Origin of the sequence: Legionella quateirensis, assembly GCF_001467955.1 — a bacterium.
GTDB lineage: Bacteria > Pseudomonadota > Gammaproteobacteria > Legionellales > Legionellaceae > Legionella > Legionella quateirensis.
Genome location: NZ_LNYR01000043.1, coordinates 1 through 57322, shown reverse-complemented (window position 1 = coordinate 57322; position 57322 = coordinate 1). Strand labels below are relative to the sequence as shown.

Sequence of the window (57322 nt, the reverse complement as noted above, 5' to 3'; positions counted from 1 at the left end):
GAAAAGCAATTTCACATCACGCCCGATCCCATGAAACTGGTGCGTTATCGATTGAGTTTAAATGATGTCGTTGAGGCTTTGGAGCGCAATAATGCCAATGTGGGTGCTGGGTATATTGAAACAAATGGCGAGCAAAATTTAATTCGTGTTCCCGGCCAGGTACAAAATAGTACCGATATAGAGAACATTGTTATTGCAAGTTTTGAAGGAACTCCAGTTCGTATACGCGATGTAGCTGAGGTGGCTATAGGAAAAGAATTACGTACTGGCGCTGCGACTGAGAATGGAAAGGAAGTCGTTTTAGGCACGGTATTTATGTTGATGGGTGAAAACAGTAGAACGGTGTCTGAACGCGTGGCTGCCAAAATGAAGGAAATTAATAAATCTCTTCCTTCTGGTGTTGAGGCGGTGACAGTCTACAACAGAACCTTATTAGTAAATGCAACGATTAATACAGTCAAGAAAAATTTACTGGAAGGGGCGTTATTAGTCTGTGTGATTCTGTTTATCTTTTTAGGTAACGTCCGCGCGGCTTTAATTACCGCTATGGTTATTCCTTTATCGATGTTGCTGACAATCACGGGGATGGTTGAGAACAAAATCAGTGCCAATTTAATGAGTTTAGGGGCGCTGGATTTTGGTTTGATCGTGGATGGCGCAGTGATTATAGTTGAAAATTGCATCAAACATTTAGGGGAACACCAACATACTCTAAACCGCATTTTAAATCTTGAAGAGCGTTTAAAAGTCATCTCCTATGCAACAACAGAAGTCATTAGACCCAGCATATTCGGCGTATTCATTATTACCGTGGTTTATTTACCCATTTTAACCTTGACCGGCGTTGAAGGTAAAATGTTTCTGCCTATGGCAGAAACGGTCATTATTGCACTGTTAGCGTCCATGCTCTTTGCCTTAACATTTGTTCCTGCAGCAGTTGCTATCTTTTTAAATGGTCGCATCCAAGAAAAAGAAAATTGGTTAGTGCATCATCTAAGCCTTGGGTATGCCGTTGTATTAAGGCGCTGTTTTCATGCTCGACGTGTAGTCTTGGGGGCTGCATTACTTTTAGTCGCAGTAAGTCTTTTCCTGGCTTTTCGTTTAGGTGGAGAATTTATTCCCAGTCTTGATGAGGGAGACATCGCAATGCATGCGATGCGGATCCCAGGCACCAGTTTAACTCAAGCGCTTACCATGCAAGATTTAGTAGAACAACGAGTAAAAGAATTTCCTGAAGTACAATCTGTGTTTGGAAAACTAGGTACGGCGGAAGTAGCCACTGATCCCATGCCCCCGAATGTGGCAGATACCTTTATCATGTTAAAACCGCGTAAGAATTGGCCTAACCCTAAAAAAACAAAACAAGAATTAGTGCAAGAAATTGAGCAAGCAGTCCAGCAGGTGCCAGGGAACAATTATGAATTCACACAGCCCATTCAAATGCGCTTTAATGAGCTGATTTCAGGCGTTCGAAGTGATGTGGCTGTAAAAGTATTTGGTGATGATATGGATGTTTTGTTAAAAATTGCTGAATCCATAAGCGCTCAATTAAAAAAAGTTCCCGGTGCTGCTGATGTAAAGGTTGAACAGGTGAGCGGCTTGCCTCTTTTAACTGTGACGATTAACCGTGAGTCGTTAGCGCGCTATGGATTACAAATCAGTAGTGTACAAGATGCCATTGTTATTGCGACCGGCGGTAAAAAGGGCGGGGAGTTGTTTGAAGGAGATAAGCGATTTGATTTAATCGTTCGCCTTCCAGAATCCATGCGTTCAGATCCTAATGTATTGCGACAAATATTTATTCCTCTGCCGATCTCAAAAGATGGAGAGCGTCATTTTATACCCTTAAATGAGGTCGCCTCTTTTGTTCGAAGTGAAAGCCCTAATCAAATAAGTCGTGAAAGTGGTAAGCGCCGGATTGTGGTCAGTTCTAATGTGAGAAATCGTGACTTAAGTTCTTTTGTGAATGAAGCAAAACAAAAAATTGAACAAAATGTCAAAATCCCTAGTGGTTATTGGATTACCTGGGGAGGCCAGTTTGAACAATTACAATCCGCCACGCAACGCCTACAAATTGTAGTGCCGATTACTTTAATCGGGATTTTCTTACTCCTTTTTATGAGTTTTGGAACGGTTAAAAATGCCTTATTAGTGTTCACGGGTATACCTTTGGCCTTAACAGGTGGAATTATTGCTTTATGGGTACGCGATATTCCTTTATCCATTTCAGCAGGTGTAGGATTTATTGCTTTATCGGGTGTTGCGGTACTCAATGGCTTGGTTATGATTACCTTTATTAATAAATTGCGGGAACAAAAAAAGTTTTATTTAAAAGATGCAGTATTGCAAGGCTCACTAGCACGACTTCGCCCCGTGTTGATGACCGCGTTAGTGGCATCCTTAGGTTTTGTGCCCATGGCACTTGCAACAGGTACCGGTTCTGAGGTGCAACGTCCTTTGGCAACAGTAGTTATTGGTGGGATTATTTCATCCACTTTTCTGACCCTGTTGGTTTTACCAGGACTATATTTCATGTTTCATGACCGCCGTAAAAAAGGGCAACTCAGTCCACAAAAAAAGCCAGAGTGAATTTGACAAAACACGGTATTTAGCTATAGTAATAGTTAAATACTTGTTTAACTGTTTAAGTCATTATGCTAACACCCGATCAAATTATAACGCTAAGTGATATTTTACATTTAATGGGTGAGCCTAATCGCTTAAGACTGTTGGTGACGTGTTTAGAAGGTGCTAAGTCTGTTTCTGAACTGGCACAACAATTACACTTATCGGTACCACTAACCAGTCATCATTTGAGTTTACTTCGTTCGGCGCGACTGCTGGTTGCTAACCGAGAAGGCAAACACATTTATTACCGTATTTATGATGCGCATGTACGCTGTATTTTAGATGACATGCTAAAGCACTTTACCGAAGAGAAGGACAGTTAATATGCCTCTAATGAAACACCTCTTTGAGAATAGAGTGGTGCCGATCTTAATTGGCGTAATAAGGCCTATTTGGGAGTGTGAACTATGACCGCACCTTTAACCTTAACGACCTTTTTTGTTGCAGGACTTGATTGTCCTTCTGAGGAACAATTAATCAGAAAGCAATTACAAACGATACCTGAAATAAAACAATTAGATTTTAACTTCATCGCGGAAGAAGTAACCGTACACCATTCTTTACCCACCATTGAACCCATCCAGCAAAAAATTGAAAGTCTGGGTATGAGCGTTCGTTCTAAAAGTAGCAGTGTGTCAAACCAAGAGGGTAAGCGTTTTGGTATTGATGCGTCTTGGGGTGCCATTGGCATTGCTGGATTTTTTGCACTTTTTTCAGAATCAGCTGCCTATTATCTTTCATCAGAACTATCCATTTGGGTCCTTGTTCCTGCCTTATTAGCTATCGCGTTAAGTGGTCCTGCAACCATTAAAAAAGGGTGGATTGCTTTACGTACGAAAGCGATGAACATTAACAGCCTAATGTTAATTGCCATAACGGGTGCTGCCTTTATTGGTGCATGGCCCGAGGCTGCAATGGTGACTGTTTTATTCGCACTTGCCGAACGTATTGAGCGTTATTCCTTAGATAAGGCACGTCAGGCAATTCGAAGTTTAATGGAAATTGCTCCAGAGGTAGCTCTTGTTAAAATGGAGAATGGCCAATGGCAAACACTTCTCGTCACAGAAGTTCGACCTGGTGCCGTATTTAGAGTGAAACCTGGTGAGCGTATTCCTCTCGATGGTCATTTGATTTCAGGTCAAAGTACGGTGAATCAAGCGCCTATTACTGGAGAGTCAATGCCGGTGAGTAAGCGAATAGGGGATAGTGTTTTTGCCGGAACACTCAATGAACATGGTTCGTTTGAAGTCAAAGTCAGTAACGCGTCAGGGGATACCCTTCTTGCGAAAATTGGCAAAGCGATTGAACAAGCACAAAGTGAGCGTGCGCCAACTCAGCGATTTGTCGATCAATTTGCGAGGTACTATACCCCAATAATGGTACTCATTGCTGTTTTAATCGCCCTCATCCCACCCTTGGTATTTGGCTATCCCTTTTATGATTGGATCTATAAAGCATTAACCTTACTGGTCATTGCGTGCCCTTGTGCCTTAGTTATCTCGACACCTGTTACCGTGGTAAGTGGTTTAGCCGCTGCCGCTAAGAGCGGAATACTTATCAAAGGGGGAAGTTATTTAGAGAATGGGTATCGCTTAAAATTAATTGCCCTGGATAAAACAGGTACATTAACCGAAGGAAAACCGGTAGTTACTGATTTTATTGCTTATGATAAAAACCATACAAAGAACGAGTTATTACTCTTGGCTGCAAGTCTTGACTCTCATTCTGAACATCCCGTAGCAAACGCATTGGTGGCCTATTTAAATCAAGAGCAACCTGGTGCACAGATGCTCTTTATCGATCACTTTAGCGCCTTGCCAGGACGTGGTGTTAAAGGCTTGATTGACCAAGAACTTTACTATGTCGGTAATCATCAACTAGCAGAGGACAATGAAGTATGTAGTTTGGGAGTTGAACAAGAGCTCGAACGATTGGAAGAAGCAGGGAAAACAACTGTGATCTTAAGCAATCAGACTCAGGTTTTGGCAATTTTTGCTGTAGCAGATACACTTCGTCCCACCAGTAAAAAGGCTATTGAAGCCTTGCATCAACAAGGCATAAAAACGGCGATGCTCACCGGAGATAATGCCATTACCGCTCGTGCTATTGCAACGCTTGTAGGAATTGATGAAGTACAAGCAAATGTGTTACCTACAGACAAAATGAAGGCTATTGGTCTTCTTCTTAAGGAATATAAAGCAGTAGGGATGGTCGGTGATGGAATTAATGATGCCCCAGCCTTAGCTGCAGCTACGATAAGTTTTGCTATGGGAAAAGGCACTGATACTGCTTTAGAAACAGCCGATGTCGCTTTAATGAATGATAATCTGGCGATGCTGCCTTTATACATTCACTTAAGTCGTAAAACGTCTCGTATTCTACGGCAAAACATCAGCTTATCTCTGATGATCAAAGTGGTGTTTTTTATTTTAGCTCTTGGTGGATTAGCTACTCTGTGGATGGCTGTATTTGCTGATATGGGTGCCAGTTTAATTGTGGTGGCCAATGGTTTACGATTGCTCAACGCTCATAAAAGCTATATGAAAAAGAGTCATTTTAGCTAAAAGTGACACGCATCCTTTAATTAAGTGATTTATAAGGCGTAAATAGTACGCTTGTTAGATGAGTTAGGAGGTCGTTATGTTGCAGTATAAAGGCTACATTGGACATGTGGTATTTGACGATCTCAATGAATTGTTTTTTGGAGAAATAATTAATACGCAAGCGGTCATTACTTTTCAGGCAACTAGGGCTAATCATTTAAAAAAAGCCTTTATGGACGCGATTGATAATTATCTAAAAAATTGTGAGAAACAATTTAAAGAGCCTGAATTACCTTTATTAGGCCAATTGACGCTCACTATTTCGCCCGAACTTCACCGGGATGTATTCCTGGCTGCAAAATACTCAGGAGTGAGTTTAAATGTTTGGATTTGGTAGTGCTTTAAGGCATGCAGTGTGTAGGCATTAAAAAAATAGAAAGGTATGGTACAAAAGAGACCAAGTATTGAGGGGTGGTGTATGAATGGTGTATTGCATTTCCTAGTCACAGAAGCGTCGCTCGGCGCACGTATCGTCATTCGCTCTCAAATAATTCAATTAGGGCATTGTGTCGATATGGCCTTGGATGTTGAATCCACCTTAGTTTTGGTTGAATCAAAAACGTATCATTTAATTTTGATTGATGCTGAACTTAATAAAGGATTCAATTGTTACGAGCTGATTGATACGATCCGGGAACAATCAACCTGTAATAAACTGACACCCATAATATTACTGAGTGCATCACCTCATAAAATTTTAAAAAACAGTCTCTATCCTTGCTTTGCAAAACCTATGAACATTAACGACGTCACTAAGATAATTAATTATTGGGAGGAATATACTAAAAATAAATGATGTATTGTTGGGTTGGGACCTAATATCCTTCAAATAGAAGGGGGAATACATACTAATATTCAGTATGTTATGCTCAATAAGCACCGATTAAAAAGGAACTATTAAAATGAATATGGGATTTAAAAAAATTATTGTGTTGATTGGGGTGTTTTTACTGGGGTGCAGTTTAATGTCATGTGCAAAAAATACTCCTGTTCCAGCTCATCCTGAAGAAGGATATCAAGGAGGATTTGGTGGTGATGGTGGACATGTTCATGAACCTAAAGAATAGCCAGGGTATTTAATCAGACAAGGAAAAGATGATGGAACTTAATCCATGGTTTTTAGTCGTTGTGTCTGCAGTGGTTATTGTGTTATGTGGGCTTTCTCTTTTCTTTTTCAAAAAAAGAAAAAGTCGGCATTTCATTATGGTTCTTTTTATTTTTCTAATTTTTGCGGCCATTTTCTTACATGGGGTTTCGTTTAGAATGCTATAAAAGATTTGGTTTTAATGCACCTCTAAGTCTTTAGATACTCGGGAGGGATATTTGAAATATCTTTGTTAGGAAGGACTTCATGGACAAAAAAGTTAAGCCTAGTAATCAAGGTGTTTCGAGAGAAAAATCACTTTGGTGGGCTCTTTCGTTAACGGGTGGTTTTCTGATTGCTGAGGTAATAGGCGGTGTTCTGACGGGTAGTCTTGCATTAATCTCAGATGCTGCGCATATGTTAACTGATGTTACTGCGTTAATTATTGCATTAATGGCTATTCGTGTAAGTACGCGACCTGCTGATGCACGCCGTACTTTTGGTTACTATCGATTTGAAATCTTAGCAGCTGCATTTAATGCCGCTCTTTTATTTATAGTAGCTCTTTACATTATATATGAAGCATATCAACGTTTAAAACATCCTCCAGAAATCTATTCTATGGGGATGTTAATTATTGCCAGTCTTGGTCTTCTTGTTAATTTAGCATCGATGTATTTTTTGTCTCATGACAAAGATAAAAATTTAAATTTAAAAAGTGCTTATCTTGAGGTCTGGAGTGATATGTTAGGCTCTGTAGGAGTGATCATTGCAGCACTTTTAATTCGCTTCACAGGTTGGATCTGGGTGGATTCAGCTATCGCTGTTTTAATTGGTTTGTGGGTATTGCCCCGCACATGGATACTTCTCAAAGAGACTATCAACATCCTTTTAGAAGGCGTACCTACAGGTATTGATTTTAACCAAATTAAGTCTCGAATAATGTCTATAAAAGGTATTTTAGACGTGCATGATTTACATATCTGGGCTATTACCACCGATAAAATTAGCTTAACAGCTCACCTGTTCATTGATTCTCGTTTTAAAGAAGAACTGGTTAGGGATGAAGTTCAATTATTATTAAGCCAATTCAAAATTTCCCATACGACCTTGCAAACAGAATGCAAAAAGACACTTCATCTATGCCGTAGGGTTAATAATGTTGACTAGGAGACAGCAAAGATTAAATGATTTTTTAGGGGTGTAATGGAATCATAAACACCATATGGGGGAGACTATTGATTAATCCAATAAGATTAAATAGCTAGTGAGGTTTTGACATTTTCTTAGCTGCTTTATAGCCCATAATAACAGGATCAAGTAACTAAAGGTGTATTGGTTTAGTGGTTATGAAAGAATTTATGGTGTTAGAATTAATAATTATTATGGGGATGATTTATAATTGCTTCATCCATTTAGATTCTTAGGGAGTGGACTATATCACATGAAGCGACATTGCCCCATTAGATGGATTATTCTAATTACCTTTTTGACCATAAGTCTCCCTGTATTGGCTATGAATCAGGAAAAAAAGCTTACTTTATCTGAAGCAGAATCACTAGCCCTTGCTACTTCTCCTGAGTTACACCGCTTTCAAGCAGCGAGTGCGGCATTACAACAACAAGCGATTGCTGATGGTCAATTAAGCGATCCGCAGTTGGTAGCGGGTATTGCCAATCTGCCTACTAATTCTTTTAGTTTTACCCAAGATGAGATGACGATGGAGCAAGTAGGATTGCAGCAAACTTTTGCTCGTGGTCGTTCCTTGTCCATGAAATCAAAACAAAGCAGGGCGCTAGCGCTTGCGGAGCATAGAAAAGCGCACGAAAAAGCCTTAACGTTAATTCGCAATGTACGAGAAACTTGGTTAGAACTCTATTACTGGACCGAAGCGCTGCGTATTTTACAAGCTAATCGTTTATTGTATAAAAATTTATTTAAAGTGACCACGTCACAATATCAATCGGGTAAAACAAATCAATCCGATGTGTTGCAAGTACAGTTGGAAGTTTCAAAGTTTAATGATCAAGAGATTCAAATTCAGCAACAAATCAGCGTCCTGCGCGCTCAATTAGAAAGATGGGTTGGAAGAGGGGCCTATCGTCCTTTAGCACTTTCTGTACCTTCATGGCCTGTACCTTCTCTTAAGCGATTACAAGGATGTCTACCACAACATCCTCTATTAAATATCGATGCTGCTGCGATTACAGCGGCACACAGTGAGGTGGCATTTGCAGCAGAGCAATACAAACCGGGATGGATGTTAAATATTGGCTATGCTAAGCGTCAAGGACGCATGCCGGATGGAATACCGCGTTCTGATTTTGTTGGTGCACAAGTCACGGTTGATTTACCCTTCTTTCCCGCCAATCGACAAGACAGGCAAATGCGAGCAGCTTATAGCCGATTGGCTGCTGCAACCTTTGATCGGCAAATCCACTATCGTGACTTATTACAAGTACTCAACACGCAATATGCCATATGGAATCGTATAGGAGCTCGCGAATCAGTATATAAAAGACAGCTGATTCCAGAATCTCGGCAAAATGCGAAAGCCTCTTTAATCGCTTATCAAAATATCAGTGCTGATTTAAACAGTGTATTAAGAGCCTATAGTAATGAACTAACTATTCAGTTGGAATCGATCCAACTTCACGTGGAGCGTGCTAAATCTCGCGCAATGCTCATATATTTAGAAGGTAGGGTTCAATGAAGAAATACTCTTTATTCATAGTAGGTTTTGCTCTGCTTTTTGGTGTAATAATGGGTTATTACTTAAGCCCTTTAGCGATAATAAATAAAGGAGCCAGCACAACCGCTACGAAAAAGAAACCGATTTATTGGATTGATTCTATGGAGCCAACCATCCACTACTCAAAACCTGGTAAATCACGCATGGGAATGGAGCTAACTCCTGTTTATGCAGAAGACACCCAAGAGCAAGGGGCATCAACGATTCAGATTTCACCATCTCTAATCAATAACTTAGGTGTTCGAACAGCCCCTGTGATTAAAGGCTCTTTAGCACGACAAATTGAAACAGTAGGCTATGTGGTGCCTAACGAAAATAACATCAGTCACATCCATACTTATGTAAATGGTTGGGTAAAAAAACTATTGGTGAAAGCAGTGGGGGATGTGGTTAAAAAAGGACAAGTTGTGTTGCAATTGTATTCGCCAACATTAGTGAATGCCCAGGAAGAATATTTAATTGCCCTTGACAGCAAGAATCAAACATTAATTAATGCGTCTTTCCAAAAACTACAAACATTTCACATTCCAGAAGAGCAAATTGCACAATTAAAAAAAACACGGCAATCAAGTCATTTAATTGATATTTATCCACATCAAGGTGGTGTGGTGACCATGCTTAACGTGCGAGAAGGAATGTATGTGACTCCAGAGACAGAAATGATGAGTATTGTTGATTTATCCAACGTTTGGATGATTGCAGAGGTGTTTGAGGAAGAAGCCAATTGGGTTAAAACAGGAGAAAAGGCTCAAGCCCAATTAACGGCATTTCCCGGAACGATTTGGAAAGGAGAAGTCGACTACATTTATCCTGAAGTCGATCTTAAAACACGAACCTTGAAGGTGCGGTTTTGGTTTGACAACCCCGAGGGTCTTTTAAAGCCTAATATGTATGCTAGCATCAGTTTAGTAGCAGAATTAAAACAAGATGTTCTTAGTATTCCACTCGAAGCGCTCATTCGAAGCAGTGAAGGGGCGCGGGTGGTTGTCTCTTTAGAGAAAAGTGGTTTTCAGGTGCGTTCGGTAACTACAGGAATTGAGTCAGGAGATCGCATTGAAATTCTTTCCGGACTTAAAGTCGGCGAGCATGTGGTCACTTCAGGTCAGTTCCTGATTGATTCAGAAAGTAATTTGAAAGTGGGGTTAGAACATCTTGAATCTCCTCAAAAATCAACTAACCAGTCATCACCTTCGCAAGCCCAAACAATTGCAGGTCGAGGTATCATCAAATCAATCAATGCACAGGCTCACTTGATAACCCTACAGCATGATGCCATTCCTAAGTTAAATTGGCCTGCTATGACCATGGATTTTTTAGTGGATAAAACCATTTCGATTAATGAGTTTAAAGTGGGCGATACGATCGAATTCTTTTTAAAAAAAGAAAATGATCAGTTTGTCATTATCAAGATGAAAAAGGACAAGGACAAATGATTGCGGGAATCATTCGCTGGTCACTACAAAATCGTTTTTTAATTTTATTAGCCACGGCACTTATTCTGTTGTCAGCCCCCTATTTTCTAAGCAATACCGCGGTGGATGCTATTCCTGATTTATCCGATGTGCAGGTTATTATTAAAGTAGATTATCCAGGCCAAGCACCTCAAGTCGTGGAAGATCAGGTAACTTACCCGCTTACAACTGCCATGTTAGCGGTTCCAGGAGCTGTAACGGTTCGAGGCGAATCGGGTTTTGGGGTGGCTTATGTGTACATTATTTTTAAAGACGGTACTGATCTCTATTGGGCCCGGTCGCGCGTATTGGAATATTTAAGTCAAATTGCCAACCGCCTTCCAACAGGCGCACAAATGGCATTGGGTCCTGATGCTACCGGTGTGGGCTGGGTGTATGAATATGCTTTAGTGGATAAGACTGGACTTCATGATTTGGCGCAATTAACCAGTTTACAAAATTGGTTTCTAAAATATGAACTGCAAAAAGTACCTGGGGTTGCCGAAGTGGCAACAGCTGGAGGAATGGTCAAGCAATATCAAATTATCTTAGATCCCAATCGACTGCGCGCTTATGGCTTGACTTTGGATCAAGTTAAATCAGCCATTCAGAACGGCAATAGAGAAGCCGGGGGTTCTTCCATTGAAATGGGAGAAGCAGAATACATGGTACGGGCTAAAGGATATATGAAGTCCATTCAAGATATGGAGCAGACGCCAGTAGGATTGGGGAAAAATGGAGTTCCTATTCTATTAAAAGACATAGCTTTTGTGCAATTAGGCCCACAAATGCGTCGCGGACTCACGGAATTAAATGGCGAAGGTGAAGTAGTCGGTGGCATTATTGTGATGCGTCATGGACAAAATGCCATGGAGACGATTGCCAATGTCAAAAACAAATTAGCGCAATTGAAATCGAGTTTGCCAAAAGGCGTGGAACTGGTTACCACCTATGATCGTTCCAGTTTAATTCTGCGCGCAATCCATACACTTCGCGATAAGTTAATTGAAGAATTTATTGTAGTTTCCCTAATTTGTATTGTGTTTTTATTTCACTTTCGCTCAGCACTTATTATTATCATTAGCTTGCCTCTGGGGATTCTTATGGCTTTCATGGTCATGTATGGGCAAGGCATTAATGCCAACATCATGTCGTTAGGAGGTATTGCCATTGCCATTGGCGCGATGGTGGATGCCGCCATTGTAATGATTGAAAATGCGCATAAGCATCTTGAAAAAGAACTTGACCCTCTCAAAAGCCGTTGGCCCATTATCCAGCAAGCGGCTCTTGAAGTGGGACCGCCTTTATTTTTCTCGCTATTGATTATCACCTTTAGTTTTTTACCGATTTTTACATTGCAAGCTCAAGAAGGGCGATTATTTTCTCCCTTAGCCTACACCAAAACCTATGCGATGGCGGCCTCAGCTGTACTTGCCATTACCTTGGTCCCTGTGCTCATGGGCTATTTAATTCGCGGTAAAATAAAGCCTGAAGAAGAAAACCCGCTTAATCGCGCATTGAGAGCGATATATCGCCCAGCGATTGATGTGGTATTAAAAAGACCAAAAACTATCTTGCTTTTGGCAGGTGTCATCTTGCTCATAGGATTTTGGCCAATAACTCGGTTGGGTGGTGAATTTATGCCTGATTTAGATGAGGGGGATTTACTCTATATGCCCACCACCTTTCCAGGAGTATCTATTGGGGAAGCGCAGCGTATTTTACAACAGACAGATAAATTGATTCGCACGGTCCCTGAAGTCGATACAGTTTTTGGTAAAATAGGCAGAGCCGAAACAGCAACCGATCCCGCACCATTGTCTATGGTGGAGACCACAATTCAATTTAAACCAAAAAGTAGCTGGCGCCCTGGTATGACCCTGGAGAAAATTCGTGAAGAGCTCGCTTTACGGGTCAAATTACCCGGTTTATCCAATGCCTGGGTGATGCCGATTCGTACGCGCATTGACATGTTAGCCACCGGCATTAAAACACCCGTTGGTATTAAGGTTGCTGGCGCTGATTTAAAAACCATTCAATCAATTGGTCAAGAAATTGAAACGATATTAAAACAAATTCCAGGTACGGCCTCAGTTTATGCAGAGCGTGTAGCTTCCAGTCGTTACGTGACCATTGATATTAATCGACTTAAAGCCGCTCGCTATGGTTTGTCGATTGGGACTATCCAGGAGCTGATTGAAACGGCAATCGGTGGGCAAAATGTGACTCAAACGGTAGAGGGGCGTGAGCGTTATCCTGTTAATTTGCGCTATCCACGCGAGATTCGCGACTCACTGCAGCGATTGCGGATGCTTCCCATTGTGACTGCAACAGGGGCTACGATTCCTTTGAGTGAAATTGCCCGTATTGATATTACCGAAGGTCCTGACATGATTCGCAGTGAGAATGCTCGGCTTAACGGATGGATTTATGTGGATATCACCGGACGTGATTTAGCGTCTTATGTTAATGAAGCACAAGAAGTACTCAGTAAGAAGCTCAAATTACCTGCGGGTTATTCATTGTCCTGGTCAGGACAATACGAGTATTTAGAGCGTGCAAAAGAACGTTTAAAAGTCGTTGCTCCCGTTACTCTTTTTATCATTGCCTTATTGCTCTACTTGAATTTTAGACGCATGGCGGAAGTGGTTATCATCTTAGCCACCTTGCCGTTTGCTTTAATCGGAGGTATTTGGCTCTTATATATATTAGGCTATCATTTGTCGGTGGCCGTAGGCGTTGGTTTTATAGCGCTCGCCGGTGTTGCTGCTGAAACTGGAGTAGTGATGTTGGTGTTTCTTAATCATGCACTTGAACGTCGAGAGGCATTGGCGCAACGAGAAAAGCGACAACTGACTCAAGAAGACTTACACTTGGCAGTGATTGAAGGGGCATTACTTCGTTTGCGACCAAAGCTTATGACTGTTGCTGCTATTATTGGTGGTTTGCTGCCAATTATGATGTTTGGAGGAACAGGCTCAGAGGTCATGCGACGTATTGCTACACCAATGGTGGGAGGAATGGTTAGTGCTACTGTGCTGACCTTAATTGTGATTCCCTCAGTTTATCTGTTGTGGCAGGAGCGTCGAATTACTAAGGAAAATAATTTAACGAAAGAGAGATAGATTACTTAACCTCTTGGAACTTATTAAGTTTAAATTATGGAAGACAAAAATGACTGAATCAAAAATTCGTATCCATATGGTAATAAAATGCTTAATTTTTAATAAAATATCACTTATTTTTTTTCTTGACTGAATATTTGAATTTTACAATAGCAAGATTAACTTCTATGCTTGCTTCAGTTTCTGATGTGTCGAGGTCATCAGGAACCACTAGATCTGAAATTAGATCACCTGTTTTTTGCATAAGCTCTTGGTATTTGGGTGAATTTTGCGGTGTTTGCGGTAGTGCTTTAATAGTGCGTGATATTTCTCTTACTTTCGTAAAAGTTTCAATAATGGCTAAAGTAGTTTCCGTTGCCTTAGGGCTTTTTAATATAGTAGCCAGCATATAAAGGCCTTTTTCAGTGAACGCTTTAGGCAAATTGGGTGAGAACTTTAGAGAAGCGAGGTGGTCGCAATTTGCGACCACCTCTTGTTTTTCGTTTTCATTAAGTTCTACCAAATAACCTTCAGGAAATTTTTCTGGATTTCTGCTTACGGCTTCGTTAATTCTTTTCGTTTCTACACCATATAGCTGAGCGACATCACTATCAATAATGACATGTTTTTTTCTGATTTCGATTATTTTATCTTCTACGTCTAATTGATTGATGTTCATCATTAAATCCGGGTTATAGCCTGATGCGCTATTATAAGGTGAGCTGAGTTTTTATCCAGAACAATTTTAGAGGGTAGAAGGGTATTTATGGTATTGGACAGATATGATAATGTTTGGGCTAGATAACGTACCTTATCTTTCACAAACAGGGTATAATTGAGAAAAAATTAAAAAGGGAACATATGGAGTTACTGGATCGCCAAAATGTGAAAAATCAAAAGTTTGTGATAGATAAGATTTTCCATCCCCTAGATGTGCATTTTGATACCAATTCCTTATCTGCATGGCTGACTTATTATTATTCAGTGCATGTCAAAGGGGCACCTGAAAAAACCGAACAAGCCAAAATGAAAGACATGTCCAAATTCGCTCAGTTTTTCCAAGCCGAAGTAGGGCATGATCTAGTCGATAGTTGGACTCCAGCGGTGAGTAAACAGTTTCAAAAAAATTTAGTAAAAACTATTTCAGAGAAAACGGGAAAACCGTATAAGGCAACATCTATCAATCGAACGATGGCAACCATCCGGCATGTCGGTCGATGGCTCCATCAACAACGCCCTTTATTGGCTGGCGACCCTTTAGCGCAAGTCAAAGATTTACAAACCGATGCGCCTAATTGGAATGGATTAACCTCAAGACAGTTAATGCGTTTAAAATCTGCCTGTGAACAACGAATTAAAAGTTGCACGCGTAAAAATCAAAATCCTGTCATGGAGGCCGCTTTATTTTATTTGCTCATGGGTACAGGGCTTCGTGAATCAGAAGTGGTTTCTTTAAATGTAGGGCAATACCGGCAAAAAGGGCTCTATGATGTGCTACGCCATAAGTCAAAACGAATCAGTCAAAAAATTCCACTACCCCAAGAGAGCAGGGATTATTTGGATGTGTATTTAGAAAAAAGGGGTGGACAGGATGAAGAGCCTTTATTTATAACAAGATATGGGAAGCGCTTAAAAACCTTGGATGTTTATAGGATTTGCCAACGGGTGTTGAAGCAAGCCTTGGCCTTTTTACCCGAGCAAGAAAAGTTTGCATTTACACCTCATAAACTTCGCCATACCTTTTTGAAGAAGGTTACGGATAGACACGGAGTTCATTTTGCGCAGGAATTGAGTGGGAACGTATCCATTAAAGAAATTTTTCGTTATGCAAAGCCAAGTCAAGACGAGATGCAGTCAACCATTGAAGAGCTATTCGAAAACTAAAATTTTATGGAAAATATTGAATCAGGCATTTTTTTTAATTATTACGAAGTTTTTTAATAAAATTATTTAATTTTCTTTTCATTAAATCTAATGTCAGATTTTCATTATAATAAATATAAACAACAGTAACATTATTTTTTTGACACAGTTCATTTTTTCTTAAATCTCTTTCTTTATTTTTTAGAAATGAAGTTTCTCCGCCAAAAAAATTAACAGGTTCTAAATGTTGTTTACCCTGATATTCTAATGCCAAAGCAATTTCAGGAAAATATACATCGAGACTCTGATTGCCCAACCAACTAGGACTAGCTTCTCGTATAATCTTATACTCAGGAAGTAATGTCTTAGCAAATAAGAACATCTTATTTTCATTGATCCATCTAGGCTTCTTGAATACATATTCTAAATTATGATAAATCCAACTATATTTAGGATCCTTCATATAATAAAATGAAATGGGATCAAAACAATATTTTAACTTCTTATCTGGAATTCCATATTTAATAATACATTCATCAAATCCATCCTTTTGTAAAACGCATAAATGACATATGTTCTTATATCTAGGTAAGTATACAATGTCAGATAGCATCAAAAGATTATCTTTTCTCTCTGTTGGAGGGTTTGACTTTAAAAGATGATCGTGGAATTCTTTTGAACACGAACATATATATCTTTTACCAGAAATATAATTAAAATATGTAATCTCTTGATGTTTACTATTAAAAATTGCGAAATCACAAAGATAAAACCACTCCGGGATGAATTTATTATTTAATTTATTTATTAATTCTGAAGAAAGGTGATTTAGAACATTGGGAACATTAATAGAGAACTTTAACCTGTTAATATAAATATTTGTTTGTGTTTTCAATGATTTAATTAAAACATCCTTTTTTACTATTCTGGTGAATTCTATCTCATGAAAGTAATTATTACTTATTGTGTTACCATTCATAAAACGAACTAAGAGACGTTGGGGGCATAAAGTTGCAAGTGAATCGGATTCAAAATTTCCATTATTAGTAATATAACCTGATTTAATCGGGAAAAATTCCATGTTTACCCCAACAATTAAAGGGTTAAAATAAATTTTGCCTTGTTCGGATTTTTTTATTTTTAATTGTGTTGAAAGATTAAAAGTAAGTTTTCTATCAAGAAAATTAAAACCAAATCCATGAGTTAATGTCGTTGGTATTATGCATTTAATAACAGTGTCTGAAATGACATCATTTTTAATTAAATGGTTGAATTTTGACAGGTAGTTTCCAATAGATAGTTTTAATGCATGTTCTATCACTGATGAGAGATTATGAAAGATCTCCTGTTCTAATGTTCTTATTAAAACTTTTTCAAAAAAATCAATATCTACGCCTAATTGCAGTTCCATATAATAAACAAATTAAGTTAATATTTTTAATTATAGACTGCGAACCCCTTTTCAATTTAATACCGAGGTAGCCATATGAACCAATGACTTAAATTTAATTCTACGATCTCGTGGAATAAGCATATATATTCTGATCAACTAATTTCCGACAAATTAGGGCAGAATAAATTTGTTTAATTGAGTTTAAGTTGCTTCGTTAAGATGCTTACTTTTTTATATATAATAAACAACAGTACAATGATTAGTACAAGAGATATTATTGTTATATTCAAATTTGAAAAAACCGTATTAGCAGCATCTTCCAATTTAAACTTTGCAAGAGTGAGTGCACCTATTGCCTCTATTTTATTAACTCTGGTGGGAATTGGAATATAGTTTACAGGCAATCCAACTTTGGCTGCTTCTTCACACCTGTTATAAGAGTATTCACCTTTGTTATATTTGCAATCTTTTGAGGCAATCGCTATGCGTTTAAGTTCTAAAAGTTTTTCTATATTTAAATCAGCGAAACAGTCTTCTTTTGTTAAATATTGCTTATTAAGATTTTCTACAGTTGTTCTAAAATCTACTTGCCCTCGCTGAAATGCACTTTTTTTTATTTTGCTCAGCGCAGTAAGGCAGTCATCTTTTGTGTATTGATTTTGGGAACTAAAATCATCAATCCAGTTTTGTGTAATAGTATTAGCACAAACCCATTGGGATGAAAATATAAGAGCAAGTATTAGTATTGATTTTTTCATAGAACACCCTTTGCTTTGTTAACGTGTTCCCTACTGTTATTTTTATTTCCTTGGGTCAATTTGATCGCTATTAATTAGCGAGTTAATTTTGGGCAAGTATAAAGATTAATATATACGTAGTAAACATTAATAACTTGGTTGGTCAAAAACATGAGCTTTTTTTCATTGCATATTTAAGCTCGAAGTGGCAGAGAGAAGAGGTTGGCAATATTGAGAGATTCACTAGAGATATGCCAGAAAAGAAAAAAAAACTGAAAAATGGCATTATAAGTTTAATCCAGAAGATTATATTGTGGCGGACATTGTAACCCCTTCTGGCATTGAGGACACCCACTTTTGAAAATAAGAGGATGTCTTTGATGTTGGTTGAAATTTGAAACAGGAACGTGCAATCTGTATTATCAATTAAATCGAGATGCTCTGGAAGTCATCTATCAAAAGTAAATATTTAAATCATATGATAGATATAACCCTCTTGTTTTCTGCCTTTCACTAAAGTGTACCCATGTGATATGAATCTCGCTCCCTTGAATTTGTGTGTATAGTGTGTATAATTACAGGTATGAAAAGCGCAGAAATAATAAAAATAATAGAACGCGATGGTTGGGTGAAGTGTCACCAGAAGGGGAGTCATTGCCAATTTAAGCATCCAACAAAAAAGGGTAGGGTGACTGTGCCTCATCCTAAAAAGGATTTACCCGTTAAAACGGTAGCTAGTATTTTTAAACAAGCTGGAATTAATAAGGAGGATATAAAATGAGATATCCTGTAGTAATACATAAAGACGAACACAGTGATTATGGCGTAAGTGTCCCAGATATTCCTGGATGTTATTCTGCTGGAGCTACTTATGATGAGGCATTAACTAACGTCATTGAGGCAATTGAATGTCATTTAGAAGGGTTGTTAATGGACAATGAGTCCATTCCAGTAGGCTCTACAATTGATCATTGGATAAATGAGGAAGAATTTCAAGGTGGAGTGTGGGCATTTATTGATATTGATTTAAGTCAAATATCAGGCAAATCAAAACGCATTAATATCACTATTCCAGAGCGCGTATTAAATCTTATTGATTTGTACTCTAAAAATCATGCTGTAAAAAATCGCTCTTCATTTTTAGCTGATGCAGCACTTAGTTATATAGAAAGTCATAAATAATACTTATGGGTTAGATAAAAAACCATGTCAAGAAATATCATCGAAAAAAATATAGGTGCTTTTTTAGAATTAAAAAGTTCAGAAGTTCTTGCTGTATACGGTAGTTGGGGTGTAGGAAAAACTTATATATGGAATGACGTAATCAAAAACAAACGTACAATGATTCCTGACTGCTACAAATCATATTCATATGTGTCACTATTTGGTATCAATTCACTCGCAAACCTGAAAACATCAATTTTTGAAAATATGATCAGTACTGATTTAATTGGCGAAAATGAACCTTCTATAAAAACCTTTATCAGTAATTTAACCTCTACGATAGAGTTGCGGAAAAAAGGATATTGGAACAAAAAAGCCCCAACGATTGCAAAATGTATACCTTTGATAAAATCGTTTAGTCCTCTTATAGATCATACAATGAGTATGGCTATTAAAGATGCAGTAATATGTATTGATGACATTGAGAGAAAAGGAGAGTCCTTAACGGTTAATGAGATTTTAGGATATATCAATTTTTTAAAAGAAAAACGAAACTGCAAAATAATCGTTATTTATAATTCTGACAAGATGAATGATGATAAATTCAGCGAGCTTAATGAAAAGGTGATAGATAAGCGTGTACAGCTGAACGTATCCTCAGTGGAATGTTGCAACTCTATTATTTCTGAAACCAATCCTCATAAAAAATTAATTTCAAGTTATCTTACGAGCCTTAATCTGACGAATATGCGTGTTATTAAAACAATTAATACTTTATCTGAAAATCTTCAGACGATAGTTTTCGATCTTGAGGATGAGACATGGGATAAGCTTATTAAATCGCTCTGCTTATTTTGTTATTGTCAGTACATTGTTGGTAAGCATATACCTACCTTGGAATTTTTGATTGAAAAAGGAAAAGACTTGCCGAAATTGTTCTCATCAAACGATTCAGGTATTAATAACATTAAGGAGCAAAAAGAGTTTCTTCATAAATACCTTTTTTATGGAATGACAAACCTTGATTTTATTATAGCGCAGGGTGTTAAAACCGGATTTTTTAATGAACAAGAGCTAGTTGCCGAAGTTAAAAATGTTAACTGCCAAATAATTAAGGATAAGGCAAAAGAGGCTTCTTACAATATTTGGGACTCTTTGTCTGATGGCTTTAATGACAATGAACAGCAGGTTATCAAGGATTTAAAATTAGGATATTTTCAATACAAACAATATATGTCAATCAATGACATTGATTATATTATTTCAATTTTTAGACAAATTCAGCAAAATGCTCTCGCTGAAGAAATAATGAATGATTATATTCAATATCTTAGTGTGAATAAAATAATTATTAACAGTGATAATTGTTATTATTTTAATCAACTAAAAGATGAGCAATTCAAGGATGCTATTGAGGCGTTAAATAATAAGCTTCAGCCTGAAATTTCACTTGTCCAGGCAATTGAACATATGGCATACAATAATAGTTGGTCACCAGAACATGAGGATGCCTTGGCTTTAGGAACAATTGAAGAATACTATACTTTTTTCAAATCTCTTAAGAGGGGGCAGATAGATAAATACTACAAAGCATTGTCGATATTTATATCTTCACGTAATTCAAAAGAGAGTTACCGAATAATATCAGAAAAAGTTCACTTTGCTTTGCAAAAAATAGCAAAAGAATCTCTTTTAAATGAGATAAGGGTAAAAAGGTTAGGAATAGACATAAATTGACTTGAGATTAATTGACCTATTTATGGAGCTAATAATCAACCCTTGAATTAGTATGTTTAGGGGCTGATTACATACTTACTACCAGCTACTATGTTTCATCCATAATTGTGATATGATTTTTCGTCCTTCATCATCCAGCACGTTTAGCGCATCAACAAAGTTAGCGGTATTCGATTGTTCCAAAAATTTTTGACCGTCATCGGCATTATAAAAAGAGTACATCAGCACAAGTAGGACTTGTTTTCCGTTTATTAACTAATTTAATGTTGAGCCTACGTGGGCTGAGAGTTTAGGGCTGTAGAGTAGAGGCCGCCCTGTTAAGTTAACTGCGGCATCGGTACTATTTCAGGCTCATTTTTAGATTCGAGAATACTCAAGAGGCCTTATCTTAACTAACGTGATTTGGCATCGGATGTTGTTTGCGCCAGATCATCCAGTCGTAAATTGGTTATTCCAATTGCAGCAGCGCATTGCAAAAAGAAAGCAAATTGAAAGGCACCACGGCTCATTTTATTTAATATACTGGCGTGAGTTTCGTGTACATCAATTGCGTTGAGCAGGGTAACAAGTTGCTCATAACTGATGTTGCGTCGTTTTAATTCGGCTTTAAGCATCCCAGAAGCTAATTTATTCCAGTCCATAGTACTCAATATAAATCCTCTGAAAATATCTTTAATAAAATTATTATCTCAAATATGATATAAAAATGTCAAATATGGCTTGCATCGAATGCCGTAAGTGATATAATAATACTGTATTCGATATATCATATTTTACAAAGGACATTGAAAATGATTAGAGAGATTGTGCGAAAAACTTCTTTACCGATTTATTTTGTTTTGGACACCATCCGATACAAGCGTGGCCAACGCAAGATGATGGCATACTCCCTGAGGAATAGACGATGTAGTTAATTTTAATTAAGACTTTTTGTGTGCATGTTGCGCCAGGATATAAGTTTTTTGAGATACTCTTTATCACCTAATACACCACAATACAAAGATGGAGAACACAAATGAAAATAAGATTCATGTTAATGAACGCAGTTGCAGTATCGGCCATTGTTTTAACGGGATGCAATACGACTGATATCAAAGCGACTATGGGGAATGGAGATGCAGTTACAACAACTACTAACCGACATTTAAAGCCAATTAGCCCAGATCAAGTAAAGATCTATCATTCAAAATCTTCAATACCAAAACACCATACTGTTGTGGGTAGAGTATCCGCTTCGAATTATAATATGATTGGTATGACCATTTCTCAAGAATCGATAATGTCTGAATTAAAAAAACAAGCAGCTTCAATGGGAGCTAATGGAATTACTCATATTACGACAGGACTGGCACAAACTACTGCTGAAGCTGTGCTTTTAAAATAAGCTTATCACCTAGCTACCTGGCTGTAGTTAGGTGATTAAATTTAATTAATTGCTAACTGATTTAGCTAAATATAAAGAGGAGAAGGGACATGGATAGTATTGGGGCAATGCGTATTTTTGCACTTTGCATGGCAACCATATTGCCAACTTTATATTATATTTTTTCTACTTCCATAAAACGTGCTTGCCTGTTTTTTTCGATTACCATTTCAATGTACTTATTGTTTGAATTTTTATATTTAAGTGGCCCTTTCTGGTTATCGGATCATAGATTTTTTGCGGCGGTGGGTATTATTACTGGTTGCTTGTTAATTCAATTTTGCAGAATACATTTGATTAAATATATTTTTAAACGTGGTGAGCAACTTTTAAATTAGTATACAAGGGGTCGTTTAGTAGCACTGAGCTAACTTGGATAAATTGAATTATTCATCGTTCTATTTTCAATTCATCAATTATTTCAGGATGAGAAAGCAATTCATCCAATGTTCGAGGCACACTTTTATATAAATTAAAGTTATTTGTACGTCGCATCTCTTGTAAATTACTCAGCACCCTACTAATAGACGAGGACCAGGTTGAGTCTCTATGAAGCATATTCGATGGAATGGTAGCTAAGAGATTTTCAAGCGTATTCATCGCATCGATAAAGTCATTTCCTGTTACAAATGGCAGCCAATCAGTAGTATCAAAATAATCTGCTGCATCGATCATCGCACAGTCTCCACCGCTAGTTGAACTTCTAATTTCATCCAAAAGAAATTCATTGGGTGACACGCAGGCCCATACCCCTTTGCCATAGTTGTCAAACCAGGATTGAAAGCCAAATTCATGGGTTGTGATAAGTAAGTTGATACGTTCAAACATGGGAGGCTCCTTTTATCGTGCAGCAGTTAATTGGACTATTATTTCAATCTCTACTAAGCAATTTAAAGATTTCACTACTCAATCTTTTGTTATACTCTTTCCAATAGGCCAAAATAGATCTTTTTTTTACCGAAACAAACCAAGTATCACAGCGCCTACAGCTAGAAGCGTACATGCTGATGCAGCAAGGTTGAACATGGCGATTCGTTCGGTACGACGCAATAATCCTTCCGTACGAAAAAGCAATTTTTCAATGCTATTGTGAATGCTGATGGCAGTGCTTTTTGCGCTTTCTTGAAGTACGTTTGCCATCGCTTCTTTGCTTGCAGCAAGTGAAGAATTTAATATCCTCTCTGATTTTTCTTTTGCCTCATTTCCCCAGCGTAAAGCGATCCCCTCTAATTCCTCTTTGTATTGATGGAGCATGAGTTGTTGTGTTTTAGCGTTGTCTTCCATCAGCTTGGCATTCATGGTCTGCAATATAAGAATGGGATCGTCTCGTCCAAGGACAACCCCATGTTTTATGGCAACCTCGTTAATGAGTGATTCGAATTGATCGGCCATTACATTACTACCGCATTGGTTAGTTGATTAAAAAGTTCGTCTCGCACTATTTTGAGACGTTGCCTTGTCATGATAGTTCGAGCGGGTGAAGCGATGGCTTCGCTAAAAGTAAGACGTTCTTGAAGCATTTCGGATACATCACGACCAAAAGTCTCTTCTTTAAGTGCCGGTATATGAATTATTGCGGAAATCTTTTCTTTGTTTTCTTTGTAGGTTTTCATTTGTTCGAAGTCTTTACCTTCGTGTTGCACTGGTCCCCAGTAAGAGTTTAGCCAAACTACAAATAAAGCATTTTCTGGGAACTGGCTGGCAAGTTGTGAAAAACCATTCACAGTGTCTTGCATGGCTTGCCCACCCGTAATGACGGTATGAACTACCAGCTCATGCCCCATTTCAGCCAACAGTGAAGGGATGTTGCTGCTGATTAAGTAATGTGACAGTGGTACGAAGGAGCTTGCTCCATTGTCAATTATGACGTCATGGGTTGTTGGCGCAATCAGTTCAATGAGGTCATCAAAGTGACGAGAGTTAATTTCATCGCCATCCATTATTTGCAGTCGGGTAACATTCAGTGCTTTATAGCCCGAAAAAGTGGTGTTAACCGGATCGGTATCGATACAAAGAGGCTCTTCCCCCTCGTTTTTCATATACTGTGCCAGTGTTGATGCTACGAAGGATTTTCCGACCCCTCCTTTTCCTTGCAAGACCATATTAATTTTAGCCATTAAAATAATTCCTCTGCATTGGGTACTGGATTAAAGGTAAAGCCTGACAGTGTTCCTGGTTTCGTTGTTTTTTTTGTGTGGTCGTCTGGTAATTTGGATTTATTGTCCTTTGATGTTTGGGATGACTCGGGTTCAACTTGAGGGGTTGGTTGATTTGCTTGTGGCCGACGAATTTGGCGATTCACATAATTCAAAAAGGTGTCATAACCAAATTCAATTCGCTTTAACTCATGCATGTTTTCCCACACGGTTTTAACTGGATATCCCGCATCAAGCGCTTCTTTTATATCAGCTCGAACAGCTAAGAAGGCCACCAAATTCTTATTGCGAGGTGTTGATTTTTTTTCCTTGACCCACTTGGCCAGCTGGTCTGTATAGGATGTTCCCATATCAATTAGTTACCTGTTATAAAATCAATTAAATGTCAATTTCATGTCAACTAACATCAGTTCAAATTCGATTATAAACCTATTAACCCCGTTTTTCATATGACCTTCGCTAAAATTAATTTTTCCTATAAAAAACAAGGATAAATCGAATGCACCGTGGTATTATTTCTTGGCGTAATGGATTTAAAAAACAGGGCAAGATAGGTGAAGATGGCCACCCAGCGAGCTGGGTATCCACTTCACATCCTTCCTTATTCGCACCTTCGGTGCTCAACGGAAATCTTGCTCTTGCGAGGCTAACGGCTGCCGCCGTTTTAATGTCAGGACAACGCTTGAAAAAAGGTATTACGATGAACAACAGCGAAACAAGACTCAGCAGAAAACACGTCCGACGGCTTCGAATTCCCGTACTTCCAGAGGAAGAGCAAATAATCAAAGAAAACGCGGCACATGCGGGATTGGCCACCGCTGTATATCTTCGTCGTTTGGCTCTAGGTTATGAAATAAAGAGTTCCATCGACCAACAGCACATCATCGAACTTTCTAAAATAAATGCTGATTTAGGTCGCTTGGGTGGTCTGCTCAAGTTGTGGCTTACCAATGATGAGCGGCTAGCTCATATTGAGCCCAAAACAATAACTGTCGTATTAGAGCGTATCAAAGCAACCCAGGCAGCCATGCTTGAAGTAGTGAACAAGCTATGAACGTGTTTATAGCCAAAAGCGCTGCAGGGGGTTAGTACATGATAGTCAGACACATTCCAATGAAAGTTATTAGGAAAAGTAACTTTGCAGGACTCATCCAGTATATGACTAATGAACATGGCAAACAGGAACGTGTTGGCGAAATTCGCATTACAAATTGCCAGAGCAATGAGATTGAATGGGCAATCCATGAAATACAGGCAACGCAAGAACTGAATCAGCGTGCAAAAGGTGATAAAACCTATCATCTTTTAATTTCCTTTCCTGCAGGAGAAATTCCATCAGCTGACGTATTAAAGGATATTGAGCAGAGGGTTTGTTCTTCCGTGGGTTTAGGGGAGCATCAACGAATTAGTGTGGTGCATTATGATACGGATAATTTTCATATTCATGTGGGCATCAATAAAATCCATCCCACGCGTTATACCTTGAATGAGCCTTATCTTGCCTATAAAAAAATGGGTGAGATTGCCACACTGCTTGAAATCGAACACGGTCTGCAACAGGTGAATCATATTCCTCATAAGGTGGGTTCTGAGAATCGAGCGGATGATATGGAGCATCATGCGGGTATCGGGAGTCTTTTAAACTGGATTAAATCTGAGTGCTTGGAGCAACTTAAGGCCGCTAATAATTGGTCCCAGTTTCATCATGTATTGGCGCAACACGGTCTTGAACTACGCGTGCGAGGTAGTGGTTTAGTGATTGTGGATGGTTTAGGAATTGGTGTTAAGGCAAGCTCAGTATCACGTGATTTTTCTAAAGCGAAGCTTGAAAAAGTATTTGGGTCTTTTGAAAACAATACATCGACTCACCCAGACCTCGCACCTCCCCTAGCTAAAAACGCAAGGGTTGCAAAAGTGGGACATAATCCACCACCGCGTAGTCAAAATCGTTTGTATAGGCTAGATCAGCTTGAAACTCTTTCTATTGAGCAAGGTATTCATTATTCACTCAAACCTGTTCACATGAAAATAAATACCTCGATTCTTTACGCCAGGTATCAAGAGGAACAGAACCACGCCAAATTTAATTGTGCCTCTGAGCTTTCTCGTGCTCGCACACGGAAAAAACAACTGATCGAATCAGCGAAGCGAGGCGGTCGGTTAAAGCGTGCGGCAATTAAATTATTGTGTGGAACTCCTGTTACCAAGAAAGCTCTTTATGCTCTGACCAGTCAAGCAGTTCAATCCAATATTGAAGAAGCAAGAAAGAAGTATGCGAAAGAACGTGAATCCATTTATCTTAAATATCAGCGCAGCACCTGGGCTGATTGGTTGAAATTAAAAGCCCTAGAAGGCGATGCCGATGCGCTTAATGCACTGCGTTCTCGTGAAGTACGCCAAAATCTTAAAGGGAATGTTGTTACGGGGCAAGGAATGCAAAGTGGTGAGCCTAACCTTAAGATAAAAAACGATAATATTACTAAAACAGGAACCATCATTTATCGCGTGGGAACTTCTGCGATTAGGGATGACGGGGAGCTGATTAATATGTCACGTGGTTCTTCCGAAGAAGGAATTGCGACCGCCTTGCACATGGCCATGAATCGTTATGGTGAATGCATTACTGTCAAAGGAAGTGATGTGTTTAAAGAGCAGGTCGTCAATGTTGCAGCACAGTTAAAATTAAACCTTAGGTTTGATAACGAACAACTTGAGTTACAACGTCAACAGTTAATAAAAAACCCAAAACCAAAGGAAAATAATCATGAATCAAGAAGACAATCTGATCTTAACGGCAGAGGAACAAATCGAGGCAGTAATGAGAACGTTGGATCAATCAGAGTCATCAACCCTGACAGCAGAAGAACCAGAAGAAAATCAAGTTCTGGCGGGACACCCAAGCCCTACCTTGGGCGCATTGGACAGCAACCGCCGCCCGAAAGTAAAAACCGTTTGCGAGACTTGTCCCAACTCGGTATGGTTCAGTTCTCCACTCGATGTGAAGTGTTATTGCCGAGTCATGTACCTGGTCACCTGGAGCACCAAAGAACCCAATCAGATGACGGGCTGCGACGGAATGTATCTAGGCCAGGAGCAGTAAATTTTATTTCGGATGCTGCAGACAAATACATTGCTGAGCGTGAATTAAAGCGTCAAAAAATAGCCGACATTCCTAAGCATAGACGGTATAATAAAAATGATGAGGGGCTTATGCAGTTTGCAGGGATTCGTCAAATCGATGGTGAACTGTTGGCTCTTTTAAAGCGAGATAATGTCATTGTGGTATTGCCCATTGATTCGGACACAGCTCATCGAATGAAGAGGTTGTCTGTTGGTGAGATGGTCAAGTTAACCGCAAGAGGCACCATTGCATCAAGAGGGCGCAACAGATAATGTAGGTTAATCTGTGAAAATTATTATAGGGACTGAATTTTATGAATAAAAAACAACCTTTCAAATCGATTTTTTCTCCAATGGTGGGTGTGTTTCTTACAATAATTCTGTTTGGAATAGAACAGAAATTCCCACTATATAAGATGATTGAGAACAGCCCCAAAGGCGCCTCATGGATTGATTTGGCTTGGATGTATTGGGTGTATTTTGCTTTATATAACGGGTATTTCTTCTTGAAGAAGATAATATTCAGCTTTTCAGAAAAAAACCACGAATCCATTTGATTGAATTAATCATTTATTTTGGCCTAAAGAGTGCAATTTAAATCCATTTTTCTTTCAACCGCAAGGGGCTCTATTATAGAACCCCCTGTTATTAGTAACTTACTAAATGTTTTTATTTAAGCCGCACTTTGAATGTCAACCAATAAATCTAAGCCTTCTCGATTAAGCATGTCTTGCAAGCACAAACGCACAAACTGTTTGCTTGAATATCCTAGTTTATCAGCAAATTCAGCAGCAGCTTTAGGACTTACGTAGCGGCGATTATGCTCGATGTCACATAAATAATGACGAGAAACCCCTAGTTGTTTGGCAAAAGCGGCTTGCGTCATTTCTTCACCCTGACGAATTGCCAATAAATGATCTCCAAGAGTCGGTTTTTTGCCTATTAGGGACTCCAGATAAGCAAGTGCTTCTTTGCTTTCGTTAGTAATCATGTTTATTTACCTCCATCACTTCAACAAGTTCCATTTGCCCATTAGTCTTTAATTCATAAATAGCCCGATAAGCCTTATTTAATCGAATAGAACGCTGTCCCTTTCTTTTACCCTGTAATGGCTCATCGTGGTAGCTAGAAATTTTTCTAACTTCTAATAACCCATCATGAGATACTGATTCAACCCATTGATACAACTTGATGGCAATATACTGAGGTACTTTTTTTAAGTCCTTTTTTGCCTGTTCACTAATGGTGACTTTACAAGTATTCATTGCAATCATCTTATTTTTCTATAATTGTACCCTAATTTAGGTAACAAATCAAGTTTGAGTTAACTGATTTGTCCACAAGGACTGTCTTTACCCACAAATACCCTAAAAATGAACTAATCCTAAGCTTAGGTGCACACCAAGTAGTGATTCGACAACTACATAAAAAGAGTCGTGATTAGCAAAAATAGACAAAAGTATGGCATTGTCCAAAAACTCAATAGTGGAAGACGCACGAGGATGAAGATTGAATTTTCATGTGACTCGATAATCCTCCAAAGGATTCTTTGCAAGGAACCCTTTGGATAATATGATTTTATAACGTCAACGTGCTGTGTTGATGCCTGGTCATTTTGATTTCTTTCTGCTCTATAATAGACGTTTCCTTTTTTTGAATTATTTTATCGACAATAGGTTTAATCTGGCGTTTTACTCCCTCAGAGCCCAATACACTTTTGGATGCCAAATCGTTAAAGTCGCTAAATGACTTTGGATCTCCTGCCTGTTCACCAGGTGCAAAAATTGGAAACAAGGCAATGCCATTAACGGCCTTTGCAGCGTCAAGCGCTTTGCTTCTTCCTGGATTAATTCCTTGATTTATTTCAAGATGCTTATCATCATCCCCCATAATAATAATGGGTTTATCAGGAAATTGTTCTTGCAAAGCCCTCGCTACTGGCTCTAAGTTTCCTGCATCAAAGGCCGAAATTGTAGCAAACCCAAGTTCTTGAGAGATGCTTGCAGCAGTAGCAAACCCTTCTGCGATTACAAGGGCAGGAGCTTCGGCTAATGCGTTAAGCCCGCCCAAAGCATGAAAGCATCCTTCCTTGCGAGAGTTTTTAGCAAATCGTTTGGTCCCATCTTCTTTAATGTATTGCATAGTCCATAGTTTGCCACTTGCATCGGTTGCAGGAATATAAGTCGTTTGTCCGTTAACATCTGTGAATATTTCAGAATGGGGTTCGATTTTTTTGGTCTGTAAATAAGGCGTTGGGGTTGTTATGAGTACTAAATCGGATAATTGTTTGCTTACTCGTTTGGCCGCTTCTTCCTGGTCTTGCCTTTGTTCCTCGGCCCGTTTTTTAATTTTTGTGGCTGCAAGTGCATGCAATTTGGCCCGCTCTGCATCAGTTAATGAGTAGCCCTTACTTTTCCATTTTGTCTCAATACCCGTGCGGTTATTTTTAACATAACCCGCAGGATGACCATCAAGATGCCCCACATAAAACCCTGACTTTTCACCTTTTTTATCCCCTTCAACGCTGATTCGATGTTTTTTTCCATCCATAATAGGATGTTCGCCTGTAACAATACTGCCGATACTTTTCAATATATCGGAAAATTCCTGCTCAGGTGTTAAGGCAGGCTGTTGCCGTTCTAGGTTTGTGTTTAAAATCCAGGGTTTTAAAGGTTCTAAATTGGTGCCAATGTGTGCAAACCAGCATTTTGCGGCCTTATCCCACTCTACTGCCTTTTTACCGTCCTCAAGCCTTCCTGCAATATGTTTGACCGCTTCTCTTTGCTCGTATGGTACAGCAAGCCATGTTTTTTCAGTGGCGATTTGTGATGGCTCGATATCTTGAGCTTTAGAGCCAGTATCAAGCTGTGGGCTAGTAATCCAAGGTTTTAAGAGTTCTAAATTAGCACCAGGGTGAGCAAACCAGCGAGAATATTCTTTATCCCATGCAATGGCTTTTTTGCCATCGGGAAGAACACCCGCTAGTTCTTTAGCTACTTCTTTTTGTTTAAAGGGAATATCGAGCCAGATTTTTTCATTCTCTGCAGACTTATTGGTGACTGGAGTTTGGTTGGTTGGGGCTTGGGTTTGGAGTTGACTTTGAGCTTTATTGAGCGTGGCAATCTCATCGTCTAAGGTGGGTGGATTTTCATTTAAATGATAATCATGATTTACAGGTTCTACTTCATTTGCCAATGTCATTTTGTTTTCCAGCTCGTTTGGCAAAGGGTGATTGGTATTTTGTACTTGTTCTTGTTTTAGTTCGAAAGATAGAATGAATTGTTGCATTTTTTCAGCCTCTGCAGCAGCACGAAACAGTTCCAATGGATCGTCATGTAATACTTTAATCCAAGACTCGATATAAGTTGCATGTTGATCTGGATCGTGACCAATCCCCAATTCATCCCCTAAAATCATGCTGGTAATTTCAGCCCGCAATTCTTCTTTGGCATAGCCATCACTTCCAAAAGGATGAATCAAATCCCTGTCCATTCGTGTTGAATGCCCAGTCCAATGGCCGAGTTCATGCAAAGCAACCGCATAATAATTATCTGCGCTTAAGAATTGGCTTTTGTCAGGCAGATGGATGGTATCCGTGGAGGGTCTATAAAACGCGCGGTTGTTCTCACCATGTAAAATAGCAGCTCCAGATGAACTTAGAATCTGTTCAGCCCGGTCGATGGAATTCCAGGCGATTTCCTTTTGAGTGCGTGGAGGTAATCCATCAATTTGTTCTGCATTAAATACGGTGGCATAAAACACTCGTGGCCGCTCAAGGCGAATTTCAATTTTAACGGGCTTACCATGAGGATCCAGTACTGGTTTACCTTGCTCATCTTTTTTGATCTGTTCTTCGGTAAATTTCCAATATTGAATAGCGGAACCTTTTTCGCCTTTTCGCACTTGCGCTTGAGCCTCTTCTGCTTGTTTGTAGGTCATCCAACGCGGATCGCGATAATCCTGGGCCATTAGTGCAATAGCATTTATTCCTTTATAACGTTTTCCGGTGATTGGGTTCATCGGTATAAACGCATTGGGAGCACCTGGTTCCCATGGTCTTTGCCATGGAGCTGTTCCTTGCTTTAACTGCTGAATTAATCGTTCAGCGATCACTTCATGAAACGGTTTTTTATTCATTATTGATCCTTCCCGATAATGTTTATGTCTTTAGTACCTGCATTGAAGATATCCATTTCATCAAAACAGCTGTCTTTGGCATCCGCTTCAGTTAATGCGTCCTCAATGAAGGCGCCAGCTTTCATCGCTTCATCAGGATCAAATTCCACTTGCAGCCCTGGGGTGAGTGCATCAAGCAGTTTTTCAGACAACACTTGAGTTTCATTGGCTTTCACGTTTAAATGACGGTCATTTGGTGTTTGGGTTTTCGGGTTCATGAGTTAACTCCTTTGATTAGTAATTTGCCGCTAGTTTTGAAACGCTCTAATTCATTTTTACGGATTAAATAAGGATTGAAAGTCCAAGTAATACTGCTTGTTGAGTAGGAATATTAGTGATACGCGCCGTTTCGGTTAAAGAATCCACCTGATAGTCGGGATTGCCTCCAAATACCTGTTGATACTCTATATGTAGGGTTAAATTGTCGTTTAATTTATAGCCTATTCCTGCTTGAAGCTCTGGACTGATTTGAGATAAATCATTGACTTCATTTCTATCGACTTGAGCTTGTCGATAGGCCACTCCTCCTTTGAGAAAACCAAATATTCGCTCGTCTTCAAAAGGAGTAATTTGTGCTGTTACCAGAATATCTATCATCGGTTTAACAAGGATGCTGACTGGCTCGCCTCCTAATTCATCCAGGGTTGATTGAGGAATATCCAAACGCATGGTATTGCCATTTTGTATTCCTGCGTCTATTCCAAGAGCAAAAAAACTAGACAGATTGTATTGGGTATTCAAGCTCAATCTTCCCATGACGCTTTGTCCATCATTGTTATATACAGAATCATAATGAGTGAGGCCCAAGCTACCAGAAAACCCCCAACTTAAGGGCATGTCACAATCTGAACACGCATAGGATGGATGCAGATAAACACACAACAAGGCAAACAACAGATGTATTTTTTTCATTTTTTAATCCTTTTTAGTTTCATTTATTAAAAATGGGATATAGCGCGAACCCGAGCATTCGTGTTGGATTTGTCACTGGCAACCAATTCTCCGGTCGAAAAATTAATGAGCCAGGCTTTGGACGCACTTGCTTCTGTTGAACTCCAATATAGGTCTGGCGCAAAGGAGGACAGGTTGGCTTCTTGTAAATGGGTGTGCATGAGTTGTAATTCAAAAGCACCTGGCAAATACCATCCGCCATAGCACATGCTGTCATTGGCAATTGGGGTCTGGCAGGGCGTTATTCCATTACTTAGAACTTGAAAGGATACGGCTTTTAGGGCTGCAAACGTTCCTTTTTGATTATCAATCGTTTGCTCTGCAATAATGACTCGTGTATTGGTTTCTCCAGCGCCTATTCCATCTGCTCGTGCATTGGTTACTTTGTTTCCTGAGGGCCCATTTCGCCATTGCACTCCATCGCTTAGAACATCTCTTTTGCTGGCAATCAATCCGTGTTGGCCTGTTTCATCGACATAAAAAACAATACCGCCGCGATATTCTTCGCCAATATGGTGCTGATTGGATAATTTGGCAGTGATTACAGCACCTTGAATTTCAATTCCTGGACCTGCCTGATAATGAATGGGTTGTGGAAGCTGGTTGACTTGAGCTTGAAGGGCCGATATTTGCCCGCCTAATGCACCTATTGCTCGCCAAAGTCCGGTGTGACTGGCATGGGCATTTAGACTGGTTAATAACATTATGGTAAGAATTGATTTGTTCATGATTTCCTCATTAAAATTAAAAAGAATGAATGGGGCGAACCTTAGGCTCAGTACTTGATTTATCAAGAGAACTTGATTCACCAGTGATCCAATCTAAAGCGAACGATTGGTTGACGCTTGCTTCCGTTGAGGACCAATAAAGATTGGGTGAAAAATTTCCAAGCCCTTTGTCATAAAGATTGGCTCTTAGAAGATGTAATTCGTTTAATGAGGGCAAATACCAGTTGCCATAACATAATTCATTCTCAGTGCACGCAGAAACCCCATCGGATAGGACAGAAAAACTTTGAGCGATCAATGCTGCAAAACGCCCTTCCTGATCGTCAATGGTTTGTTGACTCACGATTAAGTGGGTGTTGGATAGACCTGCATAAACTCCGTTGCCAAGAGCATTCGTTGTTTTGTCGCCACTTTCTCCATTTTGCCATGACATACCGACACCTTGATTTGCATCGATTTTGGCAACGATTAGCCCGTGTTGTCGGGTTTCATCAACCCAAAAAACAATCCCCCCTTGATAGGACTCCCCTACCTCGTGGAGCGTGACCACTGGAATCGCATTGATTTTAGACTCCGTTTTTTGGCTTTCCTTAGCCACTTGGATGAGAATCGTATCAACAGCTTCTTTAATTTTGCTGTTCACATATTCTGTGGAAGCAGGACTTGATGTGGCAACAGTGCTGTAAGCCAATAAACCAAACCAAATATTTAAAAGAAATAAGTGTTTTTTCATGAAGTGTTCCTCTTGTTTATATTGATTTTTTAGGGGTATAAGCGGGTTTTCCTTTTGCATCGGGATAGCTCTCTTTGCATTGCGGATAAGCGCTACAGGACCACCAAAATCCTTTTTTCCCAGGTCGTCGAACAAGTCCTTTGCCACACACTGAGCAGCTGTAATGATGGGAAATGGTCAGCGCGTTTTTAGCTCCTGATATGTGAATGGCTTTACCATTCGCTTTTTTTACCCATTCCTTTACAAACTGGGTTTGCCGTTCAATGAATCCCATAGAAAGGGTTTCATCCTCTTCCATGTCTTTTAAAATACGCTCATTAATGGCAGTTAGAATTGGGCTTTTGACCACTTCGGGAAGTGCATCAATGATGCTTTTTCCTAATGAAGTACTGAGAATAGTTCGTCCTTTTGTTTCCAAAAAATCACGACGTTTTAATTCTGAAATAATGGATGCACGAGTTGCTGATGTGCCAATTCCATCACCCTCTTTGAGCATTTTTTTATGTTCTTCTCCTACGATATATCTATGGATGTTTTCCATCGCTCGTTGCAGGGTCCCTTCAGTGAATCGACCTGGTGGCTTGGTTTTGGCATCGATTCGGGTGGCTTTTAAGCATGTCACAGCCTCATTTACCCTCATTGCAGGCAGGTTTTGCTGTTCATTAGTCCCGACGGTTTCTTCTTCATCTACAACGGCATATACATCACGCCAGCCGTTATGAATAATGGTTGTTCCAGAGGTTTTAAAGGTCATACCATTCACTTCAATGTGAACTGTGGTGCTCAGGTATTCATGTAAGGGGTAGAATTGGGCAAGATAGGCGCGGACAATTAAATCATAAACAACTCGTTCTTTTTCATTTAATCTGGTGCTGTTGCCTAGATGCTGAGTTGGGATAATTCCATAATGCGCCCCTACTTTGCTGTCATCCCAGGTGTTTGATTTAATGGACGTATCACACCGTTCAATAAGTGCAGTCAACTCAGGATTAACCTGTTTTAGAGCCTCTAAAACCTTTGGTGCATCATTGAGTTGGGATTCGGGTAAAAACCCACAATCGGTTCTGGGGTAGCTTGTGAGTTTGTGCGTCTCATATAAGGATTGGCAGGCATCAAGTACTTCAGAAGCTGTATAGCCCCATTTTTGGGAGGCACTTAGGGTAATATCGGATAGAGAGTAAGCGCGGGGATGGTTTTTCTTCTTTGGTTCTTTGGTGTATTGGGTAATTAATCCCGAGTAGCCTGTCACTTGACTAAGGATTTGATTGGCAATATCAGGATCAATCAAACGACCTTCAGAATCTAAACCTTGCTGATGTTCATCTGCATGAAAGGTCGCTAAAAAGGCATGGTTTTCAACCTGGAACGCAGCCTTGATGGTATGATAATCCTTTGATTTAAAGGCCTCAATTTCTCGGTCCCTGGCAACAACCAAGGCCAGGGTCGGTGTTTGTACGCGTCCCACCGTCAGTAAAGTATTACACCCGCCACGCTGAGCACTTAAGGTATAAGCACGACTTAAATTCATGCCAATTAACCAATCCGCACGGCTTCGACTGAGTGCGGCCAGACTTAATCCTTTATAGTGTGCATTGTCTTTCATGGACGCGAATCCGCGTTGCAATGAGATGGAATCATGAGCAGACACCCAAAAACGAACTACAGGCTTTTGGTTATTGAAGTATTCTAAGATTTCATCAATCAAGAGCTGCCCTTCCCTGTCGGAGTCTCCAGCATTAACAATGAGCTGTGCCTCTTTGAGCAATTGCCCAATGATTTTAAGTTGTTTTTTTGCCTCATCTTTGGGTTTTATAATCCAGGTTGCTGGGATGATGGGCAGCTCATCAACTCGCCATATTTTTTTATCGGTTTTAGGATGCCTTGGAACGTCATTGGCGGTGTACTCATCAGGCTCAGCTAATTCCAGCATGTGGCCAAAACACCAGGTGATTTTATCAGTGCCACATTCAATATAGCCCTCCCCTTTACCCGTTACTCCAAGCTCTTGGGCTAGAGCACTAGCCACGGATGGTTTTTCTGCAATAAATAAACGCATGGTTTGTTCCTTTTTAAGAAGTAGATCCCCAAGTGAGGATGGGCTTAATAACCGCCTTAACCTGAGAACGCTTTATGAGGCCAAAATACCGCGCATCAAAGGACAGATCGTTTTGGTCGGTCATCAGCAGTAATTCAGAATTCTTTAATGGGTATTGGCGAAGAGTCAGTTCGGGCAATGGCCGCCCCTGCTCATCTGTTGGATACGGAACACTATGTTCTACGAACCGATTGTTTACCCAGACACCCCATGGATTGATGGATACGACATCATTGTGCGAAGCTAGAACACGTTTCATCATGTAACCAAAGCCACCAGAACAAAAACCAGAATGGATATATCCCCGTTTTAATGCTTTTTGGAAGATGGTTTTTTGTGGTGGACAAAATAGAACGTACTCTCCTTTTTGAATGGGGTGTTTGGTTATCCAATAAAGCCCTAGTGGAATACTTCTGGAGGTATTAAACCGAGCGCCACTGATAGTGAGAAGTCCAGTTAAAAAAATGAAGCTTAAGCTTGCGATGGCCACCATCATGCTTGCTTTTTTTGCCAGTCGTTTCATAAATGAATTTCCTCATTTGTACTAAGACTCTGACGCAAGGTATCGCTTATTGCGGGAGGGGCAAGGGCTGCGCGAGCAGTAAAAACAGGATCTTTAAAGTACAAAGGCTGCTTACCATAAATCATAGGAAATCCGGCCATATAAACCACCATGTCCCCCGCCTGCTCAATCAGACCCATTGAATTTTTTTTAGGTCCAGGAAGGCGTAAACATTCATCGGCAGTTAATAATGGACGTTGTACTTCGGCAATAGTGCGTGATACTTGACTTAACATAAGTCCCGCACGTCGGCCGCTGGTGGTGATTTGCTCTTTAATCACGGTTGTAAGTCCCGTGAGTTTTGATAGATGCTCAGCAGTTTCAAGGCGGTTAGGAGGAAATGCATTTTGAATGTGACAGTTAGAGGTAATGGTTTCATCAGGACCATAACCCCTCTCACGGCTTTTGAGTTGATTAATGTCCTGGCAAATCAGATAAAATTTAATGCCGTAGCCTGCAACAAAGGCAAGAGACTCTTGCAGAATATCGAGTTTTCCAAGGCTTGGAAATTCATCAATCATGCCTAAGAGTCGGTGTTTGTAGGTTTTTTTGGTACGCACCGTGTGTGATGGTTCAGGACGCAGAGTACAGCGCACTAAAAATCGTTGCCAGAATGAGGTTTCAGGAAGGAAGCGCTCAAACTCCATTTTATCTGCCAGTAAACGTACGCTCATATTGATGAGTACGCGAACTAGCGGCTGCAAACGTGCCTTATCGTTTGGTTGGGTGACAATATAAAGGCTTACAGGTTGGTCATGGTTCATTAAGTCTTTGATGCTAAAATCAGATGCGCTAACATTTCGTGCAACAACCGGATCGCGATAAAGTGACAAATAGGATTTTAAGGTGGATAATACTGAGCCGGCTTCTTCTTCGGGCCGGTCAATCATGTCTCTAGCGGCTGCATGAATGACTGGGTGAGTGACGTTATTTTGATGGGGATATTGCGTCATTTCTTTCAATAAATCTGAAACGCTGAGATGGGTATCCGCCAACATGCGGTCGATGTTTGGGAAATGTGCAGGAATTGCCTCATTTTTTAGTTTGTATAAGGCATGAAGAATGAGACCAACTAATAAGGCTTGAGAGGTTTTTTGCCAATGAGACTCAAGGCCTTTGCCATCAGGATCAACAATCAACGTTGCTAAATTTTGGACATCACCCACTTCATATTCTGTCCCAATTCGAATTTCATCCAGAGGATTCCAGCGGGCAGAACCCTTTAAAGAAGCTGGCTCAAAGCGAATGACTTTATTATTCGCGTGATTTTTTCGCCATCCTGCGGTCATCGCCCAAAGCTCCCCTTTTAAATCGGTAATGAGTGCGCTGTGAGGCCAGGACAGTAAAGTAGGCAAAACTAACCCCAGTCCTTTTCCTGAGCGAGTCGGGGCATAAGTCAAAATGTGCTCAGGTCCATTATGGCGTAAATAGTGGAGCTGGCCGTTTTTATCTTCCCAGGCTCCTACATAAACCCCTTCCTCGGTACCTAAAAGACCTGATTCAATAATGTCTTTTCGATTGGCCCACCGGGCTGAGCCATGCAAATGTGCATTGGTTGTTGATGAGTTTTGCGCCACCCGCTTCAACATGGCACACCCTATTAAGCCAACCGCTGTGAGCATGGCACCCAGACTTCCTGCGGTGGTAAACTGCTGGGGATAAAGTACATATCCTTGTTGCCACCAGGTAACAATTGACCAGGGTAGATAGACATGGTTCCATGAAGCACCTAAAGCGTCTTGATAATCAAAAAGATAAGCAAGGTATTGAGTGGCAGCTTGAAGGCCAGTCGCAAGGGAGGCGATTGCTAATAAGGGTATTGATTTGCTGTGTCGTGCTTGGTGATTCCTACCTTCTGGACCACTTTTATACTGGCTGTGTTGTCTCATGAAAAACCTCGCATCGGGTTTGATGTATAAAAGGCATCTAATGCCTTTAGTGCGTTACGATTGACGTAAACCGTCTCACTTTTAGTTGGTTTATTCAGCGGTTGCGGTACCGCTATGCTGGTATGAATGGCTCGTAGTGGTGCACTACCCGGTTGGGTCACGCCATAGGTTGGAAAACGCACCTCTAACCATTGCCCCCATTTGGCTGCTTTTTTAATTAAATCTTCCCTATAAATCTGGTTGTATTTAGGGGTTCTGGAATGATAGTTGGCAGCCCGGGTCCATAAGTCTTGAGAGTCATGACGCAAATGCCCACGCAAGCGCCAAGCGGCTAAATCAAAGGAATAACAGCCTGGTTGTGCTACGTCGTCCGCGGTAATGCCGTACTTTTTTAAATCTTTAAGGTAGGTGGTATTAAATTGCATGGAGCCGACATCAAAGGTCCCATTGCTGTTTTTAACCCACTGTTTCGGTGTTCCCCCTTCTTTTTCAGCAACAGCCAGAACGATGTTCGCAGGCACTTCATATTTCACGGCAGCCATAATGGAGCACACCACGCGCTCTTCAATCTGTGGAGGTAAATCAATCGCTATCATTCATCCCCCGCATCAATACGTGGAGATTGATTGACAAAATGAGCTACTTCTTCATTCTGACTGGCTATGCTCACCACGTTACCTGCACCTAGACTGTCGCCACTAAAATCAGGAGCGCTGTCATTACTGGCATCTTTTGTCATTTGAACCGTGCTCTCTCCACCTGAGCCGCTATCGTTCATGTCATTGATGGATTGTGCGACCTGTCCACCAAAGGTTTCAGAAATCCGGGCGCAAGCGGACTCTTTCATGGAATCGAATTTATCTTTGACCGTTTGAGCTGCCCCTGATGCTAATTGAGATCCCATAAGCGCTGCCATTCGACTGGCACCTCCCATGGCGCTTGCCAGGCTCCCACCTGAAAGTCCTGAGGAACTACCGCCTCCTGATGAACTGTCTGCCATAGTGCTTTGAGCGGCTTGAAACGCTGCTTTTAGGGCAGATCCTCCTCCTGCAGCGCTTGTAGCCGCACCCATTGCCGAAGCTGCAGCACCGGACGCCATGGCTCCGGCCATACCAGCAGCACCAAGTGCAGCCCCAAGCCCAAACCCACCCATACCGCCGCCACCGCCTCCTCCACCGCTTACAATGGCGGCTAATTTAGACGGGATTTTATCCATAAGAAGTAAGAGAATGATGGCCACGACTAACATCACCAGCAGTTCTTTAAAGGCCATGTCATTACCCATGGCAGCGTAATATTGATCGATAAAGGACTTGCCAATTCCGACTAAAAGAACCATGGCAAACATCTCTACACCTACGCCTAAAACCATCTTGTAATAACTAATCGCAATGTCCTGAGTCCAACGACCACCACCAAAACCTAATAAAAACACCCCGCCATAGGCCAGAATCCATCCGGTAATCAGGATGATTAATAAATTGATACTGACTAAGGCCAGCACGATAAGAATCACGGTGGCAATTAATAAGCCCACAGTGGATGTGGCGGGAGACCAAATGGATGATTTATCAACTACCTTGGATGCAATATCAAAACCTATGTCAATAATTCCTGAAGGGGAGACCACTTTATTAAGTCCAGAGGCTTGTGATGCCATCATTCGACACGAATCCATAATGGCCGTTGCAATCGCAGGACCATTTCTTAGAATCCACAAGAAAAAACCCGTGGTTGCAAAAAAGCGTACGGTTTCAGCAAGAAATTCGCCAATATCCGCTTTTTTTAAAGCCATTAACCCGTAAGTCCATACCATACTGATTAAGGTTAATCCCCAAAATAACCAGGTGCCCAATTCAACCAGTCGCTTTCCCCACCCTGATGCAGTATTTGCAAAACGTACAAGAATGCTGTCTAGGAGATCGGCATTGTTTATTCCAAGAGATCCTGCATCTGCTGAGTGACACATCAGCGTCAAAAAACAGATGAATGCACTTGAGGCAAAAAATTTCTTCATGCTCTTACCACTCCATCCCAGAACTTTTTTTAAAACTCCCCTGGCGAAAACACGCATCTGCTATTAGGGTTTGCTCGGCTTTAGAACACCCTGTTGGAGAGTCCTTGCACGTTAGTTCGGTTGCAGGTTTTGGTGGTTGGTCGCAGCTTGTGAGTAGTCCTACCAGTAACAACGCCATTAAGTGTGATTGATTCATGTTTGTGCTCCTTTTGAATGTCAGTGAATTACCAGGTTTTTCCTGAACTTTTTATAAAACTCCCTTGGCGGAAGCGCTCATCTCCTGCAGCCTGCATCGCTTCTTTATCTGCGATGGCCGCAAGGCGTGTCGCTTCTGCATTTTGTGCTGCCACCATTAATCCTCTAATTTGCAGTAGTTGGTTGGTTTCAGCGCTCGCCAATTGGTTTGCCGCTTGAAGGGCTGCCATTTGCCCTGGGGCACCTTGTGCTTGTTCTTGTAAACGAGTCAATTGACGTGCATCAGATTTCATGGCTACTTCTTGAAGTTCTAAGCCCCGTAACATGGCGTCATTGGCTCGTTTTTGAGCTTCTGAGGCATTTGCTTCTTGTTGCAGTAACGCATTAAGCTCTGCTTCACTGCATTGTCCTCCATTAAAACAAGGCATGTTTCGGTAATGGTTCTCGTCCTGGTATCGGGATAAATATTCATTCATGCCGCCTGCTTGCTGTTTGTAATAGTTCAGCGTATCTATGGAGTTGACTAGGTTATCCATGGTGTTGGTGGCTTCATCCCAGGTGAATTTATCCAGATTTTTAGTATTTTCTAACATGTTTTCATATTGGCTTAATTGCGTTTTATATTGTTGAAGTTGTTGTGATGTCTGAGTCACGCTTTCAAGTAAATTAGTAAAATCAATGACTGGTAAATTCGCATAGACCGCTTGAACCAGGATGATCGCGGTAACTGATGTCCTAACCGTTAAAGAGAGTATTTTTTGAATCAACATGGTGCTATCTCCTTAATGCTAATAATCAAATGATTGATAAGGTTTGGTGAAGGTCATGTCTTTGACCACGATGACATTAAATTCATAGCCTGGACGAATCTTAAGGCTTGGCGCTATATTTAAGTTTTTCGCGATCATTTGGGATGTAACCTGCCCTAATTCCTGGCCTAATGCGGCACTCATCACAGAGCCTGCAGTGGGTTGAGCGGGTTGGCCAAATGCCCCCGTCTGTGTTGGGTTTTGGCTGTAGGTGATGCCAGCAACAACACCTGACATGAGTAAAGCCGAGCCAAACAAACGCACGTAATGGTTATTTACCTGGTCATGAAATCCTGCATAACCTGCGCTATCGCCACCCGGCATGGAACCTATATCTAATGCTTTGCCATCAGGAAAAATCAAGCGCTGCCAGGCAATCAACACGGAGCTTTGCCCATAGGACACTTCATTTGAATACATCCCTATGAGGCGTGTTCCTTGCGGGAACAATAAGTATTTACCAGTGGCAGTGTCATAGACATTTTGCGAGACTTGACCAATGATTTGCCCCGGTAAATCAGGTTTGACACCACTAATCATTATTCCGGGAATCACAGCCCCTGCTCTCAAAACAAAAGGTGTACTCGGTGCCTCCACTGTAGAGTGAAGCTCCCATCGGTCGGAAAGATCGCCTGAATTTTGCGATGGGTTTTGAATCAGATGCATCCCCGCATCCCCCTCATGGCCTCCCATAGCAGCGCGTATTTGCTGTAATCGTGCTTGATATGAAGCAGTAGGATCTCCTGAATTAAGAAGTTCCATTTGACGTTTAAGGGCTGCCAGTTTTGACTGGGCATCATCCCCTGCATGTTGCGTTTTGAACGTTGATGCAGTGCTCAGTTGATCGGGAAGTGGGATGCTCATTTTTGCTTTTACCGCATCCTCAAATTGTTCCATCTTTGCCATCTTGATGCGATCGAGATCGGGTGAGGTCAGCTCACCAGAACGTATCGTTTTTGGACGTAAAATAGGAGGTTTATTACGGATAACGGGTGGGTTATCTGGATTATCGACTAAGGCCACAGGCAGTGCCAGGCTGGTATTCACCTTCTCAATCGGTTTGGCGGGCATAATAATGCCTCCTGCACGCCCTGCTACAATCTCAGCTGCCATTAATGAAGAATCCATATGGCGCTCTACAGGAATGGGATCTTGCTTTGTTGGGTGTTGTTGATTGGCGCGCTTCATGGCGACGAAGGCAATGATGAGTACAAACAGCGCAAAAGCTGCGATAACAAGGATTAGAGGAAGATTATTGACTCGACGTACCCCGTTTTGGTTTAAAGTTCCAGGGGATGCATTAGGTAACATCAGATCATCATTTTTTTTCATGGTGTTTACTCCTTTCGAACCCAAAACCCTAAAGGGGTCAATGTGCCGTTTTTAATTTTATAAGCGCGGCTAAGAGACTGTTGCCCCACTATGAGGGTGACTCGATATAAGGTTCCTTTGATGGGCTCATCGACTACGTAGTACAAAGCCACATTTTGTGATCCTTGAGAGCTTGCTCCATGACTTGATGATTCATTGATGCTGTAGCCTTTTTGTCGTAAGCCTTCAATAAGCGACACACCAAAAGAGTCTTTAACGGACTGTTTGAACTGAAACCGGGTTCGAGCCGGAGGATAAAGAGCTACCAGACGATTGATGCAATCTTTGGTTATTGCTTTATTTAGGGTCACTGGAGTTGGTGTAAAGCTCCCTTGTTGGACTGTGGCACATCCTAAAAGATTAAAAGTAAGCAGCAGGATAAAGGGTAGTTTGAGTCTCATTATTTTCTCCTGGTGATAGTGATTTTTTCTTGGTTTCGGCCAACACCGGCAATCAAAATGGCTTTATCAAAAACGGTGTCTACAATAAACCGATTGTTTTGTACCCGATAATTAACCATCACCGTTTCAGCTTTTTTAAATAATCCCCCATGGCGCAAAACCAGCAAGGTGGGCGCTTGTGTTTGTTGCATCGCTTGAGGCATTTCAATGATGGTTTTGACCCCATCATTAAATACCCGAGTGGGTTTCCAGCGGGTGTTACCTGTGATGCAATAGTTAAAATTCAAATTACCTAGGTATTCGCCGGTAAGGGGTATCGTGTTGTTATGACGCTCAATGGTTTCTTTCACCCGAATGGCATCCCATTTGGCTTGGGCATCTTCCGGGTAAATAAAGGACACATAAGGCATAAATTGTTTGCGAGAAGAGCGAAGACGTAAGTGATAGGTTCTTCTGTCGGTGGTGACTACTAAAGACGTATCAAGACCCACATCAAGCGCTTTAATCAGCAAATGCAATCGTTGGGCAGGACCAATTCCGGTGATTGCAGGCTCCACAAGAAAGCGTGGATCGCCTACATTGAGGTTATTCACCTGCTCACCAGGCTGTAGAGCTACGTCACAGACTTGCAGTACGGCACATAAGATTTGGGTCTGGCCTGAGCCATAAACAAAAGCAATGGACCCATCTCGAGCCGTAACTGGTTTGCTAGTCGCCATTCCAGTTTGCCATTTTTTACCAATGGAAAGGGCTGATTGTTCCTGTGGGGTGAGCTGAACCACTTTTTTAGAAAAATAGCGATCGGCTATATCCTCGGAAGCGCCAGCAAGTGCCACAACAGGGACACACATTAATGCAAAAAGCAGTTGTTTCTTCATGAGATCACCTTAAGTTAAATTTGTTTAGACCAGTTAAAATCACGAATATAGAGAAAATGCGGGTTACGCAGCGCCTCAATGTCCGTGGTTTGGCTGGTGGGTTCGTTTTGATAAATAGAGACGATTGCCCGCATTAAAGTAGGTTTTGTCTTTTGTGAGCCATCACGGCTTCTTACTGTTTCTAACCAATCCACTTGCCATGATTCTTTTGATTGCTGTAATACAGAGCGGATCTCAATACTGACGGTTTCATTGGCTGCACGATTAAAAGGATTCACCTCTTTGTTGGCGTTTAAGTATTCATTGGCTTTTAACGTTGCAGGGTCTTGTGCATTTAAAAAAGCATACGTTTGCAACACCGCTTTTCGTTGTAAATCCGCATCTGCAGTGACCAGGCGAATGTGTTCAATAAACTGAGCTACGGTGGTGCGGTAATCATCGGTTTTTGCATCAGGTATGCGGTCAGCACGGGTGATTGAAACGGTATTGCCCGAAGAATCTTGTTGAAACACTAAAGGAATGAATTTTGATTGGTTGCCGATGTAAATCATGCCACCCACGGATGCAAGGCTAATCATGAGTGAAGTAATGCCTACCACCTGCCATACTTGAAGGGCAGACATCACTCCTGCTACATGCCCATTCCAGGTTCGCCTGGCATTTAAGTAGGGATTATCATTCGATTGCATTAAGTTTTTAGACTGTTTGTTGAATCCATTAAAGCTTATTTTTTTGAGCATATTCATGCAGTAACCCCATAATCGTTAAGAGCCAATCCTTTGGTGCGTAGCCATTCATGCACCCAATTGGCCTTGTGTGTTTTTTCTAATTGTTGAATCATGGCTATGGACTCCTTATCGGTGGCCCCAACAAAAGAAAGTGCCAGTGGTCCCAGTGCCAGACTGTATAAACGACGGCCTTTTTCACTGACGTAGTAGTAATCTCGTTTAGGAACAGCACTGGCAATAATGTCAATTTGAGTTGGGTTAAGTCCCATCTGGGCATAGGTTGCAGCAGATTCTTGAGCACGTGCATTAGGATTAGGTAGAAATATTTTGGATGCGGTGGATTCCACAATCACTTCAAGAATTCCTGAGTTGACCGCATGGGACAGATGTTGGGTGGCCATCAGGACACAACAGTTTTTCTTGGCCATGCTGTCGAGCCATTCGGCGATTTTATTGCGAAATACCGGGTGAGCTAACATGAGCCACGCCTCATCAAGAATAATGAGCGTCGGACGACCATCCAGAGACTGTTCAATACGACGAAACAAATAAAGTAATACAGGAAGCGCAAATTTTTCGCCTAAATTCATCAACTCCTCAATCTCAAAGGTCATAAAATCAGAAAGACCAAGACCATCGGTTTCCGCATCCAACAAATGCCCCATTAATCCATCAATGGTGTATTGCTTTAGTGCTTCTCGAATGATTTCATCTTGAATCGTAAGACAAAACTCCGATAGGGTTTTGGAGTGGCTTTGATGCATGTTCATGATGGCATAGCCGATTTCATTGCGTTGAGCAGGCGTTGTCGTTACTCCGTTTAATGCCAAAATGGTATTAATCCACTCCATAGCCCAGGCTCTATCTGCTTTAGTTTCTAAAAACTGTAACGGTGCAAAAGCCAGGCGCTCATTTTTTGCAGCAATCGTATAGTGATTTCCGCCAGCACCAAGGCATGCAGGAAACATTGACATTCCCTTATCAAATGCATAGATGCGAGAACCTAAATAACGGCGCCATTGCAAAGCAATGAGACCTAAATGTGTTGATTTACCTGAACGGGTTGGTCCAAACATGATGGAATGACCCAAATCACGGACATGCAAATTGAGGCGAAATGGAGAGTTACCACTGGTTACTCCATGCATAAGAGCGGGTGAGCTTGGAGGAAATAAAGGGCTTGGTGCTTCATTTTGACCGGTCCAAATGGTACTGGTCGGAAGTAAATCAGCCAAATTCATAGTGTTTAACAAAGGTCTTCGGACGTTTTCAACGCCATGCCCTGGCAACGTCCCCATGAAGGCATCCATGGTATTAATCGTTTCAGTGCGGGCGCTAAATCCTAATGCGTTGATCGCTTTTTCAATGTGACGTGCGGCGCGCTCAAGGCTTGCTCTGTCCTCACTCATCAACACGACTACACTGGTATAATAACCCTGAGCCACCATGCCGCTGTTGGTTTCAGCTATGGCATCTGAAGCATCCTGTACCATGTCCATAGCGTCTGTATCAATGACCCCCCTATTCGTATTAAATACCTGATCGAAAAAGCCCCGTATTTTTTGCATCCATTTCTTTCGATACTTCTCAAGGTGTGCAACGGCTTCATGGTTATCCATAAAAATAAAGCGTGATGACCAACGGTACTCAATCGATAACTCCGCAAGAGTGGTTAAAATTCCAGGATGAGACTCCAAAGGAAAACCTTCAATGGCAACGCATTGAATAAATTGTCGCCCTATCTTTGGAATGACACCGGTCCATAGCTCTTGCCCACCAATCACCGCATCAAGATACATTGGGTTACCAGGCAGAAGAACTGGGTGATTAAGGCCTGTGACACAAAATTGAATCCAACGCAGGAAATTGTCGTGCATCACTTCACTGCCGTCTTCTTGCAGAACTTTTTCGCTACCCAATCGGGTTAAAGACACTGCACCAAACAAACGTGATTCTATGTTATGGCACTCTCGTTTAAACGACTCGATGAGTTGGGTGGTTTGAGCATGGCGGTTGGGTTTCTCAGCATCGTCATCAAACATCAACTCCACAAATTGACGTTGCGCAAGCTTTGGCGGAAACCAGGTCACGGTAAGGATAAAAAACCCTTCATAAAGCGTCCCTAAACGCTCAAAATGGCGACGTCGCTCTTCATCAACAGCTGCGGATAGTGCATCAGGGAAATGAGATTGGGTTCCTTCATTGTAGCCAGGTGCTGCCCGGCGTACTGCATCCACATGAACCATCCAACCACTGCCAAGAGCGCTGAGAGCCTGATTGATGCGAAAAGAAACCAGTTCTCTTTGATGATGGGTGGCACTCGCATTGTCCTCACCACGGTAGAGCCAAGCGGCCATGAATGCCCCGTTTTTTCCGACAATGACCCCATCATCAACTAAGGCTGCGTAATTGAGTAAATCAGAAAGCCCCGCCTCTTTTTGCTGATGTTTTTTAAGACGAAGTTCAGTAGAGGATTTGCGAACTGTTGCAAATAAAATCCAAATAAGCGCAATACTCAATACCGAAATAAACACTAGGATAAATTCAATCATTTATATTGCCTCTCCTGGGACCCAGTATTCACCCGAAATGGAGTGGAACGTGCTGGGTAATAAGGTTGATAGCGACGCTGGCGTAAATAAACAAATCGCAGTTGTGGGTCGGCTTTGGCCATAAGTCTTAACATCCAGAGGGATAAAAACCACAGCCCAATACCCACAAACAACGCAATCCAGTCTTGGGTAGCAAATACGAGGATTGCGGCCAGTAGGCCCGAGAACATCACCAGTTCTCGGTCGCCACCCATAAACAGATTGTGACGATTTCCAGCACGTCGAATGGGAATGGAACGCAGGCTCATGATGCAACCCTTATACTGTGAACCGAATGTGAACCAATTTGCGCCCCTTTTCCTGTAATGGCTGAGAGGGTGTTTTTTGCAGCAATGATGAAAGCAAGGACCAACACGATAAAAATCAACGAGCGCATAAAGCCATTCATATCGCCACCAAAAATTAACGCAGCACCTGCGGCAACAAGACCTATAATAGAAACGGAGAAGGCAAAAGGTCCTGTAATGGAATTACTGATTTTTGTAAGCCAACTATCAAAAGGCAACCCTCCTCCACTGGTGCTTGATGCAAAAGAAGGCTCGGTTCCTAGTAAGAGCAACATCATTAAGCCTAAGGCAATGAATACTTGGGGTTTTAAAAACAGAGCGTGTTTATTCATTAAATAATTCTCCTTATAAAGTTCGGGTAATGTAGTGGCCGTCGCTAAAGCCTGAAACTTCTAAGAGTTCTTGCACGCGACGACCATCCTGAGTTCGGGCGATATGGACTACCAAATGAACTGCCTCGCCTATGAGCGGTTCAATGTCTGCAGGTGCGGAAGGATTACGCGTAATGAGTGATTTTAAGCGCGTCAAACCTGCGGCAGGGTTATTGGCGTGAAGAGTGGCCGCCCCTCCTTCATGCCCGGTATTCCAGGCATCCAGTAAATCCAGGGCTTCAGCGCCTCGAACTTCTCCTACTAAAATTCGGTCCGGGCGCATTCTTAAGGTTGTTTTAAGCAGCATGGTCATGGTGACTTCAAGGGTTGTGTGGTATTGCACGCAGTTTTCAGCGGCACATTGAATTTCACCGGTGTCTTCGATAATAAAAACCCGCTCAGTTGGATCGAATAAAACCATTTCATTGATGATGGCGTTGACCAGAGTTGTTTTACCGGAGCCTGTGCCACCAATAACAAGGATGTTTCGATGGGTTGCAATGGCTTTTTTAATAGCCTCACAGTGCTCTTTTGACATCACGCCAGACAAAACGTATTCATCCAGCGAAAAGATGGATAGAGCTTTTTTACGAATGGCAAAGGTTGGCGCATGAACAACAGGAGGAAGCTGGCCTGCAAAGCGTGAGCCATCCAGTGGCAACTCCCCTTCTAGGGTTGGTTTGAAACGGGTAATTTCCTTACCGTGAAAACCCGCAATGGTTTTAATAACCGATTCAGCGCGACTTGCTGACATGGTTCCAATGCAGCGCATTTTTTCGCCCAGCCGTTCCTGCCAAAGACGTCCATCCGCATTGAGCATGATTTCCACTGTTTTGGGATCGGCTAGAGCATTCTCAATGACAGGCCCCAAATCGCGGCGCAATTTTTCTTTAGCACGGGTTTTAACCGTTGACTGTTCTTCATCATTGTTCATCTTTGAACCCCTTCATTCATGTCCTCATTCCTTTTTTAAAGTCAAAAAATCCCCATCAGATGATAAACATCCGATTTTTGATTTAATTTTGCTTAATTAGTGCAAAGGGTTATTTGCACTTCATTTAGAGCTACATCACTTAATGAGCAGTGTATTGATTAGACTCTGTTCGTTTTAATGGTGTTATTGGCACGCCATTGCCATTTACAGTATCCTCCGAATCAAGGCGCATTGTTTTTTCTTTCTGAACCTTTAGATAGATTTCTTGGCGATGAATTGAAATATGGTCAGGGGCATCAAAGCCTAAGCGAATTTGATTGCCTTTAATTCCGAGTATCGTAATAAATACGTCATCACCTACTACTACTGTTTCACCTATTCTGCGCGTTAAAATGAGCATGGTTTTTCCTTAAGTTTTTTAATGGATTTGGTGTGTTTTCTTCTGTGAATTAATTTCAAAGCCCAAGGCTTCACAGGCAAGCCTTGCCTGGATTGCAATGTGCCAAAAATCAGTGTCATTACTTTCTTGATACGCCAAGGTTAACGATTCAGAGCAGGCGCTTAGAAGGCAATAGAGTTCTTCTTTTGAAAAGAGCTTTAATTTTGGTATCTGTCTCATGATGCAATTCCTAGTCGTTGGCGCATTAAGTTTAAGTGTTTTGTTGCAACGTCTTTTGATTGAGGTTTAGGAAGCATTACCCCTTCTTTAATTTCAGGAACACTATGCCCTTGGCGCACTAAGTGGCAAACTTGCTCATAGGCTTCCTTAAACACGGCAAAGGACTCCCCTTCATTTATTATTTCTAAAAATTTATAACCCAATTTTTTGGCAGTATATTTAACAACTATATGACTCCATTGTGGGTTGGTAGTGTAGGCACGATTTAAAACTTCTCTATGAGCCTCAGCGGGCTTCGGCATACGCAACTCACTATAAAAACCAAGGCATAACGCGCGAAATTGCAGGCAATTTGGTGGAAACTCACAAAACTTATCGCCTTTACTCAATGTCATTAATTGCTCCACGCCACTGTCTAATGCACGAGGTGTTAAATCTTTAAGTGCAGCAAACCAAACGCCCGTATCCTTAACCCCATGCTTACTAATAAAAAGCTGTCCGTAGATTGCTGTCAGTTTCATCCATAGGCTGGACAAGTGTTCCTTCGATAAATGCACAGGAGTTGAGTTCACTGCCTGAGGTGCCCCAGAGTGATTCGATTGAAATGCCATGCTGCTGGCTGACTCGTTCAAGTGCTGTTGGGTTAAGACTGCTTTGATTGGTACCACGCTCATTGTGATTACTCCTTAATTGTCCTTGTGCCTTTTGTTGTTGTTTTTGCATGTATTGGGCATCTCGTTCCAGCCAGGTAATGAATACTGGATTAAAATCAGCCCATTGGGTGTTTAGTTTTTTGTTGTGTTTGATGAACGCCTGAATTTCCGTGAAATCCGTCACCTTGGTGAGTCCCATGGACAAAGCCAGTTCAATGGTTTTTGTGTTGGGGTAAAAGTCGTCGCTAATTTGTTTTTTGCTGCAAGAAAAATCATTGCTCGCAGTTTGAGTTTGTTTGTTTGAGTTAGTTATATTAAATATATTATTATTCTTTACAGCGGAGTCATCTGTGTACAGCTCTGTGTACAGCTCCGTGTATTCCTGTGTGTTCTCAAGCGATTTTAATTCATCATTTTTCTTAGAATTTTCAAGGGTCTTAGATATGGATTGTTCATCCCTGCGCTCTGTGTACTCTTCTGATTTCTCAAGAAAACCAGCATAAATCTCTGGTAATTTTGGGAACTGAAATTGTAGTTTTTGGCCCTCACTAATAACTTGAAAATCTTCGGGACATTGTTTTTCAATGGATCGCAAATAACTTCGAATTGTTTCTTTTTGAGGAGTTCCTGACTCAGTTCTTCCAGGAGCTTTGCTGATAGTTAACAAATCGGCAATGTCACGGTAAGTAATACCAGTAACTATTCCTGTTAGCGGATTTGCTAGCGTTATAAGAGACTTTATTAAAGTTGTGTGTGCGTGTAATAACCCTTTAAATCTATTCTCAATATTTATTCGTGCTTGTTGATATGGTTCAAAATAATTCACATCAAATTCCCTTTCCCCGTACTATAGAATAAAATATTATCTATTAATGGTTAAAAAGTCAATGAAAATTTAACCATTATGGTTTTTTTGATATGATCAAATTATCCATTAATTTGTGAGATATAAAATCTATAATTGTTTTAAGGTAGTTTTAACGATGATTTTTTAACTCCATTGGTATACTATGTTATTTATAAAACAACCAACTTAGTTATTTTTATAATATGAAAAACTCGTTACTCGATAACCCATCTAGTGCAGAATCACGAGGAAAAAGAATAAGATTTGTTCGTGACCATCTTTTATCTCTTACTAGGAATGAATTCTGTCAAGATAGCGATATTACTTCTGCAGCAATCAAAGGATGGGAATTGGGCTGGGGAGGGGGATTAACTCAGCAGGGGGCTGAAAAAATCGCTAAACGTGCTAAACAACTCAATGTGTATTGCTCAGACTCATGGCTCATGCATGGCATTGGGCGAGAGGCTATTCATTTAACAAAAGATTTAGATATACAAGAGACCGATGAAAATCATATCGCTAAAGAATTACTGTTATTTAGCGAACTCCATAATTCTGTTAATGCTATTGTTAAAGATGATGGAATGACCCCCCTTTTATACCCAGGCAATTATGTTGCAGGAATAATATACAATAAAATTGAAAATGCTATTGGAAAAGAATGCATTGTTATTGATGATAACAATGATATATACATCAGAATTCTGAAGCCAGGTAACGACCAAAACTTATTTAATTTAGTTTGTCTCAATCAAAATCCAAGTCTTGTAAAAAAAGAAATTAAGAACATATCTGTAAGAATTGCAGCCCCCATCATTTGGATACGTAGAGTTTTTTTAGAGAGCGACTCTTGATGGAACAATATAATAAAGACATTTTAAATCATCCAGATTTTTATATAGTTAAATTCACCAAAAATTTAAGTATGCCTTATGTTCTTCTTATTCATGGAGGTCCTGGGTTTAATTGCGGAACTCTAGAATATCTTATTGATAATAATAAATTATTTAGTTCGCTAAACTATAATATCATATTATATGATCAACGAAACTGCGGTAAATCTAAGAAAACATCTATGGTCGTTTCGCATCAGGATAATATAGAGGATTTACAAAGAATAATTTTATATATAACAGAATTTTGTGAAATTGAAACGCAAGCTTTAATTGGACATAGTTATGGTGCAAAATTACTTTTTGATTACTATAAAAAATTCTCATCATTTATCCCAGGTGTTTTTGTCTCTACAGCCAATTCTATACTTACTCCTCGACTAAATAACTTGATGCTTGATCTATCCTATTTAAAAAAGAGTAATTTGGTTGAATATAATAAATTATTCAATGTAATAAATGATCTTGATCTTAATAAAATATGGGAAGTATCAGAACAATTAACACCTCTATTTCAAGAAAACGAAGATAGGCCATACTTGTACTGGGCAAATTTAGAGTGTTTTCATATGGTTCAGGAAATTCAAAAGCGCATTCGACTTCCCACAGATACAGAAACGTTCATTAGTGTAAGAAAAGATCTTTATTCAAGTGAATTAAATTTTCCAGTTGATATTGATACGCTTGGTATCTCTAAATTATGGATAAATGGTTTTCATGATTTTGTTATGAACGGACATGAAGCAGCGTTGTCAAAAAATAAAAATATTTTAACTTTCTATAAATCTGCTCACTATCCACACATAGAAGAAAATAATCATTTTAGTGAGATTTTAAATGAATTTCTCAAACATTCTTAAAATTATTGTCTTAATATTTTTTTTATCAGTATGCCCTGCTGTCATGGCTAATAATCAAATTAAAATATGCTTAACAGGGAGAGTTGTTGAAAACTTAAAATCCTATGGCCAATCATTTGAAAATGCTGCGAATCTTGCTTTAGACCAAGGTGAAAAATTTGGTAAAGTCGAGATTAAAAATTATTTTTACAATAATAGGCCTCTAGAGCCAATGCATGCGTATAAAAAAATGGTAAGTGAGGGCTGTTCAGCAATTATTGGATTTGAATATCTTTCCGATCTTTTATTGGCAATTAAAGAACAGAAAAACAATAAGATACCAATATTTACCTCGTATGCCAGCACTACTGAAGTAGATAAATTGCCTAATAATGTATTTATATTTATGCCAAGCTATGATTCCCAAGCCAAAGAAATGTTAAATTATTTACGGAACAGATTTAATAAAATAGATGACGTATTATTAGTTACAGAGATTAATCGTGATGAAATGTTAAAATATAAAGAGGTATATTCTGATGTCTTAAATAAAGAATATATTAAATATGACACATTCGATTTTTTAGAAAATGATAAAGAAATTTTAAATAAGTTACATACATTTTTAAATAAAAAGAAATATAACTATGTTTTTCTATTGTCGGGTGCAATCGCATCAGCAAAGATTGCCGATGCTATGAATAATCAAAATACAATATTTATCGGGACAGAGAACTTTGGGTCATCAGTAAGTCCAACTTTTTTTATGCGGCTTAATAATAAATTGATCCAATCGTATTTTATTCGCAACTTAGATTTCATAAAACCAAGCCCTGCTTTGCGGGCATTTGAAAGTATTTATACTAAAAAATATCATGAACAACCTACAATATTAGCTGCATATACATACGATGCGATGCGAATGATTTTAAAAGCATTTAAGGTGGTAGGTTTTATTGATACACATAGTATATCTCAGATTAATTATAACGGGATCACCGGGGCATATATCAATAATGGTAAATTCCATCGTTCGACAAATTATATAATTTTGTCTGTCAATAAAGATGGATATAAATATGAAAAATAAAAGCCAGTCAATAAAAACTATATTTATAAAAAAAATGGCATACTCAGCATTTATTCAGTTTTTTGTTTTTGGATTGATTTTGCTACTGGCAAAAGAGTATTTTGATAATAGTCAGATAGGATCATTATCGAAAAATTTAATTATAAATGACTCATTTACTACGGATGAAATCGGAAGATATCAGTTGCTGAATAATAAACACGCATTAGATTTGGCATTGTACAACTTAGAAAATGAACGTAAATTAGACTCAATAAAGTTTGTCTCCGCTCAAAAACCATTGGAGAATCTTGGATCTTGTCAGTCAATTAGTGGCAATATCCATACAATTTGCAAAGCGGATAATGGTCAGTTTTCCGGTATAACTGCAATTAAAAAAGATGACCAAATACTTGGATATGTGATATCAAAAAAGCAATATAACTCGATTTTTTTAATACCTGCTTCTCATGGTCTTTTATTGATTTTAATAACGGTTATTGGAATATTTCTTTTTAATTTTTTATTTCTATTCTTATCTATGAGAAAGACCATTGCAAATAGCACAGGATATTTACTTGATTTTATTTCTTCACATCAAAATAATAATGCCACTGAATTTTCGAAAGTAGATATTGATGAGTATAGACAAATAGCAACTAAATTTATTGAGGAACATAGCCAAACATTAAGCTTACAAAAGGAAAAGGCTTACTATGATGCAAGAAAAAAGATTGCTGAGCAAGTTGCTCATGACATCCGGTCACCATTAGCGGCAATTAATACAGCTTTATCTGATGTGACTTCAATTTCAGAAAATAAGCGTATTATGATTAGAAGTGCAGCTAAGAGAATTAATGATATTGCGAATAATATACTATCACAGTCAAAACATAATTCTTCTGAGTTGGGAAGTAACGATTTAGATAGAAATATATTACCTGAATTAATATTTGTTGTTTTAGACAATATCGTTTCTGAAAAACGGTATGAATATCATAACTCAAAAATTGACATCCAATTAAAAGTATCACCATGTTGCTATAGTAGTTTTTCTAATATTAATCTAGTTTCTTTTAAACGAGTATTATCAAACCTTATAAATAACAGTATTGAAGCTATTGATTGTAGTGGGTTCGTGATTATTTCCCTCCGATGTGATAATAACCAGGTTGAAATTACTATTGAAGATAACGGATGTGGGATTCCTTCAGAAATTCTACCCCAAGTAACTGAGCAAGGATTTAGCTTTAATAAAAAAAATGGTGCTGGTTTTGGTTTATCCTATTCTAAAAAATACATAGGATTGCTTAATGGAAAAATAGAACTTCATTCAGAAGTTGGTATAGGTACAAAAGTTACAATTTTTTTACCTCGCTCTAATCCCCCTGTTTGGTTCTGTGAAGCATTATTTATTAAAAATCAATCGGTAATTATTGTATTGGATGATGATCCATCAATCCATGATGCATGGAATGAAAAATTTATAGGTTTTTCTGACTTTAGGATAGTACACTTCTATAATGCATCTGATTTGACATTAAAAAAAATAGAAGAATTAAAACCTGATATGTATCTAATTGACTATGAGTTACTTGCAGATAATAAAAACGGATTGGACGTTATTGCTGATCTTGAATTAAAAACCAAAGCTTTTCTAGTAACCAGTTGTTTCGAAGACTTGACTGTACGCAATCGATGCAAAAAACTTGATGTTCAAATTATACCAAAACCATATGTTCCTTATATTAAGATTAACCTCTGCCATCAGCTTTTAAGTAACGCACCCTTCGTTTTTATTGATGACGATGAAATGATGCGAACCACTTGGGCCTTTGCCGCAAGTGATGCGGGTACACAAATCGCGCTTTATTCCTCCATGGATGAATTCATGAGTGTAATTAATGATTATACCAGTGATACAATAATTTATATTGACTCAGATCTTGATAACAATATCAAAGGGGAAATTGAAGCTAAAAAGCTTTTTGATCTTGGTTTCACGGAAATTCATCTAGCTACAGGACATTCTCCGAAGCGGTTTGAAAATATGCCTTGGTTAAAGTCTATTGTTGGGAAGTCGCCACCTTTTTAAAGAAGAAATTCCTATGAATTTAGAAGAAAAAAATAAGCTAATTCACGATGTTACGAATTCATTCGTAGTTATTAAAAGCATATCAAAATCAGCATCTAATTTTGTTAATAAAATCTTAGAAAATGATAACTCCCTTAGTGTTGCTCAAGCCGATTTATTTAAAAACGCAATGTTATCCCTTCAAAAAGAGATATCTAAGATTGAAATTATATTTCACGATAATTTTGATAAATGGTAGAAGTTCATTGATATGAAACCACCTTGTCCCAATGAATTGAGTTGGTTAAATTTCCTACTACGATACTAAAATTGTAATTATCATCTAATTTTTGGGACTCAAAAATATATTTTTTCCATTCAACCAGGTCTTCTTTATATTCATTTTCTGAAAACAAGAACAATATATTTTCTTTTTCTTTTATTTTTTTGATCAGTTCATCTGGAAAAGAATAATCTTTTAATAAATCAACTTGACTGTTAATTTTATCTTGATCTGATATGAGCAACCACGTTGGTTTACCATCTCTTGTCAAAAACAAAAAACTACCCAATCGATCAATAAGATAGTATTCAATTGCGTTATTTTGTTTAATAATTTTATTAAACAAATCTTTGAATGAATCATTATTTAATAAGGATTTTAATGATCCACCACCATAATTAAGAGAATCACGTGAAAAATTAATAAAATATTTATTTGTTAACTCATTAATATAGATTTTCAATTGTTCAAATAAATTAGCATGTGTCTTTAATATAAATTTATCTATAATCCCATCATTAAACGCGTTGATTGCAATATCACTATCAGCTTCGGCTGTTAGTAGTATCTTATATATGTTTCTATCACGTAGTTGTTTACAAAATTCAATACCATTAATATTGGGCATTGAATAATCAACAACTAATACAGCAACATTATTAAAACGTGAAGGTTCATAAATCATATTAACCATGTTGAATGTTGTTGTTATAGAGTTGCCATTTAGATCTAAGTTATTATTCTCTTTTTCCATTGCTGTGAATTGAAATATGCTTTCGTTACTATTTTTGCATTGCTCCATCGCGCTATCTGGGTTCGTAAACATGAGTAGATTTTCTTGTTCGTACAACTCTAAAGCAACAGCATCTAGAAAAGCTTGATTATCATCAAGAAAAACAACTTTAGTGGGATGATAGAAACTCATTATACTAGTATTTAATACATTCATATTTTTTCCATTTACATCTAACGTATAAACCAACTGTTAAGATCTTATTGATAATTCTTCTATAAGGCCTACTGCTCCGGAACTTGCGCCCTGACGCAAAAATTGCTCTCAAGAGATTTATTTTAAGAAGTTGTACTATTATAA

The 57322-nt window shown here is 39.7% G+C and carries 60 protein-coding genes (1 of these 60 cut by a window edge); 24 read left to right on the top strand and 36 right to left on the bottom strand.

Going from position 1 to position 57322, the window contains the following annotated elements; all coding sequences use genetic code 11:
* The 10 genes from Lqua_RS15005 to Lqua_RS14965 all read left to right on the top strand — a co-directional run.
* Window positions 1-2589, top strand: the 3' portion of a protein-coding gene (locus Lqua_RS15005) for an efflux RND transporter permease subunit (RefSeq protein WP_058475097.1). Its footprint begins 564 nt before the window's first position; only the last 2589 of its 3153 coding nucleotides appear in the window; its start codon lies beyond the left edge, outside the window; its stop codon occupies window positions 2587-2589.
* A gap of 65 nt (window positions 2590-2654) precedes the next feature.
* Window positions 2655-2951 carry an ArsR/SmtB family transcription factor gene (locus Lqua_RS15000; RefSeq protein WP_058475096.1) on the top strand — a complete coding sequence of 99 codons (297 nt, stop codon included), beginning with the start codon at window positions 2655-2657 and terminating at the stop codon, window positions 2949-2951.
* Window positions 2952-3035: 84 nt separating this feature from the next.
* Complete coding sequence (locus Lqua_RS14995; protein ID WP_058475095.1) at window positions 3036-5192, top strand: heavy metal translocating P-type ATPase; 2157 nt, start codon at window positions 3036-3038, stop codon at window positions 5190-5192.
* Between the two features lie 76 nt (window positions 5193-5268).
* The gene (locus Lqua_RS14990; protein ID WP_058475094.1) at window positions 5269-5568 is read left to right on the top strand and encodes a type II toxin-antitoxin system HicB family antitoxin; all 300 of its coding nucleotides are present in this window, start codon (window positions 5269-5271) and stop codon (window positions 5566-5568) included.
* Between the two features lie 81 nt (window positions 5569-5649).
* Window positions 5650-6027 (top strand): hybrid sensor histidine kinase/response regulator, encoded by a 378-nt coding sequence (locus Lqua_RS14985; RefSeq protein WP_058475093.1) that lies wholly within the window; start codon window positions 5650-5652, stop codon window positions 6025-6027.
* A gap of 106 nt (window positions 6028-6133) precedes the next feature.
* Complete coding sequence (locus tag Lqua_RS18465) at window positions 6134-6298, top strand: hypothetical protein (protein WP_165483196.1); 165 nt, start codon at window positions 6134-6136, stop codon at window positions 6296-6298.
* Window positions 6299-6582: 284 nt separating this feature from the next.
* Window positions 6583-7485, top strand: coding sequence for a cation diffusion facilitator family transporter (locus Lqua_RS14980; protein WP_058475092.1), 903 nt, complete (start codon window positions 6583-6585; stop codon window positions 7483-7485).
* 274 nt (window positions 7486-7759) lie between these two features.
* Window positions 7760-9028 carry a TolC family protein gene (locus tag Lqua_RS14975; protein ID WP_058475091.1) on the top strand — a complete coding sequence of 423 codons (1269 nt, stop codon included), beginning with the start codon at window positions 7760-7762 and terminating at the stop codon, window positions 9026-9028.
* Window positions 9025-10500, top strand: a complete 1476-nt coding sequence (locus Lqua_RS14970) for an efflux RND transporter periplasmic adaptor subunit (protein ID WP_065240191.1) — start codon at window positions 9025-9027, stop codon at window positions 10498-10500. The genes Lqua_RS14975 and Lqua_RS14970 overlap by 4 nt, the downstream gene beginning before the upstream one ends.
* Entirely contained in the window at window positions 10497-13643 is a 3147-nt protein-coding gene (locus Lqua_RS14965; RefSeq protein WP_058475090.1) for an efflux RND transporter permease subunit, read from the top strand. The genes Lqua_RS14970 and Lqua_RS14965 overlap by 4 nt, the downstream gene beginning before the upstream one ends.
* A 109-nt stretch (window positions 13644-13752) precedes the next feature.
* Here Lqua_RS14965 and Lqua_RS14960 read toward each other — a convergent pair whose 3' ends face one another.
* Window positions 13753-14304, bottom strand: a complete 552-nt coding sequence (locus Lqua_RS14960) for an ORF6N domain-containing protein (protein WP_058475089.1) — start codon at window positions 14302-14304, stop codon at window positions 13753-13755.
* A gap of 179 nt (window positions 14305-14483) precedes the next feature.
* On the opposite strand from Lqua_RS14960, the gene Lqua_RS14955 reads away from it, so the two are divergent.
* Window positions 14484-15506 (top strand): tyrosine-type recombinase/integrase, encoded by a 1023-nt coding sequence (locus Lqua_RS14955; protein WP_058475088.1) that lies wholly within the window; start codon window positions 14484-14486, stop codon window positions 15504-15506.
* A gap of 34 nt (window positions 15507-15540) precedes the next feature.
* On the opposite strand, the gene Lqua_RS14950 is transcribed toward Lqua_RS14955, so the two are convergent.
* Together Lqua_RS14950 and Lqua_RS14945 are read right to left on the bottom strand one after the other, a co-directional pair.
* Window positions 15541-16896, bottom strand: coding sequence for a hypothetical protein (locus tag Lqua_RS14950; protein ID WP_058475087.1), 1356 nt, complete (start codon window positions 16894-16896; stop codon window positions 15541-15543).
* Window positions 16897-17069: 173 nt separating this feature from the next.
* A complete protein-coding gene (locus tag Lqua_RS14945) occupies window positions 17070-17636 on the bottom strand; it encodes a hypothetical protein (RefSeq protein WP_058475086.1) in 567 nt (188 codons plus the stop codon).
* A 562-nt stretch (window positions 17637-18198) separates the two neighbouring features.
* Between Lqua_RS14945 and Lqua_RS14940 the strand changes: the two genes are divergently transcribed.
* From Lqua_RS14940 to Lqua_RS14930, 3 genes are read left to right on the top strand one after another with little or no spacing between them, the layout of a single operon-like run.
* On the top strand, window positions 18199-18396 hold the full coding sequence (locus Lqua_RS14940) for a type II toxin-antitoxin system HicA family toxin (protein ID WP_058475085.1): 198 nt from the start codon (window positions 18199-18201) through the stop codon (window positions 18394-18396).
* Entirely contained in the window at window positions 18393-18797 is a 405-nt protein-coding gene (locus Lqua_RS14935) for a type II toxin-antitoxin system HicB family antitoxin (protein WP_058475084.1), read from the top strand. The genes Lqua_RS14940 and Lqua_RS14935 overlap by 4 nt, the downstream gene beginning before the upstream one ends.
* Window positions 18798-18821: 24 nt before the next feature.
* Window positions 18822-20516, top strand: a complete 1695-nt coding sequence (locus tag Lqua_RS14930) for a P-loop NTPase fold protein (protein WP_058475083.1) — start codon at window positions 18822-18824, stop codon at window positions 20514-20516.
* A gap of 78 nt (window positions 20517-20594) precedes the next feature.
* Here the strand turns inward: Lqua_RS14930 and Lqua_RS18265 are convergent, their stop codons facing one another.
* The gene (locus tag Lqua_RS18265) at window positions 20595-20738 is read right to left on the bottom strand and encodes a hypothetical protein (protein WP_162264410.1); all 144 of its coding nucleotides are present in this window, start codon (window positions 20736-20738) and stop codon (window positions 20595-20597) included.
* A gap of 170 nt (window positions 20739-20908) precedes the next feature.
* On the bottom strand, window positions 20909-21157 hold the full coding sequence (locus Lqua_RS14925) for a DUF6471 domain-containing protein (protein WP_058475082.1): 249 nt from the start codon (window positions 21155-21157) through the stop codon (window positions 20909-20911).
* A 374-nt stretch (window positions 21158-21531) separates the two neighbouring features.
* Between Lqua_RS14925 and Lqua_RS14920 the strand changes: the two genes are divergently transcribed.
* Together Lqua_RS14920 and Lqua_RS14915 are read left to right on the top strand one after the other, a co-directional pair.
* The gene (locus Lqua_RS14920; RefSeq protein ID WP_058475081.1) at window positions 21532-21900 is read left to right on the top strand and encodes a hypothetical protein; all 369 of its coding nucleotides are present in this window, start codon (window positions 21532-21534) and stop codon (window positions 21898-21900) included.
* Between the two features lie 89 nt (window positions 21901-21989).
* Entirely contained in the window at window positions 21990-22277 is a 288-nt protein-coding gene (locus tag Lqua_RS14915; RefSeq protein ID WP_058475080.1) for a hypothetical protein, read from the top strand.
* Between the two features lie 52 nt (window positions 22278-22329).
* Here Lqua_RS14915 and Lqua_RS14910 read toward each other — a convergent pair whose 3' ends face one another.
* The 4 genes from Lqua_RS14910 to Lqua_RS14895 form a co-directional block, all read right to left on the bottom strand.
* Window positions 22330-22767, bottom strand: coding sequence for a hypothetical protein (locus tag Lqua_RS14910; RefSeq protein ID WP_058475079.1), 438 nt, complete (start codon window positions 22765-22767; stop codon window positions 22330-22332).
* A 126-nt stretch (window positions 22768-22893) separates the two neighbouring features.
* Window positions 22894-23331, bottom strand: coding sequence for a conjugal transfer protein TraM (locus Lqua_RS14905; RefSeq protein WP_058475078.1), 438 nt, complete (start codon window positions 23329-23331; stop codon window positions 22894-22896).
* Window positions 23331-24056, bottom strand: a complete 726-nt coding sequence (locus tag Lqua_RS14900) for a nucleotide-binding protein (protein WP_058475077.1) — start codon at window positions 24054-24056, stop codon at window positions 23331-23333. Before Lqua_RS14900 ends, Lqua_RS14905 begins: the two co-directional genes overlap by 1 nt.
* Window positions 24056-24445, bottom strand: coding sequence for a TraK family protein (locus Lqua_RS14895; RefSeq protein ID WP_058475076.1), 390 nt, complete (start codon window positions 24443-24445; stop codon window positions 24056-24058). Before Lqua_RS14895 ends, Lqua_RS14900 begins: the two co-directional genes overlap by 1 nt.
* Window positions 24446-24795: 350 nt before the next feature.
* Here Lqua_RS14895 and traJ point away from each other — a divergent pair, with 350 nt between their 5' ends.
* Genes traJ through Lqua_RS14880 form a run of 3 tightly spaced genes read left to right on the top strand, consistent with a single transcriptional unit; the run spans window position 24796 to window position 27772 of the window.
* Window positions 24796-25149: a conjugal transfer transcriptional regulator TraJ gene (traJ, locus tag Lqua_RS14890; protein ID WP_058475112.1), complete on the top strand. Its 354-nt coding sequence runs from the start codon at window positions 24796-24798 to the stop codon at window positions 25147-25149.
* A 38-nt stretch (window positions 25150-25187) separates the two neighbouring features.
* Window positions 25188-27488 carry a TraI/MobA(P) family conjugative relaxase gene (gene traI, locus Lqua_RS14885; RefSeq protein WP_058475075.1) on the top strand — a complete coding sequence of 767 codons (2301 nt, stop codon included), beginning with the start codon at window positions 25188-25190 and terminating at the stop codon, window positions 27486-27488.
* 41 nt (window positions 27489-27529) lie between these two features.
* Window positions 27530-27772, top strand: a complete 243-nt coding sequence (locus Lqua_RS14880; RefSeq protein WP_058475074.1) for a hypothetical protein — start codon at window positions 27530-27532, stop codon at window positions 27770-27772.
* A gap of 116 nt (window positions 27773-27888) precedes the next feature.
* Here Lqua_RS14880 and Lqua_RS14875 read toward each other — a convergent pair whose 3' ends face one another.
* The 26 genes from Lqua_RS14875 to Lqua_RS14750 all read right to left on the bottom strand — a co-directional run bounded on the left by Lqua_RS14875 (window position 27889) and on the right by Lqua_RS14750 (window position 51050).
* A complete protein-coding gene (locus tag Lqua_RS14875; RefSeq protein WP_058475073.1) occupies window positions 27889-28206 on the bottom strand; it encodes a helix-turn-helix transcriptional regulator in 318 nt (105 codons plus the stop codon).
* Window positions 28196-28480: a type II toxin-antitoxin system RelE family toxin gene (locus tag Lqua_RS14870; RefSeq protein WP_058475111.1), complete on the bottom strand. Its 285-nt coding sequence runs from the start codon at window positions 28478-28480 to the stop codon at window positions 28196-28198. The genes Lqua_RS14875 and Lqua_RS14870 overlap by 11 nt, the downstream gene beginning before the upstream one ends.
* A gap of 313 nt (window positions 28481-28793) precedes the next feature.
* The gene (locus Lqua_RS14865) at window positions 28794-31352 is read right to left on the bottom strand and encodes a zincin-like metallopeptidase domain-containing protein (protein ID WP_058475072.1); all 2559 of its coding nucleotides are present in this window, start codon (window positions 31350-31352) and stop codon (window positions 28794-28796) included.
* Entirely contained in the window at window positions 31352-31609 is a 258-nt protein-coding gene (locus Lqua_RS14860; RefSeq protein ID WP_058475071.1) for a hypothetical protein, read from the bottom strand. The genes Lqua_RS14865 and Lqua_RS14860 overlap by 1 nt, the downstream gene beginning before the upstream one ends.
* A 64-nt stretch (window positions 31610-31673) precedes the next feature.
* On the bottom strand, window positions 31674-32303 hold the full coding sequence (locus Lqua_RS14855; RefSeq protein WP_058475070.1) for an outer membrane protein: 630 nt from the start codon (window positions 32301-32303) through the stop codon (window positions 31674-31676).
* A gap of 26 nt (window positions 32304-32329) precedes the next feature.
* Entirely contained in the window at window positions 32330-33070 is a 741-nt protein-coding gene (locus tag Lqua_RS14850) for an Lcl C-terminal domain-containing protein (protein ID WP_058475069.1), read from the bottom strand.
* Window positions 33071-33086: 16 nt separating this feature from the next.
* On the bottom strand, window positions 33087-33803 hold the full coding sequence (locus Lqua_RS14845; protein ID WP_058475110.1) for an Lcl C-terminal domain-containing protein: 717 nt from the start codon (window positions 33801-33803) through the stop codon (window positions 33087-33089).
* Window positions 33804-33819: 16 nt separating this feature from the next.
* Window positions 33820-35859 carry a DNA topoisomerase 3 gene (locus Lqua_RS14840; RefSeq protein WP_058475068.1) on the bottom strand — a complete coding sequence of 680 codons (2040 nt, stop codon included), beginning with the start codon at window positions 35857-35859 and terminating at the stop codon, window positions 33820-33822.
* 13 nt (window positions 35860-35872) lie between these two features.
* Window positions 35873-36421, bottom strand: coding sequence for a conjugative transfer signal peptidase TraF (traF, locus tag Lqua_RS14835; protein WP_058475067.1), 549 nt, complete (start codon window positions 36419-36421; stop codon window positions 35873-35875).
* Entirely contained in the window at window positions 36418-38349 is a 1932-nt protein-coding gene (locus Lqua_RS14830; protein ID WP_058475066.1) for a type IV secretory system conjugative DNA transfer family protein, read from the bottom strand. Before Lqua_RS14830 ends, traF begins: the two co-directional genes overlap by 4 nt.
* On the bottom strand, window positions 38346-38945 hold the full coding sequence (locus Lqua_RS14825; protein WP_058475065.1) for a transglycosylase SLT domain-containing protein: 600 nt from the start codon (window positions 38943-38945) through the stop codon (window positions 38346-38348). The genes Lqua_RS14830 and Lqua_RS14825 overlap by 4 nt, the downstream gene beginning before the upstream one ends.
* Entirely contained in the window at window positions 38942-40366 is a 1425-nt protein-coding gene (trbL, locus tag Lqua_RS14820; RefSeq protein ID WP_058475064.1) for a P-type conjugative transfer protein TrbL, read from the bottom strand. Before trbL ends, Lqua_RS14825 begins: the two co-directional genes overlap by 4 nt.
* A gap of 4 nt (window positions 40367-40370) precedes the next feature.
* Window positions 40371-40562: an entry exclusion lipoprotein TrbK gene (gene trbK, locus Lqua_RS14815; protein ID WP_058475063.1), complete on the bottom strand. Its 192-nt coding sequence runs from the start codon at window positions 40560-40562 to the stop codon at window positions 40371-40373.
* A 28-nt stretch (window positions 40563-40590) separates the two neighbouring features.
* Window positions 40591-41331 carry a P-type conjugative transfer protein TrbJ gene (gene trbJ, locus Lqua_RS14810; protein WP_083501359.1) on the bottom strand — a complete coding sequence of 247 codons (741 nt, stop codon included), beginning with the start codon at window positions 41329-41331 and terminating at the stop codon, window positions 40591-40593.
* Window positions 41332-41349: 18 nt separating this feature from the next.
* On the bottom strand, window positions 41350-42702 hold the full coding sequence (locus tag Lqua_RS14805; protein WP_058475062.1) for a TrbI/VirB10 family protein: 1353 nt from the start codon (window positions 42700-42702) through the stop codon (window positions 41350-41352).
* A gap of 5 nt (window positions 42703-42707) precedes the next feature.
* Complete coding sequence (locus Lqua_RS14800; RefSeq protein WP_058475061.1) at window positions 42708-43142, bottom strand: hypothetical protein; 435 nt, start codon at window positions 43140-43142, stop codon at window positions 42708-42710.
* Window positions 43142-44020: a P-type conjugative transfer protein TrbG gene (gene trbG, locus Lqua_RS14795; protein ID WP_058475060.1), complete on the bottom strand. Its 879-nt coding sequence runs from the start codon at window positions 44018-44020 to the stop codon at window positions 43142-43144. The genes Lqua_RS14800 and trbG overlap by 1 nt, the downstream gene beginning before the upstream one ends.
* A gap of 14 nt (window positions 44021-44034) precedes the next feature.
* Window positions 44035-44766: a VirB8/TrbF family protein gene (locus Lqua_RS14790; RefSeq protein WP_083501358.1), complete on the bottom strand. Its 732-nt coding sequence runs from the start codon at window positions 44764-44766 to the stop codon at window positions 44035-44037.
* The gene (locus Lqua_RS14785) at window positions 44763-47300 is read right to left on the bottom strand and encodes a VirB4 family type IV secretion/conjugal transfer ATPase (RefSeq protein ID WP_058475059.1); all 2538 of its coding nucleotides are present in this window, start codon (window positions 47298-47300) and stop codon (window positions 44763-44765) included. Before Lqua_RS14785 ends, Lqua_RS14790 begins: the two co-directional genes overlap by 4 nt.
* The gene (locus Lqua_RS14780) at window positions 47297-47608 is read right to left on the bottom strand and encodes a conjugal transfer protein TrbD (protein ID WP_058475058.1); all 312 of its coding nucleotides are present in this window, start codon (window positions 47606-47608) and stop codon (window positions 47297-47299) included. The genes Lqua_RS14785 and Lqua_RS14780 overlap by 4 nt, the downstream gene beginning before the upstream one ends.
* Window positions 47605-47979, bottom strand: coding sequence for a TrbC/VirB2 family protein (locus Lqua_RS14775; RefSeq protein ID WP_058475057.1), 375 nt, complete (start codon window positions 47977-47979; stop codon window positions 47605-47607). Before Lqua_RS14775 ends, Lqua_RS14780 begins: the two co-directional genes overlap by 4 nt.
* 13 nt (window positions 47980-47992) lie before the next feature.
* Window positions 47993-48952: a P-type conjugative transfer ATPase TrbB gene (gene trbB, locus Lqua_RS14770; protein WP_058475056.1), complete on the bottom strand. Its 960-nt coding sequence runs from the start codon at window positions 48950-48952 to the stop codon at window positions 47993-47995.
* Between the two features lie 139 nt (window positions 48953-49091).
* Entirely contained in the window at window positions 49092-49352 is a 261-nt protein-coding gene (csrA, locus tag Lqua_RS14765) for a carbon storage regulator CsrA (protein ID WP_058475055.1), read from the bottom strand.
* Window positions 49353-49370: 18 nt separating this feature from the next.
* Window positions 49371-49571, bottom strand: a complete 201-nt coding sequence (locus Lqua_RS14760) for a hypothetical protein (RefSeq protein WP_058475054.1) — start codon at window positions 49569-49571, stop codon at window positions 49371-49373.
* Window positions 49568-50092 carry a hypothetical protein gene (locus tag Lqua_RS14755; RefSeq protein WP_058475053.1) on the bottom strand — a complete coding sequence of 175 codons (525 nt, stop codon included), beginning with the start codon at window positions 50090-50092 and terminating at the stop codon, window positions 49568-49570. Before Lqua_RS14755 ends, Lqua_RS14760 begins: the two co-directional genes overlap by 4 nt.
* A complete protein-coding gene (locus Lqua_RS14750) occupies window positions 50055-51050 on the bottom strand; it encodes a hypothetical protein (RefSeq protein ID WP_058475052.1) in 996 nt (331 codons plus the stop codon). Before Lqua_RS14750 ends, Lqua_RS14755 begins: the two co-directional genes overlap by 38 nt.
* Before the next feature lie 224 nt (window positions 51051-51274).
* On the opposite strand from Lqua_RS14750, the gene Lqua_RS14745 reads away from it, so the two are divergent.
* From Lqua_RS14745 to Lqua_RS14725, 5 genes are read left to right on the top strand one after another with little or no spacing between them, the layout of a single operon-like run.
* Window positions 51275-51925 carry a hypothetical protein gene (locus Lqua_RS14745; RefSeq protein WP_058475051.1) on the top strand — a complete coding sequence of 217 codons (651 nt, stop codon included), beginning with the start codon at window positions 51275-51277 and terminating at the stop codon, window positions 51923-51925.
* Window positions 51925-52824 (top strand): alpha/beta fold hydrolase, encoded by a 900-nt coding sequence (locus Lqua_RS14740; protein WP_058475050.1) that lies wholly within the window; start codon window positions 51925-51927, stop codon window positions 52822-52824. The genes Lqua_RS14745 and Lqua_RS14740 overlap by 1 nt, the downstream gene beginning before the upstream one ends.
* Window positions 52802-53893, top strand: coding sequence for a type 1 periplasmic-binding domain-containing protein (locus tag Lqua_RS14735; RefSeq protein WP_058475049.1), 1092 nt, complete (start codon window positions 52802-52804; stop codon window positions 53891-53893). The genes Lqua_RS14740 and Lqua_RS14735 overlap by 23 nt, the downstream gene beginning before the upstream one ends.
* Window positions 53883-55967, top strand: coding sequence for a hybrid sensor histidine kinase/response regulator (locus Lqua_RS14730; protein WP_058475048.1), 2085 nt, complete (start codon window positions 53883-53885; stop codon window positions 55965-55967). Before Lqua_RS14735 ends, Lqua_RS14730 begins: the two co-directional genes overlap by 11 nt.
* A gap of 13 nt (window positions 55968-55980) precedes the next feature.
* Entirely contained in the window at window positions 55981-56205 is a 225-nt protein-coding gene (locus tag Lqua_RS14725) for a hypothetical protein (RefSeq protein ID WP_058475047.1), read from the top strand.
* A 4-nt stretch (window positions 56206-56209) separates the two neighbouring features.
* On the opposite strand, the gene Lqua_RS14720 is transcribed toward Lqua_RS14725, so the two are convergent.
* Window positions 56210-57178, bottom strand: coding sequence for a response regulator (locus tag Lqua_RS14720; protein WP_058475046.1), 969 nt, complete (start codon window positions 57176-57178; stop codon window positions 56210-56212).
* Between the last annotated feature and the right edge of the window lie 144 nt (window positions 57179-57322).

What these genes read in the sequence shown, in the direction of transcription:
- Lqua_RS15000 (WP_058475096.1), top strand. Translation starts at nt 2,655, where the DNA reads ATGCTAACACCCGATCAAATTATAACGCTAAGTGATATTTTACATTTA.
- Lqua_RS14995 (WP_058475095.1), top strand. Translation starts at nt 3,036, where the DNA reads ATGACCGCACCTTTAACCTTAACGACCTTTTTTGTTGCAGGACTTGAT.
- Lqua_RS14990 (WP_058475094.1), top strand. Translation starts at nt 5,269, where the DNA reads ATGTTGCAGTATAAAGGCTACATTGGACATGTGGTATTTGACGATCTC.
- Lqua_RS14985 (WP_058475093.1), top strand. Translation starts at nt 5,650, where the DNA reads ATGAATGGTGTATTGCATTTCCTAGTCACAGAAGCGTCGCTCGGCGCA.
- Lqua_RS18465 (WP_165483196.1), top strand. Translation starts at nt 6,134, where the DNA reads ATGAATATGGGATTTAAAAAAATTATTGTGTTGATTGGGGTGTTTTTA.
- Lqua_RS14980 (WP_058475092.1), top strand. Translation starts at nt 6,583, where the DNA reads ATGGACAAAAAAGTTAAGCCTAGTAATCAAGGTGTTTCGAGAGAAAAA.
- Lqua_RS14975 (WP_058475091.1), top strand. Translation starts at nt 7,760, where the DNA reads ATGAAGCGACATTGCCCCATTAGATGGATTATTCTAATTACCTTTTTG.
- Lqua_RS14970 (WP_065240191.1), top strand. Translation starts at nt 9,025, where the DNA reads ATGAAGAAATACTCTTTATTCATAGTAGGTTTTGCTCTGCTTTTTGGT.
- Lqua_RS14965 (WP_058475090.1), top strand. Translation starts at nt 10,497, where the DNA reads ATGATTGCGGGAATCATTCGCTGGTCACTACAAAATCGTTTTTTAATT.
- Lqua_RS14960 (WP_058475089.1), bottom strand. Translation starts at nt 14,304, where the DNA reads ATGATGAACATCAATCAATTAGACGTAGAAGATAAAATAATCGAAATC.
- Lqua_RS14955 (WP_058475088.1), top strand. Translation starts at nt 14,484, where the DNA reads ATGGAGTTACTGGATCGCCAAAATGTGAAAAATCAAAAGTTTGTGATA.
- Lqua_RS14950 (WP_058475087.1), bottom strand. Translation starts at nt 16,896, where the DNA reads ATGGAACTGCAATTAGGCGTAGATATTGATTTTTTTGAAAAAGTTTTA.
- Lqua_RS14945 (WP_058475086.1), bottom strand. Translation starts at nt 17,636, where the DNA reads ATGAAAAAATCAATACTAATACTTGCTCTTATATTTTCATCCCAATGG.
- Lqua_RS14940 (WP_058475085.1), top strand. Translation starts at nt 18,199, where the DNA reads ATGAAAAGCGCAGAAATAATAAAAATAATAGAACGCGATGGTTGGGTG.
- Lqua_RS14935 (WP_058475084.1), top strand. Translation starts at nt 18,393, where the DNA reads ATGAGATATCCTGTAGTAATACATAAAGACGAACACAGTGATTATGGC.
- Lqua_RS14930 (WP_058475083.1), top strand. Translation starts at nt 18,822, where the DNA reads ATGTCAAGAAATATCATCGAAAAAAATATAGGTGCTTTTTTAGAATTA.
- Lqua_RS18265 (WP_162264410.1), bottom strand. Translation starts at nt 20,738, where the DNA reads ATGTACTCTTTTTATAATGCCGATGACGGTCAAAAATTTTTGGAACAA.
- Lqua_RS14925 (WP_058475082.1), bottom strand. Translation starts at nt 21,157, where the DNA reads ATGGACTGGAATAAATTAGCTTCTGGGATGCTTAAAGCCGAATTAAAA.
- Lqua_RS14920 (WP_058475081.1), top strand. Translation starts at nt 21,532, where the DNA reads ATGAAAATAAGATTCATGTTAATGAACGCAGTTGCAGTATCGGCCATT.
- Lqua_RS14915 (WP_058475080.1), top strand. Translation starts at nt 21,990, where the DNA reads ATGGATAGTATTGGGGCAATGCGTATTTTTGCACTTTGCATGGCAACC.
- Lqua_RS14910 (WP_058475079.1), bottom strand. Translation starts at nt 22,767, where the DNA reads ATGTTTGAACGTATCAACTTACTTATCACAACCCATGAATTTGGCTTT.
- Lqua_RS14905 (WP_058475078.1), bottom strand. Translation starts at nt 23,331, where the DNA reads ATGGCCGATCAATTCGAATCACTCATTAACGAGGTTGCCATAAAACAT.
- Lqua_RS14900 (WP_058475077.1), bottom strand. Translation starts at nt 24,056, where the DNA reads ATGGCTAAAATTAATATGGTCTTGCAAGGAAAAGGAGGGGTCGGAAAA.
- Lqua_RS14895 (WP_058475076.1), bottom strand. Translation starts at nt 24,445, where the DNA reads ATGGGAACATCCTATACAGACCAGCTGGCCAAGTGGGTCAAGGAAAAA.
- traJ (WP_058475112.1), top strand. Translation starts at nt 24,796, where the DNA reads ATGAACAACAGCGAAACAAGACTCAGCAGAAAACACGTCCGACGGCTT.
- traI (WP_058475075.1), top strand. Translation starts at nt 25,188, where the DNA reads ATGATAGTCAGACACATTCCAATGAAAGTTATTAGGAAAAGTAACTTT.
- Lqua_RS14880 (WP_058475074.1), top strand. Translation starts at nt 27,530, where the DNA reads ATGAATAAAAAACAACCTTTCAAATCGATTTTTTCTCCAATGGTGGGT.
- Lqua_RS14875 (WP_058475073.1), bottom strand. Translation starts at nt 28,206, where the DNA reads ATGATTACTAACGAAAGCAAAGAAGCACTTGCTTATCTGGAGTCCCTA.
- Lqua_RS14870 (WP_058475111.1), bottom strand. Translation starts at nt 28,480, where the DNA reads ATGAATACTTGTAAAGTCACCATTAGTGAACAGGCAAAAAAGGACTTA.
- Lqua_RS14865 (WP_058475072.1), bottom strand. Translation starts at nt 31,352, where the DNA reads ATGAATAAAAAACCGTTTCATGAAGTGATCGCTGAACGATTAATTCAG.
- Lqua_RS14860 (WP_058475071.1), bottom strand. Translation starts at nt 31,609, where the DNA reads ATGAACCCGAAAACCCAAACACCAAATGACCGTCATTTAAACGTGAAA.
- Lqua_RS14855 (WP_058475070.1), bottom strand. Translation starts at nt 32,303, where the DNA reads ATGAAAAAAATACATCTGTTGTTTGCCTTGTTGTGTGTTTATCTGCAT.
- Lqua_RS14850 (WP_058475069.1), bottom strand. Translation starts at nt 33,070, where the DNA reads ATGAACAAATCAATTCTTACCATAATGTTATTAACCAGTCTAAATGCC.
- Lqua_RS14845 (WP_058475110.1), bottom strand. Translation starts at nt 33,803, where the DNA reads ATGAAAAAACACTTATTTCTTTTAAATATTTGGTTTGGTTTATTGGCT.
- Lqua_RS14840 (WP_058475068.1), bottom strand. Translation starts at nt 35,859, where the DNA reads ATGCGTTTATTTATTGCAGAAAAACCATCCGTGGCTAGTGCTCTAGCC.
- traF (WP_058475067.1), bottom strand. Translation starts at nt 36,421, where the DNA reads ATGAAACGACTGGCAAAAAAAGCAAGCATGATGGTGGCCATCGCAAGC.
- Lqua_RS14830 (WP_058475066.1), bottom strand. Translation starts at nt 38,349, where the DNA reads ATGAGACAACACAGCCAGTATAAAAGTGGTCCAGAAGGTAGGAATCAC.
- Lqua_RS14825 (WP_058475065.1), bottom strand. Translation starts at nt 38,945, where the DNA reads ATGATAGCGATTGATTTACCTCCACAGATTGAAGAGCGCGTGGTGTGC.
- trbL (WP_058475064.1), bottom strand. Translation starts at nt 40,366, where the DNA reads ATGAAGAAATTTTTTGCCTCAAGTGCATTCATCTGTTTTTTGACGCTG.
- trbK (WP_058475063.1), bottom strand. Translation starts at nt 40,562, where the DNA reads ATGAATCAATCACACTTAATGGCGTTGTTACTGGTAGGACTACTCACA.
- trbJ (WP_083501359.1), bottom strand. Translation starts at nt 41,331, where the DNA reads ATGTTGATTCAAAAAATACTCTCTTTAACGGTTAGGACATCAGTTACC.
- Lqua_RS14805 (WP_058475062.1), bottom strand. Translation starts at nt 42,702, where the DNA reads ATGAAAAAAAATGATGATCTGATGTTACCTAATGCATCCCCTGGAACT.
- Lqua_RS14800 (WP_058475061.1), bottom strand. Translation starts at nt 43,142, where the DNA reads ATGAGACTCAAACTACCCTTTATCCTGCTGCTTACTTTTAATCTTTTA.
- trbG (WP_058475060.1), bottom strand. Translation starts at nt 44,020, where the DNA reads ATGAAGAAACAACTGCTTTTTGCATTAATGTGTGTCCCTGTTGTGGCA.
- Lqua_RS14790 (WP_083501358.1), bottom strand. Translation starts at nt 44,766, where the DNA reads ATGAATATGCTCAAAAAAATAAGCTTTAATGGATTCAACAAACAGTCT.
- Lqua_RS14785 (WP_058475059.1), bottom strand. Translation starts at nt 47,300, where the DNA reads ATGATTGAATTTATCCTAGTGTTTATTTCGGTATTGAGTATTGCGCTT.
- Lqua_RS14780 (WP_058475058.1), bottom strand. Translation starts at nt 47,608, where the DNA reads ATGAGCCTGCGTTCCATTCCCATTCGACGTGCTGGAAATCGTCACAAT.
- Lqua_RS14775 (WP_058475057.1), bottom strand. Translation starts at nt 47,979, where the DNA reads ATGAATAAACACGCTCTGTTTTTAAAACCCCAAGTATTCATTGCCTTA.
- trbB (WP_058475056.1), bottom strand. Translation starts at nt 48,952, where the DNA reads ATGAACAATGATGAAGAACAGTCAACGGTTAAAACCCGTGCTAAAGAA.
- csrA (WP_058475055.1), bottom strand. Translation starts at nt 49,352, where the DNA reads ATGCTCATTTTAACGCGCAGAATAGGTGAAACAGTAGTAGTAGGTGAT.
- Lqua_RS14760 (WP_058475054.1), bottom strand. Translation starts at nt 49,571, where the DNA reads ATGAGACAGATACCAAAATTAAAGCTCTTTTCAAAAGAAGAACTCTAT.
- Lqua_RS14755 (WP_058475053.1), bottom strand. Translation starts at nt 50,092, where the DNA reads ATGAAACTGACAGCAATCTACGGACAGCTTTTTATTAGTAAGCATGGG.
- Lqua_RS14745 (WP_058475051.1), top strand. Translation starts at nt 51,275, where the DNA reads ATGAAAAACTCGTTACTCGATAACCCATCTAGTGCAGAATCACGAGGA.
- Lqua_RS14740 (WP_058475050.1), top strand. Translation starts at nt 51,925, where the DNA reads ATGGAACAATATAATAAAGACATTTTAAATCATCCAGATTTTTATATA.
- Lqua_RS14735 (WP_058475049.1), top strand. Translation starts at nt 52,802, where the DNA reads ATGAATTTCTCAAACATTCTTAAAATTATTGTCTTAATATTTTTTTTA.
- Lqua_RS14730 (WP_058475048.1), top strand. Translation starts at nt 53,883, where the DNA reads ATGAAAAATAAAAGCCAGTCAATAAAAACTATATTTATAAAAAAAATG.
- Lqua_RS14725 (WP_058475047.1), top strand. Translation starts at nt 55,981, where the DNA reads ATGAATTTAGAAGAAAAAAATAAGCTAATTCACGATGTTACGAATTCA.
- Lqua_RS14720 (WP_058475046.1), bottom strand. Translation starts at nt 57,178, where the DNA reads ATGAATGTATTAAATACTAGTATAATGAGTTTCTATCATCCCACTAAA.